The organism is Hydrogenophaga defluvii, from assembly GCF_042665235.1.
GTDB lineage: Bacteria > Pseudomonadota > Gammaproteobacteria > Burkholderiales > Burkholderiaceae_C > Hydrogenophaga > Hydrogenophaga defluvii_A.
Genome location: NZ_JBHTBZ010000005.1, coordinates 1 through 57,671 on the forward strand (window position 1 = coordinate 1; position 57,671 = coordinate 57,671).

General features: G+C 60.0%; 53 protein-coding genes and 1 riboswitch (1 of these 54 running past the window's edge). Of the genes, 14 read left to right on the top strand and 39 right to left on the bottom strand.

What is annotated here, in order from left to right; translation table 11 throughout:
- The coding region (locus ACFQU0_RS01795) for a putative bifunctional diguanylate cyclase/phosphodiesterase (RefSeq protein ID WP_382198283.1) at nt 1–1,409 on the top strand (1,409 nt) is incomplete at its 5' end.
- An 82-nt stretch (nt 1,410–1,491) separates the two neighbouring features.
- On the opposite strand, the gene ACFQU0_RS01800 is transcribed toward ACFQU0_RS01795, so the two are convergent.
- Both ACFQU0_RS01800 and ACFQU0_RS01805 read right to left on the bottom strand, forming a co-directional pair.
- On the bottom strand, nt 1,492–1,701 hold the full coding sequence (locus ACFQU0_RS01800) for a hypothetical protein (protein ID WP_382198284.1): 210 nt from the start codon (nt 1,699–1,701) through the stop codon (nt 1,492–1,494).
- Nucleotides 1,702–1,965: 264 nt separating this feature from the next.
- The gene (locus tag ACFQU0_RS01805; RefSeq protein ID WP_382198285.1) at nt 1,966–3,225 is read right to left on the bottom strand and encodes a tyrosine-type recombinase/integrase; all 1,260 of its coding nucleotides are present in this window, start codon (nt 3,223–3,225) and stop codon (nt 1,966–1,968) included.
- Nucleotides 3,226–3,748: 523 nt separating this feature from the next.
- Here ACFQU0_RS01805 and ACFQU0_RS01810 point away from each other — a divergent pair.
- Complete coding sequence (locus ACFQU0_RS01810; RefSeq protein WP_382198287.1) at nt 3,749–3,967, top strand: DNA-binding protein; 219 nt, start codon at nt 3,749–3,751, stop codon at nt 3,965–3,967.
- On the opposite strand, the gene ACFQU0_RS01815 is transcribed toward ACFQU0_RS01810, so the two are convergent.
- The 5 genes from ACFQU0_RS01815 to ACFQU0_RS01835 form a co-directional block, all read right to left on the bottom strand.
- A complete protein-coding gene (locus ACFQU0_RS01815; protein ID WP_382198289.1) occupies nt 3,964–5,193 on the bottom strand; it encodes a hypothetical protein in 1,230 nt (409 codons plus the stop codon). The genes ACFQU0_RS01810 and ACFQU0_RS01815 overlap by 4 nt on opposite strands.
- Nucleotides 5,194–5,505: 312 nt before the next feature.
- Nucleotides 5,506–6,876, bottom strand: coding sequence for a hypothetical protein (locus tag ACFQU0_RS01820; protein ID WP_382198291.1), 1,371 nt, complete (start codon nt 6,874–6,876; stop codon nt 5,506–5,508).
- A gap of 64 nt (nt 6,877–6,940) precedes the next feature.
- Complete coding sequence (locus ACFQU0_RS01825) at nt 6,941–7,795, bottom strand: ADP-ribosylglycohydrolase family protein (protein WP_382198293.1); 855 nt, start codon at nt 7,793–7,795, stop codon at nt 6,941–6,943.
- A 136-nt stretch (nt 7,796–7,931) separates the two neighbouring features.
- Nucleotides 7,932–9,122 (bottom strand): methionine adenosyltransferase, encoded by a 1,191-nt coding sequence (gene metK / locus ACFQU0_RS01830; protein ID WP_382198295.1) that lies wholly within the window; start codon nt 9,120–9,122, stop codon nt 7,932–7,934.
- Between the two features lie 100 nt (nt 9,123–9,222).
- Nucleotides 9,223–9,651, bottom strand: coding sequence for a DUF3293 domain-containing protein (locus ACFQU0_RS01835; RefSeq protein ID WP_382198297.1), 429 nt, complete (start codon nt 9,649–9,651; stop codon nt 9,223–9,225).
- A 27-nt stretch (nt 9,652–9,678) separates the two neighbouring features.
- A riboswitch (SAM-I-IV-variant riboswitch) is annotated at nt 9,679–9,784 on the bottom strand.
- An 87-nt stretch (nt 9,785–9,871) separates the two neighbouring features.
- Between ACFQU0_RS01835 and ACFQU0_RS01840 the strand changes: the two genes are divergently transcribed.
- From ACFQU0_RS01840 to ACFQU0_RS01860, 5 genes are all read left to right on the top strand, one after another.
- Nucleotides 9,872–10,279 (top strand): hypothetical protein, encoded by a 408-nt coding sequence (locus ACFQU0_RS01840; RefSeq protein WP_382198299.1) that lies wholly within the window; start codon nt 9,872–9,874, stop codon nt 10,277–10,279.
- A gap of 170 nt (nt 10,280–10,449) precedes the next feature.
- Nucleotides 10,450–12,015 carry a recombinase family protein gene (locus ACFQU0_RS01845; RefSeq protein WP_382198301.1) on the top strand — a complete coding sequence of 522 codons (1,566 nt, stop codon included), beginning with the start codon at nt 10,450–10,452 and terminating at the stop codon, nt 12,013–12,015.
- Entirely contained in the window at nt 12,012–12,914 is a 903-nt protein-coding gene (locus ACFQU0_RS01850) for a plasmid partitioning protein RepB C-terminal domain-containing protein (RefSeq protein ID WP_382198303.1), read from the top strand. The genes ACFQU0_RS01845 and ACFQU0_RS01850 overlap by 4 nt, the downstream gene beginning before the upstream one ends.
- Nucleotides 12,911–13,792, top strand: a complete 882-nt coding sequence (locus ACFQU0_RS01855; protein ID WP_382198305.1) for a plasmid partitioning protein RepB C-terminal domain-containing protein — start codon at nt 12,911–12,913, stop codon at nt 13,790–13,792. The genes ACFQU0_RS01850 and ACFQU0_RS01855 overlap by 4 nt, the downstream gene beginning before the upstream one ends.
- 213 nt (nt 13,793–14,005) lie before the next feature.
- A complete protein-coding gene (locus ACFQU0_RS01860) occupies nt 14,006–15,172 on the top strand; it encodes a YfjI family protein (RefSeq protein ID WP_382198307.1) in 1,167 nt (388 codons plus the stop codon).
- A 286-nt stretch (nt 15,173–15,458) separates the two neighbouring features.
- On the opposite strand, the gene ACFQU0_RS01865 is transcribed toward ACFQU0_RS01860, so the two are convergent.
- Genes ACFQU0_RS01865 through ACFQU0_RS01890 form a run of 6 tightly spaced genes read right to left on the bottom strand, consistent with a single transcriptional unit; the run spans nt 15,459 to nt 21,371 of the window.
- Nucleotides 15,459–16,655 (bottom strand): RtcB family protein, encoded by a 1,197-nt coding sequence (locus tag ACFQU0_RS01865; protein ID WP_382198309.1) that lies wholly within the window; start codon nt 16,653–16,655, stop codon nt 15,459–15,461.
- Nucleotides 16,656–16,657: 2 nt separating this feature from the next.
- Nucleotides 16,658–17,218, bottom strand: coding sequence for a hypothetical protein (locus tag ACFQU0_RS01870; protein ID WP_382198310.1), 561 nt, complete (start codon nt 17,216–17,218; stop codon nt 16,658–16,660).
- The gene (locus ACFQU0_RS01875) at nt 17,190–19,676 is read right to left on the bottom strand and encodes a VIT domain-containing protein (RefSeq protein ID WP_382198312.1); all 2,487 of its coding nucleotides are present in this window, start codon (nt 19,674–19,676) and stop codon (nt 17,190–17,192) included. The genes ACFQU0_RS01870 and ACFQU0_RS01875 overlap by 29 nt, the downstream gene beginning before the upstream one ends.
- Entirely contained in the window at nt 19,673–20,128 is a 456-nt protein-coding gene (locus tag ACFQU0_RS01880) for a helix-turn-helix domain-containing protein (protein WP_382198314.1), read from the bottom strand. Before ACFQU0_RS01880 ends, ACFQU0_RS01875 begins: the two co-directional genes overlap by 4 nt.
- Before the next feature lie 39 nt (nt 20,129–20,167).
- Nucleotides 20,168–20,674 carry a putative molybdenum carrier protein gene (locus ACFQU0_RS01885; protein ID WP_382198315.1) on the bottom strand — a complete coding sequence of 169 codons (507 nt, stop codon included), beginning with the start codon at nt 20,672–20,674 and terminating at the stop codon, nt 20,168–20,170.
- A complete protein-coding gene (locus tag ACFQU0_RS01890) occupies nt 20,667–21,371 on the bottom strand; it encodes an SIR2 family NAD-dependent protein deacylase (protein WP_382198542.1) in 705 nt (234 codons plus the stop codon). Before ACFQU0_RS01890 ends, ACFQU0_RS01885 begins: the two co-directional genes overlap by 8 nt.
- 339 nt (nt 21,372–21,710) lie before the next feature.
- Here ACFQU0_RS01890 and ACFQU0_RS01895 point away from each other — a divergent pair, with 339 nt between their 5' ends.
- From ACFQU0_RS01895 to ACFQU0_RS01925, 7 genes are all read left to right on the top strand, one after another.
- On the top strand, nt 21,711–21,905 hold the full coding sequence (locus ACFQU0_RS01895; protein WP_382198317.1) for a type II toxin-antitoxin system antitoxin: 195 nt from the start codon (nt 21,711–21,713) through the stop codon (nt 21,903–21,905).
- Nucleotides 21,902–25,024, top strand: coding sequence for an anti-phage-associated DUF499 domain-containing protein (locus ACFQU0_RS01900; protein WP_382198318.1), 3,123 nt, complete (start codon nt 21,902–21,904; stop codon nt 25,022–25,024). Before ACFQU0_RS01895 ends, ACFQU0_RS01900 begins: the two co-directional genes overlap by 4 nt.
- A gap of 4 nt (nt 25,025–25,028) precedes the next feature.
- On the top strand, nt 25,029–25,661 hold the full coding sequence (locus ACFQU0_RS01905) for an anti-phage-associated DUF3780 domain-containing protein (protein WP_382198320.1): 633 nt from the start codon (nt 25,029–25,031) through the stop codon (nt 25,659–25,661).
- Between the two features lie 3 nt (nt 25,662–25,664).
- Nucleotides 25,665–28,628: an anti-phage-associated DUF1156 domain-containing protein gene (locus tag ACFQU0_RS01910; protein ID WP_382198322.1), complete on the top strand. Its 2,964-nt coding sequence runs from the start codon at nt 25,665–25,667 to the stop codon at nt 28,626–28,628.
- Between the two features lie 4 nt (nt 28,629–28,632).
- Entirely contained in the window at nt 28,633–31,371 is a 2,739-nt protein-coding gene (locus ACFQU0_RS01915) for a phospholipase D-like domain-containing anti-phage protein (protein WP_382198324.1), read from the top strand.
- 65 nt (nt 31,372–31,436) lie between these two features.
- On the top strand, nt 31,437–31,820 hold the full coding sequence (locus ACFQU0_RS01920) for a hypothetical protein (RefSeq protein ID WP_382198326.1): 384 nt from the start codon (nt 31,437–31,439) through the stop codon (nt 31,818–31,820).
- A gap of 314 nt (nt 31,821–32,134) precedes the next feature.
- Nucleotides 32,135–32,959: a three-Cys-motif partner protein TcmP gene (locus ACFQU0_RS01925; protein WP_382198328.1), complete on the top strand. Its 825-nt coding sequence runs from the start codon at nt 32,135–32,137 to the stop codon at nt 32,957–32,959.
- Here the strand turns inward: ACFQU0_RS01925 and ACFQU0_RS01930 are convergent.
- The 26 genes from ACFQU0_RS01930 to ACFQU0_RS02055 all read right to left on the bottom strand — a co-directional run.
- Nucleotides 32,956–33,708, bottom strand: coding sequence for a DUF5131 family protein (locus ACFQU0_RS01930; RefSeq protein WP_382198329.1), 753 nt, complete (start codon nt 33,706–33,708; stop codon nt 32,956–32,958). The two genes, ACFQU0_RS01925 and ACFQU0_RS01930, sit on opposite strands and share 4 nt — an antisense overlap.
- A 15-nt stretch (nt 33,709–33,723) precedes the next feature.
- A complete protein-coding gene (locus ACFQU0_RS01935; RefSeq protein ID WP_382198331.1) occupies nt 33,724–34,059 on the bottom strand; it encodes a helix-turn-helix domain-containing protein in 336 nt (111 codons plus the stop codon).
- Nucleotides 34,060–34,147: 88 nt separating this feature from the next.
- Nucleotides 34,148–34,609 carry a lysozyme gene (locus tag ACFQU0_RS01940; protein ID WP_382198333.1) on the bottom strand — a complete coding sequence of 154 codons (462 nt, stop codon included), beginning with the start codon at nt 34,607–34,609 and terminating at the stop codon, nt 34,148–34,150.
- Nucleotides 34,606–35,082, bottom strand: a complete 477-nt coding sequence (locus tag ACFQU0_RS01945) for a hypothetical protein (protein WP_382198334.1) — start codon at nt 35,080–35,082, stop codon at nt 34,606–34,608. Before ACFQU0_RS01945 ends, ACFQU0_RS01940 begins: the two co-directional genes overlap by 4 nt.
- Nucleotides 35,079–35,384 (bottom strand): DUF6127 family protein, encoded by a 306-nt coding sequence (locus ACFQU0_RS01950; RefSeq protein WP_382198336.1) that lies wholly within the window; start codon nt 35,382–35,384, stop codon nt 35,079–35,081. The genes ACFQU0_RS01945 and ACFQU0_RS01950 overlap by 4 nt, the downstream gene beginning before the upstream one ends.
- A gap of 96 nt (nt 35,385–35,480) precedes the next feature.
- Nucleotides 35,481–35,702 carry a hypothetical protein gene (locus ACFQU0_RS01955; RefSeq protein WP_382198338.1) on the bottom strand — a complete coding sequence of 74 codons (222 nt, stop codon included), beginning with the start codon at nt 35,700–35,702 and terminating at the stop codon, nt 35,481–35,483.
- On the bottom strand, nt 35,695–37,677 hold the full coding sequence (locus tag ACFQU0_RS01960; RefSeq protein WP_382198340.1) for a hypothetical protein: 1,983 nt from the start codon (nt 37,675–37,677) through the stop codon (nt 35,695–35,697). Before ACFQU0_RS01960 ends, ACFQU0_RS01955 begins: the two co-directional genes overlap by 8 nt.
- Before the next feature lie 25 nt (nt 37,678–37,702).
- Nucleotides 37,703–38,098: a hypothetical protein gene (locus ACFQU0_RS01965; protein ID WP_382198342.1), complete on the bottom strand. Its 396-nt coding sequence runs from the start codon at nt 38,096–38,098 to the stop codon at nt 37,703–37,705.
- A complete protein-coding gene (locus ACFQU0_RS01970; RefSeq protein ID WP_382198344.1) occupies nt 38,095–39,477 on the bottom strand; it encodes a LamG-like jellyroll fold domain-containing protein in 1,383 nt (460 codons plus the stop codon). The genes ACFQU0_RS01965 and ACFQU0_RS01970 overlap by 4 nt, the downstream gene beginning before the upstream one ends.
- 63 nt (nt 39,478–39,540) lie before the next feature.
- Nucleotides 39,541–40,746: a hypothetical protein gene (locus tag ACFQU0_RS01975; protein WP_382198345.1), complete on the bottom strand. Its 1,206-nt coding sequence runs from the start codon at nt 40,744–40,746 to the stop codon at nt 39,541–39,543.
- Nucleotides 40,747–40,836: 90 nt separating this feature from the next.
- A complete protein-coding gene (locus tag ACFQU0_RS01980; RefSeq protein WP_382198347.1) occupies nt 40,837–44,424 on the bottom strand; it encodes a hypothetical protein in 3,588 nt (1,195 codons plus the stop codon).
- Nucleotides 44,424–44,834 carry a hypothetical protein gene (locus ACFQU0_RS01985; protein WP_382198349.1) on the bottom strand — a complete coding sequence of 137 codons (411 nt, stop codon included), beginning with the start codon at nt 44,832–44,834 and terminating at the stop codon, nt 44,424–44,426. The genes ACFQU0_RS01980 and ACFQU0_RS01985 overlap by 1 nt, the downstream gene beginning before the upstream one ends.
- A 137-nt stretch (nt 44,835–44,971) precedes the next feature.
- Nucleotides 44,972–49,015, bottom strand: coding sequence for a tape measure protein (locus tag ACFQU0_RS01990; protein ID WP_382198543.1), 4,044 nt, complete (start codon nt 49,013–49,015; stop codon nt 44,972–44,974).
- 4 nt (nt 49,016–49,019) lie between these two features.
- Complete coding sequence (locus tag ACFQU0_RS01995) at nt 49,020–49,664, bottom strand: DUF6441 family protein (protein WP_382198351.1); 645 nt, start codon at nt 49,662–49,664, stop codon at nt 49,020–49,022.
- Entirely contained in the window at nt 49,639–49,848 is a 210-nt protein-coding gene (locus ACFQU0_RS02000; protein ID WP_382198544.1) for a hypothetical protein, read from the bottom strand. The genes ACFQU0_RS01995 and ACFQU0_RS02000 overlap by 26 nt, the downstream gene beginning before the upstream one ends.
- Nucleotides 49,845–50,240: a hypothetical protein gene (locus ACFQU0_RS02005; RefSeq protein WP_382198353.1), complete on the bottom strand. Its 396-nt coding sequence runs from the start codon at nt 50,238–50,240 to the stop codon at nt 49,845–49,847. Before ACFQU0_RS02005 ends, ACFQU0_RS02000 begins: the two co-directional genes overlap by 4 nt.
- Nucleotides 50,241–50,252: 12 nt before the next feature.
- Nucleotides 50,253–51,005: a phage tail tube protein gene (locus ACFQU0_RS02010; RefSeq protein ID WP_382198355.1), complete on the bottom strand. Its 753-nt coding sequence runs from the start codon at nt 51,003–51,005 to the stop codon at nt 50,253–50,255.
- Nucleotides 51,002–51,259 (bottom strand): DUF7210 family protein, encoded by a 258-nt coding sequence (locus ACFQU0_RS02015; RefSeq protein WP_382198357.1) that lies wholly within the window; start codon nt 51,257–51,259, stop codon nt 51,002–51,004. The genes ACFQU0_RS02010 and ACFQU0_RS02015 overlap by 4 nt, the downstream gene beginning before the upstream one ends.
- Before the next feature lie 3 nt (nt 51,260–51,262).
- Complete coding sequence (locus tag ACFQU0_RS02020) at nt 51,263–51,709, bottom strand: hypothetical protein (RefSeq protein ID WP_382198545.1); 447 nt, start codon at nt 51,707–51,709, stop codon at nt 51,263–51,265.
- A gap of 33 nt (nt 51,710–51,742) precedes the next feature.
- On the bottom strand, nt 51,743–52,036 hold the full coding sequence (locus tag ACFQU0_RS02025) for a hypothetical protein (protein ID WP_382198359.1): 294 nt from the start codon (nt 52,034–52,036) through the stop codon (nt 51,743–51,745).
- A 21-nt stretch (nt 52,037–52,057) separates the two neighbouring features.
- The gene (locus tag ACFQU0_RS02030; RefSeq protein WP_382198361.1) at nt 52,058–53,062 is read right to left on the bottom strand and encodes a major capsid protein; all 1,005 of its coding nucleotides are present in this window, start codon (nt 53,060–53,062) and stop codon (nt 52,058–52,060) included.
- A gap of 2 nt (nt 53,063–53,064) precedes the next feature.
- On the bottom strand, nt 53,065–53,445 hold the full coding sequence (locus ACFQU0_RS02035) for a head decoration protein (RefSeq protein WP_382198363.1): 381 nt from the start codon (nt 53,443–53,445) through the stop codon (nt 53,065–53,067).
- 1 nt (nt 53,446) lies between these two features.
- On the bottom strand, nt 53,447–54,772 hold the full coding sequence (locus ACFQU0_RS02040; RefSeq protein ID WP_382198365.1) for a S49 family peptidase: 1,326 nt from the start codon (nt 54,770–54,772) through the stop codon (nt 53,447–53,449).
- A 9-nt stretch (nt 54,773–54,781) separates the two neighbouring features.
- Complete coding sequence (locus ACFQU0_RS02045; RefSeq protein ID WP_382198367.1) at nt 54,782–56,299, bottom strand: phage portal protein; 1,518 nt, start codon at nt 56,297–56,299, stop codon at nt 54,782–54,784.
- Nucleotides 56,299–56,505: a phage head-tail joining protein gene (locus ACFQU0_RS02050; protein ID WP_382198369.1), complete on the bottom strand. Its 207-nt coding sequence runs from the start codon at nt 56,503–56,505 to the stop codon at nt 56,299–56,301. The genes ACFQU0_RS02045 and ACFQU0_RS02050 overlap by 1 nt, the downstream gene beginning before the upstream one ends.
- Before the next feature lie 40 nt (nt 56,506–56,545).
- A protein-coding gene (locus ACFQU0_RS02055) for a phage terminase large subunit family protein (protein WP_382198546.1) crosses the window boundary here: on the bottom strand, nt 56,546–57,671 show its 3' portion. Its footprint extends 845 nt past the window's final position; 1,126 of the gene's 1,971 nt are visible here — the last part of the coding sequence; its start codon lies off the right edge, out of view; its stop codon occupies nt 56,546–56,548.

Sequence of the window (57,671 nt, forward strand, 5' to 3'; positions counted from 1 at the left end):
GCGTGGAACGGTGTCCGCCATCACGCTGGAACACTGTCCGCCATCAGCATGGAATCGTGTCCGCCATGGCGTGGAATACGCAACAGATTCACCGGTTGGCCTACTACGACTCGTTAACCGGATTACCCAATCGTCGGCTACTGCACGACCGGCTCAACCATGCGATGTTGACCGCGCGGCGTAATGGTCATGGCTGCGCCATCGTGTTCATCGACTTGGACAACTTCAAAACACTCAACGACACCAGGGGCCACGATATCGGCGACCTGCTGCTTCGACAAGTTGCACAGCGACTCAGTGGCTGCGTGCGTGCGGGCGACACGGTCTCCCGCTTTGGTGGTGATGAATTTGTTATGGTTCTGGAAGGCCAAAGCCCAAATGCCTCTGTCGCTGCGGACCGCGCTGAAACACTGGCAGCCAAGGTCCTCCGCTTACTCTCAGAGCCCTATGTTTTGGCTGGACACCAGCACTATTGCACGCCAAGCATCGGCATCACACTATTCAGCGGTGGGACTTGCAGTGCGGATGAACTGCTCAAGCAAGCCGACTTGGCAATGTACCGATCCAAGGCGTTGGGCCGGAATACCATGCGTTTCTTTGACCCCGAAATGCAGACCATCGTGGACCAACATGCCATGATGGAGCGCGATATGCGTGAAGGATTGGCCGAGGGTCAGTTCAGGCTGAACTACCAACCTCAGATGGGCTCTGACGGAAAACTGTCTGGAGCAGAAGCGCTTCTTCGCTGGCACCATCCCACCAGAGGGACGATTCCTCCGGGACAGTTCATTCCACGTGCAGAAGAGACAGGTCAGATTCTTCAACTGGGCAGATGGGTCATCGAAACCGCTTGCGCTCAGCTGGCCAACTGGTCCATGAAGCCGGGTTTCCAACGTTTGACGATAGCTGTTAATGTCAGCGCGCGACAGTTCTACCAGGTTGACTTTGCACAGCAACTACTGGAAATTTTGGAGCGGACCGGGGCGAATCCTCGGCAGCTCAAGCTTGAGCTGACCGAGAGCATGCTTGCCCTACATGTAGAGGAGATCATTGAAAAGATGGTCGTACTCAAGTCCAGTGGCATCCGCTTCTCGCTGGATGACTTTGGTACCGGTTACTCGTCTCTGGCCTACCTCAAACGGATGCCGCTGGACGAACTGAAGATCGATCAGGGTTTCGTGAGGGACGTGCTTGCCGACGCAAATGATGCCGCTATAGCGAGAATGGTCGTGGTCCTCGCTGGCAGTATGGGCATCGATGTCATGGCTGAAGGAGTTGAAACCGAACCGCAGAGAGAGTTTTTGGCATCGATTGGATGTAGGGCTTACCAAGGCTACCTCTTGAGTCGCCCCTTGCCTATCGAGCATTTTGAAACATTTATAGAGACTGCTGGCGTGGTGATGCAGTAAAGCATTCGTCTTCTCAGGTGTGTGAATTCCGTTTTCTATTGACACTACTTGTTTGGGTGGGACTCTTTGCCGTTGAACTAGCTTAGTGAAGCAGCCTGCCCTCACCCAACTCATGACGAGCAAGTAGCTGCTGATACTCCAGCTCTTCGAGAGCATCAACCACTGCTGCCAACTTCATGATGGCTTCCATGGAGACCTCGGGTAGGTCAGTCGCACCATTCGAGGTGACCGGTGTCAAGGCGTCTACAGCGGCTTGTAGTGCCTTTTCGATATCGTCTGAGGGGTTGGCCATGCCGACACTCCAACTCGTTCTAGGATGAACGTCATCATAGTGCTGCGAGAGCATCAAGCGGTACTGCCAATCAGACTACCGGGGCAGCAATAACAAAAGTGTGTCCTGTAGTGTGACTGAAGTTGGTCAGAAAGCAAAAAACCCAAGTGAAATCAATCACTTGGGCTAGTACCAGTTTACACCCATCCACGTACCACAGTAACTTCGACCTAAACGGATCAACAGTCCGCAAGAATTTGCAAGCTGCCGACACCTTCGGCCTGTTCAAGCAACTCGCTGATGCATCGGAACAACTGTTGCGCCAGTTCGCAACCTGTCGAGGTAGTCAGCCCATTGCTGGATTTGCGTGAACCGCTGAGCAAGATACTGAGTACGGTTGTAGCTTCGACCGTTTGCGTCTTTTACCGAGTGTGCGAGATTCGCCTCGATGGCCAAAGGGTCAAGGTCCAGTTGGTCAACGAGCATGGTGCGGGCACTAGCCCGAAAACCGTGCCAACTTTGCTCTTTACCAAAACCCAAGCTGTACAAAGCACTACGCACCGAGTTGTCCGACATGGGACGATCATGATCACGTTGACCGGGAAAGACGTACTGTCCATGTCCAGTAAGTGGATGGATATCACGCAGCAGGGCTAGAGCCTGTGTCGGAAGCGGAACAACGTGATCGTCGCCGTTCTCTTTTTCCTGTTTTAGTCGCTTCATCTTGGCACTGGGGATGGTCCAGCGAGCGTTGTCCATGTCAACCTCGGACCACTCCATCATGCGCAAGTTGCCAGGACGCTGATACAAGATTGGTGCCAGGAGCAATGCAGTCCGAACAATCAACCCACCTTTGTAGGCGTACATGGCTCTCAACAACTCGCCAAACCTTTCAGGCTCCACGATTGCAGGGAAGTGAGTGCCACGGTAAGGCATGAGGCGCTTCTTCAAGCCTTCCGTGATGTTCCGTTGCGTGTTGGTGGCCGTTGGCAACCAGTACTCCCAGACTTGCCGTGCAAGCATCAAGGCTCGATCCGCTGTCTCAACCGCCCCACGTGCCTCAATTTTTTGCAGCACAGCAAGCAGCTCCATCGGTTCGATGCCAGGCATGGGACGCTCGCCAAGCCAGGGGAACAAGTCCCGTTCAAACTGCTGCATGACTCGATGAGCGTGCATCGGGCTCCAACGACCGACTTGCTTGCCGTACCACTCCTGAGCAACAGCCTTAAAGGTGTCACCTTCGGGACGAATACCCTTCAACTTTTCAAGCTTTCGCGCCTGGATCGGATCAACACCTGAAGCCTTTTGTTGTTTTGCAGCATCGCGGGCAAGCCTAGCGGATGCCAACGTCACGTCAGGGTAGCTCCCAAGAGCGAGTTGCTTCTCTTTGCCACCGACGCGGTACTTCAAAAACCAGCGTTTAGAACCGCTGGGGCTGACTTGCAAGTACAGCCCACCCGCATCAGCAAACCGAGCTTGCTTTCGTTCTGGAGGGCATACGGCGTTACGACACTGAACGTCAGTCAACATAGGGGTACGGAGCATCAGATGGGGGTACGGATCGTCTATTTTACGGTTTACCTGAACTTACACCCCCACCTGTACCCCATGATTCAAGTGGATGGAGCAAGATAAACTTGGACAAACAAAGACGCAAGTCGTTGATTTTTCAAAGAAAAAGGGCGTCCATCGGATTAAGATGGACGCCCTTGGACGTTGATATGGTGGTGGGATGATAGCCGGTCCCAAACCGCGTTGAATGAGCGCGAAACCGGGGTCTCGGCAAGTTGCGGATTGCTGCGGATTCCAGTGAAAAACAAGGCTTGCCAAGGGAATTTGGGGCAGTTTTGCGATTTTCACCGGCAACCGGTCGGCAACTGCGACGCCCTCAACTTTGCTGACGTCGGGCCAGGTTCGATTGCAATTTGCGGAATTGAACCCGCGTCCGTCAAATCGCCACCTTCCACTCCCGCAACTGGCCGACGGTTTGAAGCCACGCTGAGCCTTGGCTATCACTCGCAACAGCGCCTTCATGGACTCCCGCCAACTCATTCGGAAGGAGACCAAGATGGAAATCGTGCACTTCAATCAACGCCAGCTAGCCGCCCGCTGGAACATCAGCGAGGCAACCCTTGAACGCTGGCGCAGCGTGGGAATCGGCCCCAGGTTTCTGAAGCTCTGCGGCCGGGTCCTCTACCGGCAGGTCGACATCGAGGAGTTCGAGGAGTCGTGCCTTGCAACTTCGACTTCTACCAAGGCCAGGAGCAAACGGCTCACTACTGTTTAACGCGATTTGTCGTGCGGCCCAATGCGGGGAGGCAGCACGGGCATACGAGGTACACCTTTTTTCCATACAGAAGTTCGGGCACGCTCGTCATGAAACTTACGGCTCGTCATACCTGCCTTACCGATGATGTTATAGAACTCATTATTTTTCAAATCCGTTTTATGCGGATTAGGCAACTTAATCCTTTCGCCATTGTCAATACGGTAGTAGCTGTGATCGCTCTTATGATCCAACACTCCTGATAGATATCGCTTAATGAAATCACCACCAATTTCTGCACAAGATACGGCCTGGGGTACCAGTACGCTCTGACCGCCTTTAACCCAATCAATCCAGTAAACAGGACAGTTGTTCAAATGTAGGTGTCCACTGATCGTGGGTTCACGCGGTATTGAGAGATTGGTTCCCATACGAACGACAGATTCGAGCAGTCCGTGCCAAACGGAGGGACCATTGTTACCAAACGCCGCTGTCGCCTGCTTCGCCATTTGATCTTTTCTTTGCGACTGGCGCTTGTCGACGCCTCCAGCGTAAGCGCCCGGACTGTGCCAGACCAAGTCCCAAAGGTAATCACAGATCGATGCAGGGTACGCGATGTTTTTGCTCTGCTGCAGTGATTTGAGGGCGTAGAAGTTTGCTACCGACTCCTCATGCCATTCATTGATTGGTCTACTAGCGACCAGTCGTCGATATGGTCTGTAGACCGGCTGCCCACCGGATGCCTCCATCTGGAGGCAGTGAGCGTCGAACCGATAGTGATACAGCTCATGCGAGTACAAAAACGCCGCCAATACATCAAGGCATTGAGAGAAAGACTCCCCAGTGCTGAAGCTCATGTCGGTAGCCAACGCAAAACAGCGCTTCCTAATGAAGAAGATGCCCCACCGCCCCGGCGCTGGCGCCCTTGTCACGTCTCGGAAAGATTTGTAAAAAGCCAAATATTCGATGCCACAATCAACGACGCCCCCAACTGCCCCGTCATAAGTTTCATCGTCTGATCTCTCATGGACGGGCTCCACTGGGGTATCGACTTCTTCGAGTACCTCTTCGGCTTCGCCAATATTTGGAATATCAACCCCTGGGAGAGGGAACCGATCAGAGTCTGTTAAAAGATCGTGCTCGTGGTTGTTACCTTGCAGCAAACTCTCAACATGGCGTGCAGCATCAGCAATCTCAGATGCCGCGTGAGGGTTAGGTTGCGGGATGTTTCCGAAGCGCCTATCCATATTCGATCTCCTTCCAGCATCTTAGGTTATACCCCGTTTCGGACAACTGATGCTCATTGCGTACGTAGCGGTCGCAGGAAATATTCGCATCGTCGAATAGCGAACAGCCACGATCAAGACGATGCGCCAGCCGCCAGAACCATCGTCAGTTCGATTCCGTCTTACGCAATCGAACCCGCGTCCACAACTCCTACAACGCAAGCCTTAGCGGTGGCATTCTGCACAGACCCGCCCCTGCGATGATCAAACCTGTCGGGCGCCTTCGGTGGGCGAGCACGCCCTATGACAGAGGCATAGTGAATCTCACTAAATTCAACCCTTCAATTTTTCAAATTCCTGAGAGTAGGAGTCCAAGACTGATCGCAAGTCAGGCGAGACCTGAATCTCACGGCCCATTGAAGTTGACGCCTCAGACTTAAAGACCAACTTTGCAGTTCCATCAACACTAGGTGGGTACAAATAGGCAGGACCAAAGTTGGTCATTACTTCATACACCGAGTGATAAATTCTTATCCAAATTGGCCGCCTAACAACGCCAATCACACTTTCTATTTTGATGTAGCGCGGCTTACCAAATATTGCCTTATCCCGATTCAACCACTTACTCAGCAATTCAGCACACTCATCAGAGCCAACATCCTTTGCGATCTCAGTCAAGCTCTCGAAACGCGTCCCGTGTGATTTCTCGACCTCATCAGAGTCCGCCTGATCTTTATCTTCATCATCGCGGTCAATCACCCATTCAACGAGTTCCTGGGTGGTCATTACCTCAGTTGAGGGCGGAGAACTCGACAGGCCCGAGAAATCAGTAGCCTCGATAAGAAGCATCCAGGAATTCTTGCCTTGATAAATAACATACTCATCCCACGACTCATTTCGAACTGGAGCATCAGAAAGTTCCCCATGAAAAAGATGATGCCTCTTCTCCACAAGCTTGCTCGCAAGTCGCTCACAAATCTCGCTCGAAAAAACAGCGCCACGTCCAGCAATGCGAATCGCGGTCGAATCAAGGCGAATACGAGGACATGTGGACAAAAAATATCTTAAATCAACAATGACCTCAGAAGGACTACGGATAGCCCCGGCCTGAATCATAGCCATCGCGTATAAAAATCTTTTTACTGAACTCAAGCTCGTGGTTTTGGAGACATAACTTCGACGCTTGGCCTTACGAACTACGATTTCGTCGACCTGCGACAAGCCTAGGTTTTTCGGTCCTTCGCCCACAATACCAGAAAGATAATTATTGATCTCCCCATCAGTCAAATCAACTTGGAAGCAAGCTTTAATCATTGCCCTCAAGGCTGAGTCGATAAGTTGATACTCCATTTCTTTTGATCCATTCTCACGACCCAAAACAGGATGAGAAATACGCAGCGATCGGAGATTCTTAGCAATCCCCGGCACCACAAAATCAGCCAAGGCGTGAAAATCAAAAGTAAGAAGGGGTTTGGATGTAGGACGATCGTTCGCAACCCAGCCTTCAACATCCAGAGCAGAGAGATCAGAAAAATCAACACCCGCTCTAGCGCATGCCACTTTTACACGCGCAATGTCATACAAAGGTTCTCCCGACTTATTCAACCAATGTCCAGACGGCCCCACCTCGTCCGGAGCGTCAAAGACCGCCTCTATCCATCCGGGTTTCAAGCCAAATGAAAGCAATTCGCTTTTCGACAGCATTCTATTTTTCACACGAAGACCTTTCACTTGAAGCTTGAGACAAGGGATGTCAGATCTGGCAAGGCTAATTGACTATTCTCACTGACATGGCTCCGACGTTGTCATGCGGATTACAATTTTGAGGCAGCCTTAATGACGTTGGACCGATGGCAGCATGCGCCAGATACAGGCGGGTCAACACCGCCCGCATGTCTTGGTCTAAAAAGTTCCATGCCTGCTCCGCTATTGCAGCTGGGAGTCCGAAGCGCGCTTCAGCGACCGAACCAGCGATAGCTGCGATGGTGTCACTGTCCCCACCAATAGAGATGGCATTTCGGATTGCATCCTCATATGAAGAGGCTTCCAGTGCGCAAATCAGTGCCTGTGGCACTGAGTGCTGTGCCGCCTCTGAGTGCCGGTAGGAAGGTCGAATCTCATCGACGGTAGGAGACAAGTCGTAACCATAGCGGGTTGACAGCTCGGCTCGGATCAGATGAGCAGGCTCATCTTGCAGCGCACGCCAGATCGCCACTGCCACCGCCTGCGCTCCACGCATACCCTCAGGATGATCATGTGTGACTGACGTGACCAACGCTGCAAGATTCACTGCTTCGTCGAAATCGCGTGCCAATAAAGCAGCAGGTGAAACCCGCATAGCGCCACCGTTACCCCAAGAACCGTAAGCGCGTGGTTCATCATCCATGAACCATAGTGCAAAGCGCTGTCCCCAACCTCCAACATGCTCATACTTCCGACACCATTTTTGCAATGACAAGGCTGGAGGCACCTCTTGAACAAGGCTATCTGCTACCGCGACAATGCAAACTGTGTCGTCGGTGATACGAGCTTGAGGATGGAACAATGGCGAAAAATCTTTTCGTTTTATATTTCGCTTCTCGTACACCGACCCAATGATGTCACCTGCGATTGCACCCAACATATTTATTCACACCCTTCGGAAATTCGCAGTCAAAATCTGCGCATCGTCAGTGACTATTTTTCCAATCGAACACAAATAGGCGTAGCCTGAAATTTGGCCGATTGGGTCGGAATCTTCACATGCGCTGATCCGCAGATCAGACGGGGACTGATTCATTAGCAGCGCGAACAAGCGCGACGTCACGAACACTCTCCCAGGGCACATCAAGATCATCCCGACCAAAGTGACCATAGGCGGCAGTCGGATAGTAGATCGGCCGCTGAAGATCCATGCACTGAATGATCCCGGCAGGGGTGAGATCAAACTCAAGGCGCAGTGCATCGACGATCTCGGCACTACGCGCAGTGCTCACGCCTTCAGCTTGGACGAGAAAGCTCACGGGCTCTGCAACGCCAATGGCGTACGCAAGCTGGACAAGCGCCCGATTCGACCAGCCTCGCGCCACCACCTGCTTGGCCAAGAAGCGCGCCATATAAGCCGCCGACCGATCCACCTTAGAGGGATCCTTGCCAGAAAACGCCCCGCCGCCGTGTGGCGCTGCTCCCCCATAGGTGTCGACGATGATTTTGCGCCCTGTGAGTCCAGTATCACCCTTTGGGCCTCCGATCACGAAGCGCCCTGTTGGATTGATCAGCTCGCGATAGCTCGACGCCCGCAGATTGGCAGGAATCACGGCATCAATGATGTCGCGGCTGACGGCCGCACGAAGCGCCTCGGTTTCAATGCCGACATCATGTTGCGTTGAGAGCACGACCGCCTCAACGGCAACTGGGCGACCTTCTTCGTACCGAAATGTCACCTGAGACTTGGCGTCCGGCCCTAGCCACGGGAGTACGCCGCTGCGCCGCAACTCAGCTTGGCGACGCACGAGCCTGTGGGCAAACACGATTGGAGCCGGCATCAGTTCGGGCGTATCGTCGCAGGCGTACCCAAACATCAGGCCTTGGTCCCCAGCGCCAATCACGCCGTCCTGGCGGTCAACCCCCTGGTTGATGTCCGCCGACTGCCCGTTGAACCGAATTTGAATCTCGCAGCGATCGGGATCGATTCCAGTGGCACTCTCGCGATAGCCGGCATCGCGAAGAACATCAGAAACAATCGTTACTGCACGCTCGCGTACTGCTCGGAACGTGTCTGGACTGCGGGTCTTGAACTCTCCTGCGACCACGACGCACTGATCAGCAAGCAAGGTCTCGCACGCGACGCGGGCCGATGGCTCATGGCGCAAAAACTCATCAAGTACCGCATCGGAAATGCGGTCAGCCAACTTATCGGGGTGTCCTTCAGAGACAGACTCCGACGAAAAAAGGCCATTGCGAATAGACATAAATCACTCCTCTTTAGCCGCTTTGACGATCTGTCGGGGGCGGCAATTTGGGCCAAATCCCCCCAGTCTGGATACGTTGACGGACAGACCAAACCGTGCTTTATCTCAGGACGACAAGTTGTGGGACACCGTCAGGCCCACTCCAAACAATTGCGTTTTGCTCGAAGTGATCGCCGAGCTTCTTGGCCGCCTCGAGATCCATCCCCAGGACCAGAAAACTTTCCTCACCTGGCCAATTGTTTGATGGGTGTTGGCCAATACCTTCGATGAAGGTCACGCTGCGGCGGGACAGTTCTGCGGCTAGCGCACTTTGGCGCTGCTGGTTTTCAAGTTCGCCTACTTCATGACTGAAAGGGTTACAGCCGGTGATGAAGGCTGCGCAATCGAAACGAAGGCGCTTGTATAGGGCCAGTACCTCGTGACTTACTTGCCCGATACGTAAGACAAATGGATGGTCGCCACGTACAAAGTAGTGCGTTTCCAGATAGGCCTGGATGGTGGCAGGGGGAATGACTGAATCTGGCAACAAAAAAGCCCTCCAATTTTGGAGGGCCGACGCTTCCCGTTTAGTTGCCCATATATGAGCCACATTCGCTTTCGCGATCCACCTTGCCCGGGAGGGCAGGTTGGCGTGGGCGTCGGCCCAACTCGAAATGTTGTGTGGATTTTAGCACAACACTCAAGGGAGCTTGGCACATGGACGAATTTGCTCAGCGAGTCCCATACCAATTTGCGTATGGAGACACTCGATGCCCACCAAGATCTGCGCCTGCTGCGGCCAACCGTTCACAACCCGTCCCCAGGTCCGCGATCAGGCCTTCTGTTCAGCACCAGCCTGTCAACGTGAACGACGTCTGCGCTGGAACCGCGAAAAGAGGCAGTCTGATCCCGACTACCGCGACAACCAGTCACGCAGTCAGCGAGCCTGGCTGGATCGTAATCCCGATTACTGGCGGACGTACAGGAACCAGTCGGCCAAGAACAACTCGCCGCAGTCGTCGACGACCACGGTGGCAACCGATACCCCACTCTCCGGCCTGTACTGGATCAAGTTCCGGCAGGACCCGTCTGCAAAGAGTGACGTCTGGATCGCGGAAATCACCCCGGCGTGCTCGGAATGCCGCTGCAAAGAGGACGCGTGCAAAGAGAGGACGTGATGGTTATCTCACATGCCGGGCACTAACGTTGCCTGCAAATGAGCTCCCGAGCACCTGCATGGCAACCGCCTCAACGGTACATCGACGCCAGCCAACGCTGGCGCCACAACGATCGATGAAGTGGAAGGCAGACCCGAGAGCACCAACACAGCTTTGTGCGATTGGGTCATATGCCATCAGAAGAAGTCAAACCAGAAACACTGGACCAGCCTGCCCTCTTCCGGGCCGCTGAGTACGTCCGAATGTCGACCGAACACCAACAATACTCGACGGAAAACCAGGCCGACAAGATCCGTGAGTACGCCGCGCAGCGTGGAATCGACATCGTGCGAACCTATGCCGACGAAGGTAAAAGTGGACTGAACATCGGCGGGCGGCTGGCACTGCAGCAACTGATCAAGGACGTGGAGTCCGGCGCCACCGACTTCCAGATGGTGCTGGTATACGACGTCAGCCGCTGGGGTCGGTTCCAGGACGCTGACGAAAGCGCCTACTACGAGTACATCTGTCGCCGTGCCGGCATTCACGTCACCTACGTGGCCGAGCAGTTCGAAAACGATGGCTCGCCGGTGTCCACCATCGTCAAGGGCGTCAAGCGGGCCATGGCGGGCGAGTACAGCCGCGAGTTATCAGCCAAGGTGTTCGCCGGTCAGTGCCGGCTGATCGAACTGGGGTACCGCCAAGGCGGTCCGGCCGGTTACGGCCTGCGGCGGGTCCTGATCGACCAAAGCGGTTCCGTCAAAGGCGAGCTGACGCGCGGGGAGCATAAAAGCCTGCAGACGGATCGGGTGATCCTGATGCCGGGCCCCGACACGGAGGTGCAGACCGTCAACCAAATTTACAGGTGGTTCAACGATGACGGCTTACCAGAGTCGGAAATCGCCGCCCGGCTCAATGGCCAGGGGATTCGAACCGACCTGAACCGCGACTGGACCCGATCCACGGTGCGCGAGGTACTGACCAATGAGAAGTACATCGGCAACAACGTCTACAACCGGATCTCCTTCAAGCTCAAAAAGCACCGGATCACGAACCAGCCGGACATGTGGATCAAGAAGGAAGGCGCCTTCGAAGCCATCGTTCCGCCGGAGGTGTTCTACATGGCCCAAGGAATCATTCGGGCCAGAGCACACCGGTTCAGCAGCGAGGAGTTGATCGACAAGCTGCGCAACCTGTACCAACAGCGTGGCTTTTTGTCGGGTCTGATCATCGATGAAGCCGAAGGGATGCCGTCGGCCGCCGCTTACATCCACCGCTTCGGCAGCCTGATCCGGGCCTATGAGGCGGTGGGCTTCACCCCCGACCGGGACTATCAGTTCCTGGAGGTCAACCAGTTCCTGCGCAAGCTGCACCCAGAGATCATCGGACAAACCGAACGGACCATCGCACAACTGGGCGGCACGGTGGTTCGCGACCCGGCCACCGACCTGTTGACGGTGAACCGGGAGTTCAGCATCTCGGTCGTCTTGGCCCGGTGCCAAACCCACGACAACGGTCGGCTGCGCTGGAAAGTTCGCTTTGACACGAGCTTGGCACCGGACATCACTGTGGCCGTGCGCCTGGACCAACCCAATCAAGCCCCACTGGACTATTACCTGCTCCCGCGCCTGGACTTCGGCCTGCCACGCATCAGCCTGGCCGAACACAACGGCATCGAGTTTGAGAGCTACCGCTTTGACAGCCTGGACTATCTCCACGGCATGGCAGAACGCACCCGCGTCAGGAGGGCCGCATGAGCAAGGAACACCCGTCCAGCAACCTTCAGATGATTCCGATCGAAAAGATCGAGATCCTCAACCCGCGCGAGCGAAACAGCCGGATCTTCGATGACATCGTCGGCAACATCAAAAAAATTGGCTTGAAAAAGCCGATCACGGTCACTCCGCGCAAGGACGCCGATGGCCAGGAGAAATTCCTGCTGATCTGCGGCGAAGGCCGACTCAAGGCATTCAAGTCCCTGGGCGAGACCACCATCCCGGCTATGGTCGTCAACGTCAGCGACGAAGAGGGCTTCATCATGAGCCTCGCAGAAAACATCGCCCGTCGCCAGGGGAGGACGCTGGAGTTGCTGGCGGGCATCGAACAGTTGCGCGACCAGGGTTACGACAAAAAAGCCATTGCCCTGAAAACGGGACTGGGGCAGGACTACATCCATGGCATCCTGCAGTTGCTCAAGAACGGAGAGGAGCGACTGCTGATCGCGGTGGAGAGCGGTCGTATTCCGCTCAATGCCGCCCTGTCTATCGCCGGGGCAGGCAGCAACGACAAGGACATCCAGGCTGCCCTGCAAGAGGCGTATGAAAACGGCCAGTTGCGCGGCAACCACCTGATCCAGGCGCGCAAGGTCATCGAAAAGCGCCGTTCACTGGGGCGGACAATTGCCAGAGGGGCGCCGCGCAAGGTGCCGGATGTGACCTCCTCCAGCCTGATCCGAACCTACCAACACGAGGTCGAACGGCAAAAGCTGATGGTCAAAAAGGCGGAATTCGCCCAGCAGCGCCTGCTTTTCGTCGCCGAGGCCATGCGTCAACTCATGGCGAATGAGAATTTCACGAACCTCTTGCGTGCCGAGGGCCTGGACAGCCTACCGAAGTACATCGCCGAGCGCGTCTGGCCGGCAGGAAGCGCCGTATGACCCAAAGCAAGCTGGGGTTCATCCCGGATCCGATCACGGTGGCCTTTGACAAGTTACTGCCCTCCCGCAAGGCGCCCGACGGGCTCATGAGCTCGCGCAAGTTCAAACAGATCATCTCGTCCATCGATGCCGTCGGCCTCATCGAGCCGCTCACGATCGCAAAGGCTGATAAGGCGACCGGTATGCACCTGCTGCTCGATGGGCACATCCGGATGTTCGCTTTGCAGGAACTCGGATTCACCGACGCGCCATGCCTGATCGCCAAGGACGACGAAAGCTACACCTACAACAACCGGATCAACCGGCTGTCGACCATCCAGGAGCACTTCATGATCCGGCGCGCCGTCGACCGGGGCGTGACGCCAGAACGTCTGGCGAAATCGCTGGAGCTGGACCTGGAGCACATCACGAAAAAGATCAACTTGCTGGACGGCATCTGCACCGAAGCCGTCCAACTGCTGCGGGACAAGCACTTCTCGGCCAACTTGAGCCCAGTGCTCCGAAAACTCAAGCCAACGCGCCAGGTCGAGTGCGTCGAACTGATGGTGGCCACCAACAACATCACTGTGTCCTACGCCCAAGCCCTGCTGGCGGCCACGCCCCCCAACATGCTGGCCAAAGAAGGCGGCGCGAAGAAGGTCAAGGGGGTGACCCCCGATCAAATGGCGAAGATGGAGCGTGAAATGGCCAACCTGGAAAGCCAGTTCAAGCTGGTCGAACAGTCCTATGGGCAGGACGTCCTCAACCTGGTGCTGGCCAGGGGTTACCTGACGAAACTCCTGGACAACGAAGCCGTGATCCGGTTCTTGTCGCAGAACAACCCGGACATCCTGCGGGAGTTTTCTGGGATCGTCCAAGCCACGTCCCTGGACAAGTAGTGGATGCCGGGGTCAGACATACACCCATGGGACCGGGCAGATCTCGCGCAGGGCCAGTCTGCTGACGAGCAAACACCCAGCGTGCCAGACGCTGGAGTGCATCGAAACGCCCCTCACCCCCACCGGTCTTGCCTTTACGGTCTGGTTGGCGAGGTTGCTTGTGCGGGCGGTGAAGGCACGGAAACCAATCCCTACGCCATTGCGGCTAATTTCATGGCCTACCTGTCCTGCGCGATAGGCCGAGGGGTCTACTTACCGATCGGCAACACATGGCATCACCCTCGGCTTTTTTGCCTGCACATTGGCCGGTCCGGCCGTGGCCGCAAGGGCGATGCGGTGCAGTTGGTCTTGCGGATCGACCAGGCCTTGCGTGACCTGGACGATGGGCTGGCGCCCCAGGTTCACAGAGGGGGCCTTTCCAGCCGCGAAGGTCTTGTGGCGTTGATGCACGATGGCTACCAACAAGGCAAACTGGATATCCCGGCCATTGATGACAAACGACTGTGGGTGATCGAGTCGGAGTTCGCAAATGTGCTGCACCAGGGGCGCCGTGAGGGCAACACACTGTCTGCTGCCCTGCGCGATTGCTGGGACGGGGTCAGCCTGAAGCCGGCCACCAAGACCAACCGCATGTACGCCAGCCATCCCCACGTGTGCCTTAGCGGCGCCATTTCGCCGTCTGAGCTGACGGGCATGCTGACTGCTCGCGAACTGACCAATGGGTTTGCCAATCGGTTCCTGATGGTCTGGGCTGAGCGATCACAAATACTGCCCTTCCCGAAGCCGACACCACAGACCGTCGTGGATACATTGACCCGCAGGCTACTGGAAATCCTCAGATTCGCAGAAGCCGACCAGCCAGATCGCCGTGACCACTTGCGAATGGAACTGTCCGCACAGGCGCAGTGGCGATACGCCCAGTTGTACCGGACTGCACTCAACGAGGACCAGGGAAGTGAGATCGTCAACTCGATGCTGGAGCGGCGCGCGCCCATGCTGCTGCGCTTGGCTATGCTGTTTGCGTTGACGGACTTGCAAACCCGCATCGACGTGCACCACATCGATGCGGCCATGGCGTGGATGCACTTCGCCACCGCGTCGGTCCGCTATGTGTTTGTCAGCGCAACGGATGAGGCAAGACTGGCACAGGCGCTGGAACTGTCGGCACGGGTTCTGACCTTCCTGCGCGAACGCGGTCAAGCCACGCGCAGTCAGATCAACTCCGAATGCTTTCGGGGAAAGGTGTCCAAGCAAATGATCGATGCGAGCCTTGAGACGCTGCTGGCCAGCACGCCACCCAAAATCGCCGTGCAGACTGTCGATCGGAAAGACGGATTACCTGGGGCGCCGCTTCGGATTTATGGCTTGGCAAAAGCTTAATGCGTCAGGGGATTTTTCCGCTGACCTTGCAGCCATCGGGTCATACGCAAGTGACTGTTAGGACTGCAAATTCGCTGACTTCGCTTATTTCGCCTGCAGACCCCAAAAGATCCGAGCGACGTCCACTCCTCGACGAGTGATTCGATATCGGCCGGATTCATAGCTCCATTGCGCAGCAGATGTTCATCGAACCAAACATGCCCCCCGATCGGGCGCTCGGATACTTCTGTCCGATGAGGTCGATCGGCACGACAAAGTCGATAAATTCGAGTGCAATGGCCGTGGTTCAGCCCTTCACGCAGACGACCTGCTTGAGGGTGTGAAGGATTTCGGTCAGGTCGCGCTGGTTTGCCATGACCTGATCAATGTCCTTGTAGGCCCCTGGAATCTCATCGAGTACGCCCTTGTCTTTGCGGCAGATCACGCCTGCGGTCTGCGCCTCAAGGTCAGCCTCGGTGAAGTGCTTTTCAGCCGCCGTCCGACTCATACGACGACCGGCACCGTGCGCGCTGGAGCAGAAACTCTCAGCGTTTCCCTTGCCACGAACGATGTAACTGCGTGCGCCCATGCTGCCCGGCACAATGCCCAGATCGCCCGCGCGGGCGCGGATGGCGCCCTTGCGCGTCACCCAGACATCAGCGCCGTAATGGTGCTCCTTAGCCACGTAGTTGTGATGGCAGTTCACCGCATCGGTGGTCACAGTGAATGGCGGTAGGTGCCGCGCCAGCGCATTAAGCACCAGATCCAACATGGCTTGGCGGTTGGCCATCGCGTACTCCTGGGCCCAGTGCACCGCCTCCACGTAGTCATTGAAGTGCCCGGTACCCTCCGGGAAATAGGCAAGGTCACGGTCAGGCAACTGGATCATCCAGCGCTCCATATCCTTGCGAGCCAACTGGATGAAGTAGTCGGCAATCGCATTGCCGATACCTCGGCTGCCCGAGTGCAACATCACCCACACCTGATCCGACTCATCGAGGCAAACCTCGATGAAGTGATTCCCCCCACCGAGGGTACCCATCTGGTTAGTCCACTTTGAGAACTTGCCGAAGGCCTTCAGGAGTTGGGGGTGACGGTCGGTGAGCGCTTTCAAGCCTGGCTCGAAAGGCCGCGCAGCATCCACCAGTACACGGTCATCGGCGTGTTGACCACGCCCCACCGGCACATCCCGGGTGATTTGGTCGAAAACCTTCTTCAGGGCTTTTTCGTCCAGATCGTTGCCTGTGATCGACAAGCGAGCGGCAACCATGCCGCAGCCGATGTCCACACCGACAGCCGCCGGAATAATGGCCTTGTGCGTGGCTATCACGGAGCCGATGGTGGCGCCGATTCCGAGGTGCACGTCAGGCATCGCCGCGACGTGGTGATGCACAAAGGGCAGCTCGGCTATGTTGGCCAGCTGCTCCTTCGATCGGTCGTCGACATCGTCGGTCCAAATCTTGACCGGCACGCGTTGGTCGGTAAGAACTTGTTGAACTGGCATGTCTAATCTTCTCCCCGGATTTCAGAAAACGGGTGGTTTGGATCAATATTCAAAACATATCGAATGGATGTGCCATGCACTGGCCACATAAACCTACTGGGGTCTGTGCCTACCAATACGCGAACCGTATCGAGATAGTCCTCGATGGCCTTCACCATCTGGGTCCGTTCAAAAACCAATACGACCGGGACGGCTGTCTTCTCCCAATCACTCAGCGCGGGGTCCAGAAGATTGCCTGCGCTTTGGGGCCGGCGGAAGGACCACTGAACAAGACCTGTGTGATGCGTGACCTGTATACCTTCAACGATGCCAGCACACCCTCCGACCCCACACCCGCAGGTGAAGATCTCGAACCAGCGCTGCTCATGCAGGCTCTGGACGAGCAGAGGCAGGTCAATAAAGTGCGGTTCATCGATGTGGCGCCCGTCGACCCAGATCTCCGAATACAGCGTGATCTTCCCACCGGTGAGATGCTTGCCTCGCGCAACACCATCCTCAAGACGCAGCTCGAAGTGATTGCAGGGCTTGTCCAGATCAAGCGAGAGTTGGGTTTTCTCTCGCATCACGTACCTCGTCAACCGTGACCTGCTCCCCACCATCCATAGAAAGTACTCGGTCAGGCCACGCACTGGCAGTCATTTCATCTAAAACGGCCACCATCGCTTCGACCAAGACCACATCGATGTTGGCTGCACTCGCAGCCGGGTCACGGACGAACATGCCGCGCAGACGCTGTACGGTGGACTTAAATGCACCAAGCACGCCTCCGGACTTTGCCAGTGATTCATAGGTGTCTCGCCTGGACATCAGGTACAAGAAAGCCGCGACCACTTTGGGCTCGGGATACAAAGTGCCTTGGTGACTAGCCATCACAAGCTCGAGCCAGTCAACCAACCATTCGCCCACGCCCAGCAGCCGCAACCCCATGTAGGTTGTTGGCCATTCCGACGCTGGTGTGCTGCGCAAACGCTCGCTGACCCCGATAGGGGTGAGACCTGTGTAGTACGCAGAGTTGCTCCAATAGGGTGGCTCATGAAAATCCACGCCCGTGTCTCGCCTTCGAAGGAAGGCGGGTATTTCAAAGTCGTCATCCACGTCTACTTTGGGTGAACTGTTTCGCGCTGATCTAAAGACCGCTGGCACAGCAGGCACACCAACATCTCCCCAGTCCAGTGTTGTTGGATCCGGATAGCTGATGACCCTTGTATTGAGGTATCCACCACTGCGGGAGAACATCACTGTGCCAGTACCACCCCAACCAGCCGGAACCATCTGGTCGACTTTTTGAAGCTCCGGCATATCGGTGGCTTTTTGGCCGGCCGGCCGCTCATGAACCAGTAGGAAGTTGGTCTTGTCGGTCACCAATTGGTAGTCAACGGCCAGCCGAACGGCATCAACCGGTTGACCGATCGAGAGCATGTTGCCGGCCGATTGGAAATTCACAGCCGCCGCCATTCGCGACAGTGTGTCTGCAACCTCCAACTGACTCGGGAGGGTTGCAGTGCCAATCTCCTGCGGCACTTCGTCGACGGAACGCCTGCCCAGCAGCCGCACGTCGCCTGTCGGCATCTGCCCAAAAAATGCAAAAACGTTCACCGTGTCGCCATCAAACACCGAGGGCAGAATCGGCGATACCCACTCGGGAACCACGCCCCCAGGCCATTCGAGGCTCAGGTCACTCAGTCGAGGCGACCTCAAGCGCGCAAACATCCTCAGGACGGCGGGTTCTACCGCCTCGCCAGGTGCCACAAAGTCACAGGCACCGCCGGAAGCCTCCGCCAAGCGACGCAGGTGAGTCTCGGCTGGGCTGCTGCCAATCCCTACGATGAACAAGCGATGTCCTGAACCTTTAGCTGAGTCGATGGTGCTGTCGATCGCGCTGATTTCCCCGTCGGTCACCAATAGAATGTCACTGCTGACCGTTTGGGCCAGGGCGAAAGTCGACGACAGAGCTGCTTCCATCTCGGTACCACCCAGATCGGCCTCCATTGCGCCGATCCATCGCTGGGCGGCGAGTTTTGTCGTCTCAGTCGCCTTCCACAGGCCGCGCGAGCGGTGCTCCACGGTGCTGCCGAACCGGGACAAAGAAAAACGGTCACCGGCACCCAATTGCCGGACGATGGCTTGCAAGGCCCGCTTTGCCGCATCGATGCTGTCACCCGCCATCGAACCGGAGCAGTCGACCAAGATTTTGACGGCCGTTGAGGGGATTCCTTGCGACCGAATGCGAGGGCAAAAGCTGGCCAGGATCGCCACGCGACTTGGCTTTACGCAATCTTGAGCTGCGACAGCCACCGAGTCGTGCGCTAGCTGATCGACCACCAGCACAAAGTCTCGGTCTAAAGTCTCCCGGCGTGCCAATGACACGGTCAGCACACTGCCATGATCGGATTTTCCGTGGGAAACACCAACGGGGTGGCTGGGTGAGGCGACACGTGCCTGCGCCAGCTCGCCGTGAAGCCGCAGCTCAAGTTCAAACGGATGATCTGCCGCCAGACTGTGGCTGGGTGCCTGGTGCGGCATCAGACCGCCATCTTGCTGAGCATCGCCGTAGCGGGGCGCAATCACCGTCGGGATCAGCAGCCGCAGGCCACGCTGTTCGAACTGCAGCGTCTGGGCATAGCGCAGCGTGATGGCGCAATGCTCACGGGCCGCGAGATTGCCTAGGTTCAGGCTGTAGCTGTGATCACGGTTCTTCTCAAGCATGATCGCGGCATCTCCCTCTGAGATGGCTTCCTCGTAGCGCGCTTCAGCCTTTTTCTTCTCAACGACCGCGCCCGTCAGGTGCTTGTCTCCCAATAAAACGTCAACGCCCAGCAAGACGGCACCCCAAGGCAAGGGGAAGCTGTAGACAACCTCCACGTTCTTGTCGCCCGGGTTGCAAAAGCGCTGTTCGATGCTCGCCTCAAACATCAGACCGCGCAGGTCTCCAGAAAGCCTGACCCCCATCAAGTTCACCGCTTGCCCGTCCCGCGTCTCCAAACGCGCACACTCACGCTGGTCCATGTTCTTGCCTTTCATTTCTTGCTATTTGCATCAGCCAATGGCATCGCATCTGCGCCACTGACCTGAGCGAATACCGCCATCACACCCTTGATGAACTGGCGCACCTGCTCCGGTGACAGGCCCGAACGCCCTGGTTCGATCACCACGTCCACACCGTCTGCCACCATCAGATGGCTTCGCACCTCGACCGAACCAATGGCTCGCGCCCTAGGTGGTACCGGGGCTTGCTCGCCACGCAGCAGCTCCCGAATCCGATCTAAAGACAGACCCGCCGCTGTCCACTTCTTGATCAGCAGCAATTGCTCAAGCTGCGTTGCGCCATAACGCGCGGCTCGGGTCTCCCCCTCGGGACGATCAACCAACCCAATCTGCACGTAATAGCGAACCGTCCGGGGCGGCAAGTCCGCGAGCACACACAGGTCGGCCAGTGGGTAGCTTGGTGTCGTCGACGCTGAATCAGTGTTCATGCGCCATTAGAACACCATTACTGCATTTATACAACTGTCTTAATTGTCGGCATCTGCAGCTGTATTACCCCTAAAGCAAGCGTCCAGCTGCGCAGCAACGCATGCATAGACGCCCGGACGCTTCTCTTCGCGCGGCCCGGCCACGTTGAGTACGCCAAATTGCCCCTCTGTCAGCCACACTCTGATCCGTCGCACAAAACCTTCCAGGGCAAGCTCATCGAGCTGGGCAACCAGATGAGGTCTTCCCAAGGTCTGAGCGAAACGGGCGGTCTGAAGCGTGCCGCCGTCCAGCACGCCAGTGTTGAAGATCAGGGTCGCATCGCTGTCGCGAACGTTCAACTTGGTTCGCTGGCGGTAACCAGTCGAATCCGTTTCGCGCAACAGGTAGTGTTCGGGCAAAGAACCATCAGCCGCCAAACGACCTTTGGGGCACCACCCTCCATGGGCGACCCCACGCTGGAGCGCCCAGTGAAGGGCCGCACGGTCGACACCGGTCTGGCCGCCAGACACGATTTTTTCGATGAGCCATAGGTCAGCGTCAGCCATCGCCGCCTCCAGTCGCAGGTGAGCACCATTCGTCGCCCAGGATCTTCGCAATCGACACCAGGCCATTGGCCGCGCCCATTGGCAACCCTACGTCCAGCCGTGTCGGTACTTCCCATTCACCCGGGTTGATCCGGATCAGTCGCCCGCCAAATTCATGAATCACTCGGTGACTGAAGTGCCTCACAGATGGGATCGCCGTACCGGCGCCCAACTCGATCACGACCGGGCGAGACACTTGGGACAGCCATTTCTCCTGGCGATCGGCCTGAGAAGCGCTGCGACGCTCAATCCATGCCCAGTCGCCGAACATCAACACGTTGGGACGCGCCAAAGCACCGCAGTGCGGGCACATCGGTGGCGCGTTGCGCAGCCGACAACTGTCTTGGTCCACGTCGGGCAGAAAGTCTTCCGCCGACCACACGTCTTCTCTACAAGGAGCCAGGCATTGCAGGTGGTGAATCGATCCGTGGCAGTCGTAGACAAGTGCTGGATCAAATCCAGCCTTCTGAAACTGACCGTCCACGTTGCTCGTGAACACGCTGAGTCCGTTGATCGTTTTTTTGCCCCAACGTTTCAATAACTCGAACCCTGCGTGCGGGACGGTTTCGCGGTAGAGAGACAGACGATGACCGTAGAAGCCCCACGCCAATTCCGGCGAATCCTGAAAGGCACGTGGCGAGGCGATCTGGAGCCAGATGGCAGCGCCTCAGCCTTGAGGGAGTAGATTTGATTATTTGGCCGAATCGCACATCCGGCACTTGGCTTCTTGGTTAAACAGCGCGTTCATGGAGCCCCTGCACCCTTACGGTTCACGACTCCCGCATGGCATTCCTAATGGTCCCACTGTCCTCAAGCCCCCCCTCCAAAAGGGTTGGCGTTGGCGCGCAGATTTTTCGCCAAGCCATGGGTGCCACGTCGCAGTTCTTCGCTCCTGCCCAAGCAACCCCCGCACGATTGACGGCAGACACCGACTTGTTGTCGGAGGATGAGCAATACTGTAGACTGCAGTACATTTGCAGTGGAGTCAGGAGAGGCTATGGCCAACAGCAAAACCGCCACGCTTACCTTTCGGATCAATCCAAGCTTGAAGGAAGCATTGCGCGTCGCAGCTCATGCGGAGCATCGCTCCATCGCGAACATGATCGAGGTCTTGATTCGTGGCTACTGCGAGCAGCGAGGCATTGCCATCCCCGACTCCGAAACCGAGAACAAGAGTGGAGAGCGTTCATGATCAAGACGGTTAAGCAGGCCTGCCGGTTCAATCCGGTCATTCAAGACTACCGGATGAGTCAGGGCATCGAGAACCTGGCCGATCTGATTCATGACGCGGGTGACGGTCGAGAGTTCTTCTCGCGTAACTTCGTCACGCACGGCATGGAGCAACTCTTCCGCGAAGGCCTACTGCGCCTGTCGGGTAAGTCTGATCAGGCCGTCTTCGAACTGACCCAGGCGATGGGTGGCGGTAAGACGCACATGATGATCGCACTTGGTCTGCTGGCGCGTCACCCTCATCTGCGCCCGGAAGTCCTTGCGACTGACTTGAGTGATCGCGTGGATTTCGATCAGGCTCGCATCGCCGCTTTCAACGGTCGCAACAACCCCGACAACTACATCTGGGGCGAAATCGCGACGCAGCTAGGCGAAGCCGAGGCAATCAAGCCCTACTGGGTTAATGGCCCCAAGGCGGTCGACCAACGTCAATGGAAAGAAATCATTGGGGACAAGCCCACACTGATCTTGCTCGACGAGTTGCCCCCCTACCTCGACAACGCCAGCACCCAGGTGTTTGGTCAGGGCACGCTCGCCAACATGGTGGTTTACAGCCTCAGCAGCTTGATGAGTGCAGCGCTTGAGTTGCCCAACTGCGCCATCGTCGTCGCCAACCTGTCCGGCAGCTACAAAGCGCAGACCAAGGCCCTCGGGGATGCCATTTCCAATCTGCAGCAGGAAACCCGCCGTCAGGCAATGACGATCACGCCGGTGCAATTAGCCGGCAACGAGATCTACGAGATCCTCAAGAAGCGATTAATTGACGAACTTCCCGATGGGCGCGTCATCGCCGACATCGCCGACGAATACGCCCAGCAGATCAAGAAGGCCGAGGACGGCGGCTACATTGTCGCCGCAAGCCTGGAACAGATTGCCGAGCAAGTTCGCGAGACCTATCCGTTTCATCCCTCATTCAAGCATCTGGTCGCCCTGTTCAAAGAGAACGAAGGCTTCCGCCAGACTCGTGGCTTGATGCAGTTCACCGCCCGGTTATTGAAGAGTGTTGCAGAACGGGAGACAGACGACGTTTTCCTCATCGGCACCCAGCATTTGGCTCTCAATGACGATCAAGTCAAAGACGAGATCGAACGCATCGCGCCAAAGTTGATGCCAGCTCTAACCCGCGACATCGCCGACAACGGTAATGCCATAGCGGAAACCATCGATGACGAACTGGACGGCGATGCCGCCCAACAAGTGATGACACTGCTGTTGGCATCGTCCTTGTCTCGCGCAGTCGGTGGGCGCATTGGCTTGTCCGATAGCGAGATCATCGAGTTCCTGGCCGCGCCCAACCGCAAGGCGGATGAATTTCTCCAGGCGCTGCAACGACTCCGTGAGCTCGCGTGGTATCTCCACCGCGAGGATCAGCGTTTCTTCATCAAGGAAACGGAAAATCTCTCGCGCCAAATCGAACGCAACGCCAAGGAAGTACCGCAGCCCAAGGTTGACCAGGCGCTAATTAACCGACTGACTGGCATCCTGCAGCCCGAGCGGCGCAACGCCTATCAGGATGTGCAGGTACTGCCGAAGCTAGACGAGCTGAAGCTCACCGGGCCGCGAACGCTAATTGTCATCAAGCCAGACGGCAAGGTGCCCCCGAGCGAACTGCAGAACTTCTTCGACTACCAGCAGGAGAAGAACAACCTGCTTGTGCTCACAGGCCAGGACAGTCATATGGCTGATGCGGTCGAGGATCGCCTGCGGGAGCTCTACGCCATTGAGCAGATTCACAAACGCCTGAAGGCTGGCGACACGCTTTTTGAGGAAGCGCGCGACCGAATGGAAGAAGCCGAAGATCGCTTCGAGAAAGCCCTGTCGGCAGCATACAACCGCGTCTACTTCCCCAGTGTTGATGATCTGGATGGACGCGAGTTTCTCGCGCCAGTCACCATCGACAACGGGTTGAAGCTGGGTAAAGGAGATCAATCCGCTGAGGCTCAGATCGAATCCCTGCTCGCCAGCCCTCGCGCCAACTACAAACTCGCAGCCGATCTTGCCGCGAACTTCAATGAATACTTTGCGATGGCCGAGGAATACCTCTGGCCATTTGGCAAGGACAACCGGCGTACCCCTTGGAAGGACGTCGTCAGCCGTGCCAAGAGCAATCCCGTTTGGCCCTGGATGCCTGGCAGCGGCGGCATGGACACACTCAAAACCGAAGCGCTGAAGCAGGGCCGCTGGCGATTGGGTGAGGATGGATATGTCGAAAAGGGTCCGTTCCCCAAAGACAAGACCACTGTCAACGTCTCCGTGGTCGGCAACCATCCCGAGACCGGCGAGACCATTTTGAGCCTCACTCCCCGGCACGCAGGCGAAAGCCCGTTGGTCGTTTATGCAGCCCGGCCAGAGGAACTGGTTAACGGGAAAGCGGTGGACGATCTCGATAGCTTCACGACCGGAGAGGGCACGCTCTACTTCCAGGCCAAAGATCAGACCGGCCAGTACGAAACCGGTGCGCCTGTTCGCTGGACTGCCGACCTCAAGATTCGCCACCAGGTTGATCCAGCCGCTGACAAGCGTCGCATCACCTTGGCAAGCACGCCCAAGGCAGATCTGTTCTACACCCTGGATGGTTCCAATCCCAAGGATGGCACGCCATACGAGGGGCCGTTCGAGATCGGGCCTCAAGCGGCACGCCTCTTGGTTTATGCGCGTGCCGGTGAAGCCAACAAGACAGCGGACTTTCAGGTTCCTGCGAGTGGCGACAAGACGGTTCAGATCGTTGATACCAAGCCAGCCAAGCTGCAATCCAAGCGAGTCGCGCTGGACACCACTGATCGCGTCTATGGCGTCATCAACCGCTTCCGCGATCAGCCGGGCACTCGGTTCAAGGGTGTCCGCATTGAGATTGGTGAGGGCGAAAACACTGTGACCATTCGCTTTCAAGAGCGAGAAGTAACCGCCGCAATGATTGAGGGTGTGGTGAACAGCCTTCGTCAGGTGTTGAACGAAGACCAAGCCCCGGTCGCCATCACCATTGCGGATGGTATCCAGTTCGACACTGGATTTGCTGCCAAAGAGTTCGCCAAGCTGGTGGGTATTGAGCTCAAGCCCGGCGACGTTATTCAGGAGAACTAAAGAGATGGCCCAATCCAAGGCGGCAAGCAGCGCGGCAAAAAGCAAAGCGGTCGGACAGAAAAGTCTGCACCCGACGCTGGGCTTTGGCGTGCCTGCCACCTCGGACCCGCATCACTTCAAGGTCATCATTCCCCGCAGCAATACTGGGCGCGTGCAGATTAGTGAGTACCTCGGTATGCAAGCCACCGCCGATGAGCACGCGGTTATCGACCGTGTATTGCTGGATCGGCCACGCTGGACGGCCATCCGCTCAGAAGTCCAGCGCGCATTCAATGCCCGGCTCAACGGCCACGGGCTCAAGCCTAGCGCCTGGAAAGTCGGCGACAACCCTGTGGACAGACTGTTGGGCAAGGAGCTCTGTGTCCTCGCGTGGGCCGTGGAGCACATGGAGATTGAGAAAGTGCCGGTCGCTGTGAGGAATTGGCTGGCGCTGCGCCCTGAAGAGCGCTGGTGGCTCTTTGGTATGACGGCTATGAGCACAGGCGGCATCAACGACAGTGACAAAGGTTGGCGGTTGGCGTTGCGCCACGCGCTAGGCGACATCGCACAAAGCGAACTGTTGCAACCCAAGGCGCGGCGTCAACGCACGGGCGACGACAGCGACCGCCCGACCTTGGACCTATTTGGGAACGAATGAAAAATGAATGAAGCGGTAAGAACAACTACTCCCCTAGTTCCGCTGGCGCTCAAGGACGCACCGGCCCTGATTGAATCGGTGTTCCCGGCGCAAAAAGTATCGTTCGAGGCGCAAGCCGAACGTAAAGCGGTTGCTGCCCAGACGCTGACTGGGTTGGGTTCCTATTGGAAAGGGCGTAAGCCTCTGATCCTGGTGCGCGCCATCGTGCTTGGCAGCTTGCTGCCCGCGACTGACGACCCTGAACAAGACCTCGCGGTGTTCGAGAAGTTGATGGCCTTCGATGAGGAAAGCCTCGCAAGGCGTGCGCTAGCTGAGAACGCGCTGTCCGCGACGCGCTTGCAGGAACTGATCCCCGTCAGCGACCCCGAGCGCTATTTTTCCGGGCGGGGCTGGCGACGCGACATCACTGACGATGACAAGCTGGTGCTCTATCGCAGAGCATTGGCGACCTTTGGTAGCTACGAGGAAAAGGCCGGTCTGGGCAAACGCCCCGAAGAAGTGGATCAGGAATGGCTTTACGCTCCGGCGTGGGAGGCCGCTAACCAACATTACGCGCATTTAGGCATCAACGCCAACAACATTGCCGAACTGGTTGAACAACTGGGCATGCTGCGCTACGGCCATCGGCCGAGGGCCGGTGATACCTTCAGTGGCGGTGGTTCGATTCCCTTTGAAGCAGCACGCATTGGCTGCGACGCCTATGCCTCCGATTTGAACCCTATTGCGTGCATGCTGACCTGGGGCGCACTCAATGTCATCGGAGCTCCCCCCGAGCGCCGGGCAGAGATTGATCGGGATCAACAGGCTGTGTTTGATGTGATCGACAAGGAGATCACCAAACTAGGCGTCGAACATGACGAGAAAGGCAACCGTGCTAAGGCGTACCTTTACTGTCTGGAGACGCGTTGCCCTGAAACCGGGTGGATGATTCCGCTCTCACCGAGTTGGGTGATCTCGCCGAAACAAGGCGCGGTTGCCAAGCTCATCCCTGACGAAAAGAACAAGCGTTTCGACATTGAAGTCGTCACGGGAGCATCTGCAGCACAGATCGCGGCTGCCGATAAGGGTACCGTACAAGACGGGGACATGGTCTACACCCTAAACGGTCGCACCTATCGCTCACCGATCAAGACGCTGCGCGGTGATTTCCGTGATTCGGATGGCAATACCGGCAATCGCCTGCGTCGTTGGGAGAAAGATGAGTTTCATCCACGGCCCGATGACATCTTTCAAGAGCGCCTCTACGCTATCCAGTGGATTACCAAGAAGTCCATCAACGCTTCGCGGCAGATCACCTATTTCTCCACGGTGACCGAGGCCGATCTCGCTCGTGAGCGCCAGGTGGAAAAACTTGTCTCTGAGAATCTTACTCAATGGCAGGCACAGGGGCTTGCGCCAGACATGGCTGTAGAGCCTGGCGCTGAAACAACTCGTCTTGGTCGTGAACGTGGGTGGACGCATTGGCACCATCTATTTAATGCGCGACAACTCCTGCTTCAAGCGATCTCCATCAAAGCATGGAGAAGTTCAGGCTCCGCCCCCTTGGGTTGGATTAACCTGGCCAAGGCGGCCGATTTCAACTCAAGGCTTTGCCGCTGGGCCACGTCGCAAGGCGGCGGATTGGGTGGACCGAAGGGCGTATTCTCGAATCAGGCCCTCAACACCTTCTTCAATTACGCAACGCGCTCGTGGGCGGGCTTTGGGGCGTCGTCGTTCAAGATGGCCGAGGCGTCATTGCCTGCTGTGGAGCGCTCCATCGTGTCTGCGCCTGCGGAGCAACCTACGCAGCGTTGTGAACTCTGGATCACTGATCCGCCCTATGCCGATGCGGTGAACTACCACGAGATCACCGAGTTTTTCATAGCCTGGCTGCGCAAGAACCCACCCAAGCCTTTTGATGAGTGGGTGTGGGATTCCCGCCGTGCACTCGCCATCAAGGGATCGGGTGAGGATTTTCGGCGCGGGATGGTCGCCGCCTACAAGGCGATGGCGGATCACATGCCAGACAACGGCATGCAGTGCGTGATGTTCACCCATCAGGACACGGGTGTTTGGTCAGACATGGTCGGCATCTTCTGGGCTGCTGGCTTGCAGGTCGTTGCAGCCTGGTACATCGCCACCGAAACGACGTCCGAGTTGAAGAAAGGCGGCTACGTACAGGGCACTGTGATTCTGATGCTGAAGAAGCGTGCTGAAGGTGATCGTGCAGGCTTCAAGCAACGCATCCTGCCAGCCGTGCGCAGCGAAGTGCAGCGCCAGATTGAAACGATGATGCACCTTAATGATGAGGTGAAGAACAAACACGGCGAGCCCGTTTTCAACGACTCCGATCTGCAGATGGCGGGTTACGCCGCCGCGCTGAAGGTGCTGACGGCCTATACGCAAATTGGTGGTGAGGACGTGACGGCTTTCGCACTGCGTCCACGCGTGCGCGGCGAGGTCACGGTGGTCGATGAAATCGTGCAGCAGGCGGCAGAAGCGGCCAACAGTCTGCTGGTGCCCGAGGGTCTGGCAGCCGACACCTGGGCCAAGCTGACGGGCATCGAGCGCTTCATGCTGCGGATGATGGACATGGAAACCACCGGTGCAGCCAAGCTCGACAACTATCAGAACTTTGCCAAGGCCTTCCGGGTCGAGGACTACAGCCGGGTAATGGGCAGCATGGCGGCCAACCAGGCCCGATTAAAGCGCGTTCCCGAGTTTGCCTCCCGCGACTTGACGGACAGCACCGAGCTCGGTGCCACTCGACTCGGGCGCTTGATCATTGGCGTGCAACAGGTGTTGGCGGAAACCGAACCGCAGGCAATCGTCAGCCAATTGCAGGTCGAAATGGCCGACTTCCTTGAGGTGCGCTCACTACTGGTGGACTTGTTGGCCTTTATTGAACGCAAAGCCTCGGAAGAGCAAGTCCGCGCCGGTGCTGAAGTGCTGGGGGCACGCCTCAAGAACCTGCGGTTTGGGGCCTAGGTGAATGTCGATCCGGCGCTTCTCCTCCCGGACCCATCGGCTCGACGCGAGCTTCCTGTTGCAGCATCTGCAGGGGGCTCGCAGCTATAAGCGCATCGCTGGCTACTTCACAAGCTCACTGTTTGAGGTCGCCAACGAACTGCTGGAGACGATTCCCGAGGTCAAGATTGTCTGCAACGTTGACATCCACCCCGATGATCTGAAAGTGGCGCAGCTACGAGAAGCCAAAATGATGGGGCGTTGGAACGAGAAGGCCATCGAAGCGGAAGCCTTGCTCAATCGAGATCGTTACCGTCGTCTCGACGCTTTCCTCCAAAAGCACGGTCAGGCGGTTCGCGTTGCGCCCGACAGCATCTGTGGCTTCGTGCATGGCAAGGCAGGTGTCATTGAGTTGGTCGATGGCCGGAAGTTGGGTTTCATCGGCTCGATGAATGAGACCCGCAGCGGCTGGCAACGCCACTACGAGATTCTGTGGGAAGACGAATCCCCCGAAGGGGTCGCCTGGATTGAGGAAGAGTTCGAGTTTTTGTGGAATGCGGCTCGACCGCTCCCGCAGGTTGTCATCCGGGAGGTCCATCGGCGTGGCTACCGTCGCGAGGTGCTCTTCGACGAAATCGACGAAGAAGAAAATATCGCACCAGCGGCCTTGATCGAATCGCCTCTTTACCGCGAGGGATTGTCGCTACAGCCTTGGCAGCAGGGATTTATCACCGAGTGCCTGCGCCACCACCAACAGCACAAAGTAGTGAGGCTGCTGCTGGCCGATGAGGTGGGGCTCGGAAAGACGCTTTCCCTCGGTACCGCAGCGCTGACACTTTGTTTGCTGGCGGATCGAGAAAACCAGGCACGCAAGCCAGTGGTGATCTTTGCTCCGGCCACCCTGTGTGAACAATGGCAGACGGAGATGATCGATAAGCTGGCGATCCCCTGTGCGCGCTGGGACACCTTGCGCAAGGTTTGGCTGGACACTGATGAACGCGTAATCTCACCTGCAGGCCGCGAGCAGATAGCCAAGTGCCCCTTGCGGATTGGGATTGTCTCCACTGGCCTGATGATGCGGGACTCCCTGGAGAAACAGCACCTCCTGGGCCTGCGATTCGGTTTGGTCATCCTTGATGAAGCCCACAAGGCGCGCAGTCGCCAAGGCTTCAGCAAGGATGCAGGCTCCCCAAATGAGCTGCTAGCGTTCATGCGTGAGATTGCGGCGCGCTCTGATCACGTTCTTCTGGGCACTGCAACGCCGGTTCAGACCCAGCCCGAGGACTTATGGGACCTGATCGGCATTCTCCACCAAGGCAAAGGCAATTTTGTCCTCGGCAATGACTTTGCGCCGTGGCACCGGCCTCGTGAGGTGCTGCCTATCCTTTCCGGGGAGCAAGAGGTCACTGATGTTGGATTTGCTTGGCAACTGCTGAGATCGCCTTTACCACTGGTTGACTCCACCCAAGAACCGCGAGCGAGAAAGCTGTTCAGCGCTATTCGTCAGGACTTGGGGCTCGTCAACGGGGAATGGCAAACCACCAAGACAGCTACAGATCTGACGGAGGATACCCGGGAGATCCTGGAGGATGAGTTGGAGCGCCGAATTTCGGGTGCCACCCTATTCCAGCGAGAGAATCCGGTGGTGCGTCACGTCGTATTGCGCAAACGCGTCAGCCTCGAAGAGGCTGGACTGTTGACTAAAGTCGGTGTCGACGTTCATCCAGATCGCCAGCTTGTAGGCGACCCACGTTGGTTCGATGCGCTATTTGAGGCCAAGGCGCTGCGAACCAATGAGAACTTCCGTGAAGCCTATCGAGAGGCGCGCTTGTTTGGTAAGGCACTCGGTAAGCGCGGCAAGGGCGGCGGGTTCATGAAAAACCTCATGGAGCAACGCATTTGCTCCAGCATTCAGGCAGGACTCAGTACCGCCAAGATGCTTTTGGAGGGCCGGACTATCCACCAAGAGGAAGATGAGCAAGAAGCTGATCTGAAGGTTGAAAGCGGCGAAGAACGCGAGGTTTTGCTCCGTCTGATCAACCGCCTAGAGCACATTGAGGAAGACCAAAAACTCAACGCCGTTATCCATTACCTGGAAAGAGAAAAGTGGCGCGAGCTCGGAGTCATTATCTTTAGCCAGTACTACGACACGGCAAAGTGGGTCGCCGACGAGTTAGCCGCGCGGTACCCGGATGAAGCAATTGGCCTGTACGCTGGCGCAGGCCGCAGTCGTTTGTATCAACGTGGCGACAGCGTGACGTGCGAGCGGGAAACGCTCAAAAAAATGGTGGCTGAACACAAGATCCGCATCATGGTTGCTACAGATGCGGCCTGCGAAGGTCTGAACCTTCAAACGCTCGGCACGTTGATCAATATTGATTTGCCGTGGAATCCGACTCGCCTCGAACAGAGGATCGGACGCATCAAGCGCTTCGGCCAGAAGCGCGAAACCGTGGATATGCTCAACCTAGTGAATGAGCAAACCGTAGACGAGAAGATCTACGAACGTCTGTCGGAGCGGATGCGCAATCGCTACGACTTGTTTGGATCAGTTCCAGACACCATCAAGGACGAATGGATCGAGGACATCGAGACCCTCGGGGAAAAGATGGACGAGTTTATCAATGCTCAGAAAGAGGCGACGGGATTTGACCTGCGCTATACGGGCACGATGGAGCCGCCGGAGAAAGACTGGCGGGATTGTTCGGAGGTTCTGTCACGGCGAGACTTCGCAGTACTGATGACCAGCGCCTGGACTGGATAATCCTGCCAAAGTAGTCGCATTGGAAGAGTAAATCTAGAAAAATCATGGTTCCAGACTCAATCACGTTGTCCGCCACGCCTGGTGACCCCGAGGAGAACTACAAGTTCGACACGATCATCGTTCCCGCACGCGAGGAGGGATTCAGGCAGCGCTTCCTGAACGAGAACTGCTGGTTTGCCGTTCGTATCAATGCGAAACACATCTCGAAGCTGAAATTCATCGCTGCCTATCAGGTCGCGCCCGTCACAACGATCACCCACATTGCCGAGATCGAAGCCATCCTGCCTTACAACGACACCAGGAAGTACATGATCAAGTTCAAAGGACCGGCAACTGCGATTGCCCCGATTTCGCGCCCGGAGAATAGCCATGTCAGTATGCAGTCACCCCGCTATGCGCTGCGGGAGAAACTGTTGGCTGCAAAGAATCTAGACGAGATTTGGTCGTAGTCCGCTCGAATCATCCGAGCAAAAATGGAGGTGCGAAGTGGGAATCATCGACAAAACCACTCATCGTCTGGTGTGCCCGCAGTGTGGAGTGTCCGAGACCGTCAACGTGCTGGACAAGGGGTCGAGCTGGAGCGGTTCGCACTGGCAGAGTGGCGCGAAGTTCGAGCGCTTCGAAACGACGTGGGCAGGTGGTGGCAGCGTAGAGCCCGATCTTGTCTCGGCGACCTGCAAGCTGTGCTCCGTTCCCGCTCAGCGGGAAGTCCGGTAGGGCCAACCACTTCGACCGGGTCACAGCAACCGAGGACGCCGCCACAATGGGACGACTGATTGATGGGGATGACGGCTTGCCCGCTGAGGACGTTGGTGTCTGGGCGAAAGAGAAGCACCAGTACCTCTGTCGCTACATCGATATTTCGCGGGCGGTCCGTTCTGGATGGACGGCGCCTGGCAAAGCTGGTGCCACATTCATCGATCCGTTTTGTGGCCCTGGGCGCTCGAAAGTTCGTGAGACAGGCGAATGGATTGACGGGGGCGCGGTAGCTGCCTGGAAGAAGAGCTGCGAGGGTGGCGCCCCGTTCACGCACGTCTACATAGGCGATCTCGACGCGCAAAGGCGTGAGACCAGCGCGACACGATTGCGCCAGCTAGGCGCACCTGTCGTCGAGATGGACGGCTCGGCTGTTGATGCTATTCAGCAGATCGTTCCAACCCTGAATCCCTACGGATTGCACTTCGCATTTCTCGATCCGTTCGATCTGGCAGCGCTCCACTTCGGCATCATCGAGGCCCTCTCGACACTGAAGCGAATCGACATGCTGGTACACGTGAGTCAGATGGACCTACAGAGAAACCTGATCAGTAACGCGACCTCGGACGATTCGGCGTTCGACGTCTTCGCTCCGGGCTGGCGCCAAAGCGTTTCCATCGCTCAAGGCCAGCAAGGCCTACGGCAGGAAGTTTTTCAGTACTGGCGTGACAAGGTAGCGAGCCGACAGGTCTGGCCGTCAACCGAGATGCGCCTGATCACCGGCAGCAAGAATCAACCGCTCTACTGGTTGCTTCTGGCGGCGAAACATGAACTCGCCCACAGGTTCTGGGCCACGGCATCGAATATCGAGGGGCAAGGCAAGTTGTTCTAGGCCTGCGTGGTGGCCAAGGTGCTCGGGTAGTCATCCCACGTGCGGCCCCGGAAGACACGGCCGTTCGCCTTCTTGTGGCGCTTGATACCGTCGGCGCCCCAGCCTCCCCACTGCTTGAAGAAGAAGGCTGCCCCTGCCGCTTCAGCTTGCGCCTGAACGTTCGCAACCCATTCCTCGCGCATGGGGCGCGCCTTGTGGCCCGACTCGCCGCCGACAATCACCCAGTGAATGTCATGCAAGTTGATCGTGCCCAGATCTTCTAGCAGCGGTTCAACGGAGAGGAATCGAATGTGCGCATCCACTTTGCGTAGGTGATCGATACGGGGTACGCCGTACTTCCTGTCCTCCACCGACACACCGAGCCAAACGTTCTGCGGACAGGGGCGCCGCGCGAAGTACTCCGGTAGTCGCTCTGCTCGCTTGGTCAGGATCTGATACGTGTGGTGCGGCGTCTCTTCGATGATCGAGAACACGCGGTCAAGGAAGTCATCCGGCACGTCCTCGTGAAAGAGGTCGCTCATGCTATTGACGAAGTAAGTGGTCGCCTTCTTGCGGATCAGCGGCTGATCAAGCCGGTTCTCGTGCACGGTGAGCTTGAACTCGTTCTCGTAGCCTGGCGCGCCCATAGCGTGCAAGCGCCGCGCCATGACTTCAGCGTAGCAATGCTTGCAGCCCGGCGAGACCTTAGTACATCCCGTAGTTGGGTTCCATGTCTGTTCCGTCCATTCGATAGTCGATTGGGTTGCCATGTCGGCTTCCTTTTCTCATTGATGCGCAGGACTCGTTGTACGAGTCTGAGCGTGTTCGGACACGAAGGCATCCACCAGGCGAGAAAGCGCCAAGCGCACTTGCCGCATGTCTGGGTCGGCTAGCGCAACGCGAACACGGTCTGCAAGCTGCTCCGCTGTCGGGGCATCGTTGGGGCCGACCGAATGCACCAGACGCATGCACTGCTCGATGACGTTGATCGGCGGGCTCGCCTTGCCACTCTCGTATCGACTCACAGAAGACTGCTTCACACCAAGGAGTGATGCGAACTCCTTCTGGCTGCGCCCGTTACGCGCCGCCCGAACCAATTCGCTAACGCTACTGATGATCATCACCTACGCCCGAAATGCACCAAAAGCATATTCTAACTGATAGATGCACCAAACGCATATCGACGCAGGCGCGGTGCATGCTGTCGTATCACGCTGAGTCGATCAGATGCACCTCCGCGTTTCGTCGTGCCAGCAGCCCTGGCAGCACCTTCCCGCCGCCGTGGATCCATCGGCGCAGTTCCGTGGTGGTTCCGCTCCAGTCCCGCTGATTGACCCTCCGCCGCAATGTCGATGTCTGCAGCCGCCCAGCCCCGAGGTTGAACGTGAAGTCAACAATGGCAGCAAGCCGCCCATCTGGCTCGGTGACCAAAACCGGACAGTAGCGTAGCGTAGCGGCGAGCGCCGTTTGAAGGTCGCGTGCCAGATAGACCTCGGCCTCGGTCTCGGTAATGGGCGGATGCTTCGGATCGCAGAGGTGGCCGTAACCGATGGTCCAGTAGCCTGCCGGACATACGTACGGATAAGCACGGCCAGGATCGGCCCTCGGCACCCGATGAAAGCCCTCGAAGCGCTTGGCCAGATCAATGGCCGCTTGTGGAACCGCGATCAAGGCCGCACCCGGTCGAACACACGTCCGAGGAACCAGAAGTTCAGCACCCCGGCCCACAGCGCCTGATCGGCCTCGGTCCAAGCGTGCAGAATCGCCGCGCCCCAATCGGCCCCGCCCGACATCGCCCCGACGAACGCCGCCGTCTTCGCCGCGCAGTACAGCGCCATGAACCAGTAGGTGATCACCGGGCGGACGCTGACCGAGAGCGCGTCAGCCCAGCGCACGCGGGACCGTTGGCCCTGTGCGGCGACCGACTCCCGCAGGGCCTCGATGGCGCCGATGTTCCAGGCGGAATCTGCGCCAGCGCCAATCTCCGACATGCGCTGGGCGCCACGCAGCTTCTCGAACTCCAGCGCCTTGTCCTGCATGGCGAGCTCGTGACCGCGCTCGCCTTTGCGGTCCAGCCACTTCAGAACTTCAGGCGCCAGACGGAAGGCCCCGCCCAGTAGACCGCCAAGCAAAGTCTCAATCATTGGGGGCCTCCCATCAGCTTGAGCTTGATGGCTGCGCCGACCAGCAAAGCGGCCAGGATACCTGTAGTGGCCACCTTGATTACCGTCTGCCACGCAGTGCGGCGGGCATCGCGCCAAGCCTCCAGCAGATCGCGCAGCTCCCGGATGTCGCGGGCAGCGTGGCCGTTTTCCAATCCAAGATGGGCGAGGCAGCGCTCGGCACCACGTTCGGCAGCGCGGTCGAGCAGATCGTCGAAGTCCTCCTTGCGCAGCAGGAGCATGTTTTCGACAAGCGCGGGCGGTTGTTGTTCGGGTTCGTTCATGGGCTTTCTCCAGAAATACGAAACCCGCCTGATGCTTGGGCATCGAGGCGGGTAAGGATGGGAAGGTTGAGGGTTGAATCGTTGAATCCGCGAGCTTCAGATTTCGATGATCTCCAGCGTCAGGCTGGGCGCAACGCCCTCGATGGCGTCGTCGCGAACGAACACCTTCTGGCCGACGGCCGCGTCACCACGCGCCCGGATCAGGCCGCCACCTGGCAATGCGACGGTGACTACTCCGGATCCGACATCGACAACGGTGCCAGCCTGCAGCGGCGGATCGGAAACGAGCCGGCGAAACTGTTCGTACAGGTTATGCATGGCTCTGCACCCCCAAGGTCTGCCAGACCTCCGGCATGCCGGCCTCGACTTGCGTCGAGCGCACGATGCCCAGCCGCCGAATCGTCGAACCTTGGCTGCCATCCTGGTACTCGACGAACGCCCCCGGCTCGATGATTCCCGTCTCGGCCAGCACCGGCAGGCGCAGGCTCACCTCGATCTGTTTCCCGATATCAGCCAGTACCGAGATGCCTCGCTGGCGCGCCGCAGCGGCTTCGGTGATCAGCGCATCGACCACCATCGGGGCCAGCACATCCCCAGCAGTCCCTGCCCTGGTGACCTGACCCAGCACGCCTGCATCCTGCCCGGACACGAACACGCGGTTGTATCCAGGCTTCTCTACCCAGCGCAGCGACTCGCGGGCCACCGCATCGACGGGCAGCACGAAGTCGGGCGTCACGGTATTCCACCCCCAGGGCGCAGTCGGATACCGGTGGCGCACGCGGATGCTCTTGTCGGACGCGTGCGGGATCAGGTAACCCCCGGCCGCGCTGGCAATGGCAACCAAGGCTTCCATCCACGTACCCTGCTGGGTGAACACCCCGGCAGGGACGTTCCAGTCGGTCAGATCCCAATCGATGTTCCAACCCAGTGGGATGCCGTCGAGCGTGAGGACATCGTCCATCAACTGCCGCGCCGTGCGCGCCTGCGATTGCTGGAAGTTCATCACCGGGGCATAGGGAGCGGCCAGCACGGCGTTGCGCCCTCTTCCCGAGATGCGGATGCTCGCATCAGCGAACACGCGCTCGCGGCTGATGCTCTCAGCCAGCACTCGAAACGGCGTCCCGTTGACGCTGGCCACCAGGTCGACCGGGCCGCCGTTGCCGCCGGGAGCGACGAGAGCTTCTGCGGCGGCAGGGAGCAGCGCATCGAACCCCCACGTCCAGGAGGCAGCATCGAGCGACAGCGAAAGACTGAACACCGGCACCGGCAAGCCATCGGGCAGCCGGTGCAGGGTGACGTTGTTGATCACGAAATACACCCTCCGAACAGGAACGACCACCGGATCCCCATCGGGGGGCGGCGGATTGTTGGGGTTGTCACAGGCGAACAGCAGATAACCGTCGGCCGGCGACAACCCAGCAAACAGCAGGTGCGCACTGGGCACATAGCAAGGTTGCAGACCCGGCGGAGGCACCACCCAATCCGGCAAGGAGACACCAGGCGCAGGTCGAACCGCCGCTGCAAAACGCCCCCTGAAGACACCGAAGAAGGCTGCAGCCTTGTCGAAGTCCCCAAGCAGTCCTCGCACCACGGGTCCCGCCTCCTGCCACTTGAGGTGAAGGAGGCACCTGCGGCCTCGCTGCCCATCATGGTGAGCAAAACGCGTGCTGTGCCGATCCAGTGATGCCCTGGCAAACGCTGGCCTGATTTCCCGCCGTATCACCCGGCTGGCTTCTTGCTGACCCAGGCCCACACTCCACTGACGTGCAAAGCCCTGTTGGAAACCACTGATCCACCCTTGGTATCCGCTGCGAAACACCTCAGGCAGCAGGTGTTCAACAGACGCCGAACAGGCTTGTCCGGGCACCCACGACCCCTGCCAACCGTCTGGCCGAGCGATACCGTCCCGCTGCCCAGCGGTGCTGCCGAAGAGCACTGTCGCCGCCACATCCCAAACGGCTTGTGTTTTTGCGACCTGTGGACGGGCAGTGTTGCTTCGGTACTGCATTGAAACAGCGGCGGCCAATGGATCAAAGCGGCCAGTGAGCCGCACATCCAACCGCAGCATGAGTCGCGCACTGACCGTGATCGGCGCGAACCCTCCGTCGATCCGCAGAACCGCTGTCGAGGAGCCGGCATCAAGCTCACCACCAAACAGCAGATGCCCGGTGGCAGGCGCAACGTCCCTGAAAGTGAGGTTACCCGCCAGGGTCGGATCGTTGTGGATTTCATCTAGGGCAAACAGCAAATCACCGGTGGCCAGTCCTGGCTGCGCGAACAGGAAATCACTCACGGACACCACCCGCCATCTCCCGACATCACCCCAGCACACACGACACCAAACGCAGCGCCCCGCCTGCGTACAGCTGCGTGGTGGCAAATTGAGCCTCGGCAGAGCTTCCCTCGGGGCCCGCATCCATATCGAAACAGAACGCGCCCTCCCCGTTGATGACTCTGCACCAGGCCGCCACCCCGGTGACCAGGATGAATCCGTCCTGCTCCTGGGTCAGCGTGAGCTCACCAGTGACCGGGTTGATGGTGCCGGCTGGCCGGGTGAGCGAAATGGTCGCCAGAGCTGCGACGCCAGGACCCGAGCCAGCGCCAGGCCTGGTGCCACCGAAGACGAGTATGGAGGCTGGATCTGCTCCTTCGTCCAACCGGTTGAGCCGACCCTGCATGGCCGCAACCCGAAACGAAATAGCCTCCGCAATCACGGCATCCGCTCCGGCGACAGGTTGTCTGCGATCACAGCCCGGTAAGCAAGTGTGTGGTCGTAGGCGAACACGGTGTACTTGCGCGTCGGATCGAGATCGTTGAGCACGTATTCGCCCGTGCTTTCGTCGCTCCACGTGTCAGCCACGACCGTGCAGGTGAGCATGTCCATGCAGAACACATGCCGGCGCACTGGCGTGTTCAATGGAGATCCCTTTTCTTTTACGGTGCGTGCAATCCGCCCCCAGCCTTCGAAGTCGCGCCGATGGTTGCGGATGCGAGGCTCAAAGTTGCTGAACTTCACAGGAGGCGGGTCGTAGGGTGTGGTCAGCCGCAGCAGCCCTGTGTTCACCGTACGCAGGGGCAAGGCATTGCTTCGACCCGAAGGTAGCGTGGGACGCACCACCGGCGGCGTGAACCCAGCGTGGTCGTAGAGCGCCGCCCCCACACTGATCTCGAACTCATCTACGGTGCCGTTGAAGAACCAACTGTCCCCCCGGTTGCAACCGATGCGCAGCAACTGCGATGTGCTGTAGTTGGCCGTGCTGCTGTAGTCGCTGCCAATCTTCACCCCGTCCACAAACACCCGAATGACACCGGCCACACGCTGCACCAGGACGTGTTTGAGCTCGGTTGCATTCAGACCAGAAGCACCGGAGATGCGCAGGCTGCCAGAGGACGACTCCTCCAGGCGCAACGTCCCGTTGTTCACAACCAGCCTAAAGGGGCTGGCTTCACCAAATCCCCAAATACAGCGCGGACTCGCGTCAAGCACATAACGGACGTGACAACCGATGGCAAAGTCGCCCGGCCCCACCGCGAACAGCTCGCCATCCCTCGTCGGCGTGACAGCGACAAATGCGTTGCTGCCATTCAGCGCAAGAGCAGCCGAGCCGAATCGCGCAAACGCTGTGGTCAGTGTGGCCCCTCCCGCAAAACTCACTGTGCCGGCCGCATACCCCGCATTCAGCGCACTGGCGTCGCCATGGGCTCCGTCAAACGTGATCACCACGCTGCGGGTGGTGAACGGCTGCGCAATGGACACGGTGGAAGCAGCCCCTGGCCACTCAACGCCCCGAATGGCTGTGGCCACGCCCCAAGTGAAACCGTCGTTCGAATGCTGGACAGCGAATGCCAAAGGAAATGTGGCGGGTGACGCGCCCGCACCGATGCGCAACTCGTCCACATCCTTCGGACTGCCCAGGTCATAAATTAAGGCAAAGCCCGGCAGCGTGTGCCGCGAAGTCGACCAGCCACACACAGCCGCGTTGCTGCCATCGCTCAGGGCACTGACCATACCCGTGGTCGGTGCGATGGTGGCGCTCAGCACCGCACCGGAGTCCACCCGCACACCGGCCTCCCACAGCGCCCACTCGCTCAACTCCAGATCACCTGTGCCTTGGGGTACAAAACCTGTGAACCGCCAATACCGTGCTGCGGGCATTCACGCCTCCCACGGACCGGTGATGTCAAAAAACAGCACAGCTTGAGACCCTGCGCTGTTGGGCGATCCGCATTTGACGGCGAGCAGTTTTCTGCCGGTCAGATCCCCTGTTCCGTCGATTTTGGTGCGCTGAGCGAACGACGCATGACAGTTTTGGGGCACACGGTAGACGCCCCGGGTACGACCTCTCAAGTGGGCATTTCCGGACAGGTACTCAATGAGTTGAGTGCCCACCAACAACAGCCCGTTGTCAGGGCCATTCGGATAAACGTAGTAAGCGCCAGAGCCACTGACGGCGCCGTTGCCACTCATCAGGGACTCGGCATGGCGAATCACCTGGGACGCACCCGACACCCCGGTGTAGTTTCGCGGCACGACTTGACCAGGGTTGCCGTTGTTGTCCGTTCGCACGAACTCCACGCTCTGATCTTGGCCACTGCCAGAGCCGTACTGCCCGGTGCTGGTCGCTCCTTGCAGCAAGCAGGCATAGGGGTCTGCCGCTTTGAAAGACTTGAAATCACCGAACGTCCAGACAGATCCCGACAGACGAAAGCCGGTCGAACTGGAGACACTGTCCACACAGTTCAGATGCAGGTACAGGGTGCGGTGGTCACCGATGATGGTCCAGTCACGCTGGTTCGCGTTCGCCACACTGGCCTTGGGCCACAGCGCACCAGTGACCAGTTGGTCGGTGGTTGGGAAGGCACCCACCCCGGTGTCCACGTCGGTCATGTGCTCAAAGCCTCGTACCCGCGCCTCGCGCCCGTCCACCGTCTCATCGACCCGCAAGAACATCCGCGTGCCTTCCACGCTGGAGGGCCGGTAGACAGCCTTGTGGGTGGCGCTGAACACCTTCTCCCAACCCAAGGGCGCGACTTTGGTGGTGATGGTACCGCTGGCGGTTTGGTCGCTGATGCCAGCAGCCGCAAAGGTGAAAGTCGTGGCCGTGCTGGAGAGCACACGCTTCTCCCCATTGAGGCCACTCGGCGTGGCGCCTTCGATCAGCGCCAAGATATCGGGCTCCATCGCGTGGCCGGTGCTCACCGTCACTGTGGCGATGTTGCCCGCCACCACGATCGACTCCACCGATTTCAGGCCGAAGCCATTGACCAAGCAGGCGTCGAGCACGCTGATCAAGCTGCCTTGGATGCCAGTGAGCGTGGGAGATCCCGCCTGCTGGGCGTGGAAATATTTGACTGCACTCATGGGTTGGAAACTCCAAAATGAAGGGGTGACACCGCAGGGGGTGTCGACTCAAAGCGTGTTGATCGATGTCGTTCGACCAATACATCTCGATCAAGGCGTATCGATGTCACCGCGCACCAGCAGCGAGAAGCTGTCGTTGGTGACCGTCTCCGGGCCCTGCTGTATGGTTCGCACGACCCAGATGGGGAAGCCCGCACCGATGGTGTTGAAGCGCAGCACGTTGCCCGTGCTCCAGCCGATGCCCCAACCCAGTGCAGGGATGGTGAAGTACGGCACACCGGTGGCGGGGTTGTTCGGCGCGCAATCGGACGATGTGTTGCCCACCGCAATCACACCCACGTTCTCGCCAATGAGCTCAAAGCTCGTGGACCCGGTGAAGCGCACGATCCAGCGCTCGGTCAAAGCGCCCCGGTTAGTCACGGTGATCGGGTACGCGGTGTTGTTGAAGGTGGCCGTGGCCGATGACCCCACCAAAGAATCCGTCCAGGCGCCACTCCAGGTGGACTGATCGAACACCAGGCTGACCCGGGCAAACAGATCGCCCGCCACAAGTGCGCTGGAGACGAAACTGCCCGATCTGGGGTCCCCCAGGGTGGCCAGCGGGTAGTCGTGGGTCAGCGCGCGTGTGAAACTGATCTCGCCGCTGATCTGCACATCGCGCACGACAGCCATGTCCTCGATGCGGTGCTCGATGGTGACCGGCTGGCTGTAAGCTGTGACGCTGTTGAACGTCACGGTGCCGGCTTCCAGATCGGTGGTGTAGCCCGTGTGGATGACCTCCCCGTTGTGCCCGACCACGCGCACCCGAGAGAGTCTCACCCGAGCGCAGTCGATGGTCTGCCCGTTGCTCACCGTGGCCGTGATGCGACCGGTGTGTCCGACCACCGCGAACCCACCGGGCCTGAAGATCGGCACCCGCCCGTCACTGGGCAGGCGCACCGGATCGATGCCCAACAGATCTGCATCCAAGGGCAAATAGCTGTAGGCCACTGCGCTGTAGCGCAGGCTCGACATCGCAATGGGCTCAGGCCGGAAGATCTTGCCATCAGACCCCACCCGATCTGCGGCGTACCACGGCTGGCTCTCGTTGCCCGCTGCGGTGACCAGCGTGCCAAAGCGCACACGCACCAGACCGGAGTCGTAATCGACGCTGCCACTCACACCACTGGCTTCGATCGTGCCGTTGACGCCCGCCGTCACGGTTTGTGTCCCGCCCACCGCGCGGGCGTACTGGATAGAGAGTGAGCCCGGACGCAGCGGCGCCGCACCGGTGCGGAACACAAACTCGCTGGAAATACCCTCGCCCACCGTGGTCACGCAGCTGACTCGCTGGATCGCGTTGACCGTGCCAGTCGTCCAGGACGTCAGCGCCACCTCGCCAGAGAGGTAGTTGATGGACCCGCGCGTGATCCAACCGCTGGTGGTGAACTCGCGCAGCGTGCCTTGTCCGTTGTCTCCCCAGGGCTGTGCGCCCGGCGCCGTAAGCAACACCGTGCCAGTGACCACCTGAGCATTCACGCCAGGCACCAGCTTGAAACTGGGCGCGAAAGTGAACGTTTCGGACTGGGTGCTGGTCGCGCCAGGGCTGTTGTAACGCAGCTTCACCACCCCAGACTCATCGTTCGGGTAGAGCGAGGGCGCATCCACGTAGGCAATGCCCCCGTAGTTCAGCCGCCAACGCCCGGTCCCTGCGATGGGTGCTCCCGTGTAAATGGGCTGCGGAATGCGGATCGAGACGTCCGGATTGAACACCACCGCACCGGTGGCGTAATTGACCGTTCCGATGTTCGCCCCATTGAGGACGACATTGCCCAGCCCATCGTCCCGAGCGATCTGAATGGGGTCGCGCCAGATGGACAGGTTGATACCCATCTCCATCAACTGCGTGCGGGTGTAGGTGGCCAACACCGCCTCGTCGGTGAAGGTGTTCCATTCGACCTCCAGCGATCCGGGTACGATTGCCTCCAGCGTGGCAGTCACCGGCAAGGTCCCCGCACCATTGCGGGAAGGATGCGAGAACACGTCCTCCTGTTTGGGGCCGGCCACGTAGTTCACCGTGATTTCGGTGCCCACCGCCGGCAACACGTTGGGGGCGAAGTCGACTCGACCTTGTGCAACGCTTAAAGACCCGGTGGCCGGACCACTGAGCAGGCCCGATGCAAGCGCCGTTGCTGTGTTCGTCCCGTCGTGTTCCCAGGCGACTGTCAGCGAGCCAGGCTGTACCGCCGTCCCGGCCGGGGGCGTGAGGGTCAGGACCTGAGATGCCTTCAGGGCAAGGGATGGCTGCTGCGTCTCCTGGGTGGGCACGTTCCAAGTCAGCACCAAGGCGCTTCCCACGTCGGGCAGCGCACCCAGTGTTACCACGAAAGCGCCTGTATTCCTGTTGAAAGTGCCAGCGCCATAACTCGCATCCAGTCCTCTGAGCGAGCCGTTGCCGACCTCGGACAGCACGTACCAACGGCCCTGAGCCATGTAACTGATCGACAGCGTGCCGGGCTGCGGCACCGGGGTGACGGTACCCACATAGGACTGGCTGCGCGACTCGGGCGTCACCGGGATCTCCGAGCTTTGCGGTGCACGCAGAATTAGCGCGGCGGGCGTGTAAGTGACCGCCTTGGCGCTGGACATCGAGCCGGCGTTGAGGGTCAGGATGCCGTTGGCGTAGTCGATCGTCCCCAATACGCCACTGGCCGTCTTGAGCAGGCCTGCGTCATCAAAGACCGTCACCCCATCCGTCACCATCGACAGCGACCCCGGCAGACATCCTCCGGGCAGGTTGAAGTTGGTGGTGGCGGTCCAGGGATGGCTGGCCGTGTAGCTGACCGGCACAGCACCGGGCACTGGGAGCCCTGCGGCCGCATAGGGCGGAACAAACGAAATCGGTGTTTCGGCCTGGGCGCTTGGAACCAGCTGCGTGTAGATCGACGCACCCTTGATCGTGAAGTCCCCCACCGACGCGGCCTGGGTCAGCGGAACGACACCAACGTACGTGCCCGCATCGGCCACCACCGTGTCACGCACCCGCGTGGCGTTGCCCACCCGCGTGAAGGCGCGCGTGGCGGGTGAGCCGGTGAAGTCGTGGCGCAGGGCGTCACTGAGCTCCACCGTCACGACGTGGGCTTTGTAGTCCTGGTCGTTGTTGTAGGTGAACGTGCGCTCGACCACCGACACCGAGGTCGCACGGATGTACTGCTCTTTCTGGGTGCTCAGGCCCTCGTTTTCGATCAAGACCAGGGTCTGACCGACGTTGGGGATGGCGTCGGTGGTGCGCTGAAACAGTTGGATGACGCGCTGGCCCGCGATGTGGTTCTCAAACAGGTACCCCGCCCACTCGGGGCCTTTGTTGAGGTAGGCCTCGATGCGCACTTGCGCCTGCTCACGGGTGTCGAAGGTTTTTTCGGTCGAGAAGAGCGTGACGCTGACGCGGGGGTCCTGCGGCGGATCAGCCACGATGACGTTGGCGCCAAAGTAGGTGTCGGTGTCGTCGGTGGCCACCTGCACAAAGGACTTGCGCAAGTTGACCCGGCCGCCCGCACGGTCCAGCTCCGAGATGTCCGGAAAGATGGCATTCGAGACCCCATCGGCAATCGCGATGCCGGTGGGCGCACCACCGCCTTCGGGCACGTCCGCCATCACGGCGGACTTCAGCAGTTTGACGTCGCCGGATTGAATCGGCATCAAAAGATCTCCAAGAAGCGAAGGGTCAGGCGGTAGAACGCGCCGTCGTCTTGCGCCGGAATGCCCAACACCGGCTCGGCCTCGATGGGCGAGTCGGCGTGGCGAAACACCACGGTGAAGGCGCGACCGTCTGCGAAGGTCAGCTCAAAGCGTCCGGTCGCACTGCCCACGGGTGCGGCCGCCCATACACGCAGTTGCTCGACGGTGGCACGGGTGACCCAGGCCATGTCCGGGGCCCCCACCAGGGTGATCGGACGCCCGGCCTGGCGGGTCGCGGATTGGATGAGCAAGGCGCCGGTGACCAGGTAGGAGGTGGAGGCCACGGTCGGTGACCAGTTGTGCTCGTCGCTCCAGAGCAGGTCGTCGGGCAGCACCAGATCGACCTCGGTGCTGAGGTTCTTGAGTTGCATGGATGTGATTCCTTGGACGCCCCGGACGAGGGACGTCTGTTTCAAACGGCTTGGGTCAAAGAGCCCGGTTAAAGAGCCCGGTTAAAGAGCCCTGGCTACGCGGTCCGGGTTAAGCGATGCGAATCAATCGATACGAATCACGCAGCGCGGGCCCTGGCGATTTCCAGCAGGCTCAGCAGTCGTGATTCGTCTCGGGCGTCGATGGAGGCGCTGACCTTGCGATCGCCCGCTGCCAACTCCACCCGTACGGTTCGCGCGGGGGCGCCATCGCTCGGCAACACCGGCGACGCCAAAGGAACGCCCGCCGGCCGGACCAGTCCCCCGGTGGCAAAACCCTGCACCCGTTGCGCCAGCGCTCGGGCCGGCATGGACAGGTTGTTGATCGACTCGAAGAATCCACTGCCCCACCGCGCGACCGCCTCCCGGTTGACGACGTATTCGCCGGGCGTGAGCATGGCCGGGACGGTGTCAGACTTGGACAAGCCACCCTGGCGATAGAACTCGCCCTGGTTCTGCTCCATGTGGTCGATCAGTTCGCGCTCGAGGTCTTTGCCGTACACCAGAGGCTGAGACATGGCAAAGCGCCATCGCTGCTTGATCTGGTCCAGGGTCTGGCGCTCGTTCGCGGTCAGGGTCTTGCGCTCGGCCATGGCCTGCAGGACTGAGCGGTCTTGCATCGCCATGGGATTCCAGGTCTGGAAGGTTTTCCAGGTGGCGTCCAGGCTGCCGCCGTACTTGCTCTGCGACCAGTTCATGTACTCGCGCAAGCCCTGCAAGCCCAGATCGATCATCTTTTCGGCTTCGGCGACCTCCCGGTTTCGCTTGGCGCTGCCAACAAACCCATCGGATGGCGATGAACGGGTCGTCCCCTGCAAGCGCACGGGTCCACCAACCGCAAACCGCGCCACACCCAACGCACTCGCTGATGCGCGGGCCGTGTTCGCCAGCCGCGCCAGGGCGGTGCCGCCGTACTTCTGCACCGCCGACTTGCGAATCACAAAAGCGCCGGCGTCCAGGGTCCGAGGCACGGTGTCGTGGTGGCCCGAGCCGGGGACGGAACCGCCGCTCATCCGGGCAAACGCAGCAGTCACTGGGCCCCCCCGTGCGAAATGACGCACGCCACCAACCAAACCGCCGGTGGCATTGGTTTCCACCTTGCGCACATAAATCGTGTGGGTGCTGGAGGTGTTCGCGCCGTTGAGGCTTTGGATCTCGGATCGGGCTGCATCGGCGTTGGTGCGAACGACATGGGCCGATTCGGTCTGGATCCGGTCCAGCGCCCGGATCATCCCCTCGACGTTGGTGATCGCCGCCTGCGCCTTCTCGGTCGCGACCTTGAGCTCGAACTGCGAGTTCTGGTCCGCGTACGTCTTGAGCTTGTCCAAAGCCTCCTTGGCCTTGGTGACGTCGGCATCCACCGGCAGGGTCTTGCCCTCTTTGAGCAGTTGCTCGTATTCCTTGAGCTTCTTCTGCGCCTCTTGCAGATCGGCCTGGATCTTGAGCAGGAATTCTTTTTCAGCGAGGGCCTTGTCCAGATCCGCAATGGCCTGGTTGAAGCGCGTCGCGTCGGCCTCCAGCGTGACCTTGAGCCCTTGGGCCAGTTTGGCCGTGATCTGGTCGATTTGCGTCTGGGTCTGGGTGAGCGTCTGGCGGATTTCGTCACGGGCGCTGATGGCCGACTGCGCCGCCGTGCGGTGGGCACGGCCTTCAGCATCCAGCGCCTGGTTGAGCAATTCCTCCGAGGTGCGGATCGCGCCGATGGCGCCGGCCACGTCGTTTTTGCTGCGCACCGCTGCCTGATCAGCCGCTTGGGACTTCTGCGCGATCTCAGCGCGCAGAGCGTCCGCCTGCCGCATCAACTGGTCCGCCGTGGCGTATTCCTGCTTGCGGTAGGCCTCGCGGGACTGGGCCTCCAACTGCACGACCTGGGTCAGGTTCTGTTCGGATTGTTTCCTGGCATCCTCGGCACGCTTGGCCTCGTTGGTCTGCGAGGTGGCGACCTGAGCCGCCATGTCCATGGCTTTCTGGGCAAGTTGCCGTGCCAGTTCCAGTTCCCCATTGGCCAGTGCCTCGCGCGCCTTCTGCTGGAGTTCAGCCACCTGGCGTTTGCGGTCCTCGTTGGCCTGGAACTCGGTCATCCCCTGGCGCTGGATCTCCCGAATGCGCTCTTCGGTTGTCATCGACAACTGGCGCTTCTCGTTCTCGATGCGCTGGACCTCGGCCAGATGTCGGTTGGCCTCTGCGTTCAGAGCGTCGATGTGCTGGCGGTACTCGGTCAGCGCCTGGGTGAGCGTCTGCCGCTTGGTCGCCAGGATCTCATTCTCGACGCGCTGGACATTGGTGCGACGCTCCTCCTCGGTCTGGCCCTGACGTTGGGCCGCCTGTACCCTGGCCTGGGATTCCTGATCGACCAACTTGAGCGCGTCTGTCGTGGCCAGCCGGCGCAGATCGGTTTGTTTCGTCAGCGCGTCGGTCAGGAGTTGCGTTGACTTCGTGATCAGGGCAGTTTCAGACTGCTTGGACAGTTCCAAGGCAGTCTTTTCCTGGTCGTAGCGCGCCTTGACCGCCTCCACCTGGCGCAGCAAGTTCGCCTCGACGATGCTGGTGAGCCCCTTGTAAGCCTCGGCCATCTTGGCGGTCGCGTCATTGACGGTCTGCGTGGCTTTGGCCACCGACTGCTCGACCTCCCCGATGCGGGACTTCAAGCGTTCCAAGGCGGTGTGCATTGCTTCAACCCCTCGGGCGACCGCCTCCTGGGTACCCTGGCGCACTGCCTCCAGACGTTTGGCGATTTCTTCAGCGGTCGTGGCGGCCGTGTTCATGGCACCCCGCGCAGCTTCTGAGCCCCGGCTGGCGTCGGCATACATCTGCGCGAAGATCTGATTCATCTCGGCCAGACGCTGCTCATGGCGCTTTGTCGCCTCGGCGATCGTGTCCGAAGTGAATATCGCGGCGAACACCTCCCAACGGTAGCGCAGCTGCTCGATCGCTTTGACCAGCACCTCGACCATAAAGATGCCGGCTTTGCGAACGACCTCGAATTTCTCGGAGAGCCAGGTGCCGATCTCCCATCCCACCAAAAAGGCTCCGAGCACCGCAAACGCGGTCTTGAGCAGACCAACGCTGGCGACGGCCGCCGTCACCGTCAGGTTGGCCGTGGCCCACGCCGCCGACGTGGCGGTGGCCGCCGTGACCGCTGCGGCACCGGCCGTCTGCCAGGCGGTGATCATGGCCGGAATCAGGCGGTAGATCAGCACCGCCAGTCCCACCTCGGCGATGCGCTTGAGCCACTGCATCACCACATCCAGGTTATCTGCGAGGAAGGTGAGCGCCTCCGCCAACTTCTTCGTGAACCCGGTGGATTCGTCCAAACGGTTGATCCACTGCCCGAAGGCGTTGGACAGCCGGGTAAAGGCCTGGCTCACCGTGGCGGGCAACTGGGCGTACTCGGCTGCGAGCTTGTCCTTCTGGCTCATCAGCGCATTGACCACCACGTCGGCGGTCAGACGCCCCTCTTCGGCGAGCTTGCGCAACCGCCCAATCGGCACGTTCAAGCCATCGGCGAGGGCCTGCGCCAGGCGGGGGCTGTTCTCGACGACGGAGTTGAACTCCTCGCCGCGCAGGACGCCCGAGGCCAAGGCCTGGCCGAACTGCAGCAGCGAGGACTGCGCTTCGGTGGCCGAAGCACCAGACAAGCGCAGGGCCTGCGAGATGCTCTCGGTGATCGACAGCGCATCCTGTTGCTCGCCACCCAGCATGCGCACCGCTTGCTGCAGCTTGCCGTAGAGCGTGGCGGTTTCCTGAATCGGCACGCCAATGCGCTGGGCGATAGCGAACAGCTCTTTCTGCGCCACCGTGTACTCGCGCTGACCGGTGGTGGCCAGCTTGAGCCGTGCGGACATCATGTTCCAGGCGTCTGCCACCTGGATGATCTCCTGAACCTTGCCGCCCGCCCAATTCAGGGTGACGAAGGCCAGCAGTTGGGTTTTGGCGCGGTCGACCTGCTCGCCGAAGGCAGACATCCCGGCCTTGACTTCGGCGATGCCGGCGGCCGCCTTTGCGCCGCTGGTCTTGGCCGCCGTGGACAGTTCGCCCAGACTGCGCTCGGCCGATGTGATGGCGCGTTTGAGCCCCTCGTCGGCACCATCGAGCGCGACGAGGACAGAAATTCGCTTGGCCATGACGTCAGTCGAGGGTGCCGATCTGGCGTTCGATCGCAGCCGACAGGCGCGGGATCCGCCCCGCCACCATGCGCTCGACATCCAGACGCTTCTTGAGCACGACCTTCGGGACCAGGACCGCGATCGGAATGTCGGCGCCACGCTTGAGCCGTTTGATGCCCTCGGCTTTGCGGTAGCGGCGCTTGAAGCCGGCGAGCGGTCGGTCGTAGTCCTTGAGGTTTTCTGCCATCAGCACGATGTTTCCCTTGGCGTTCTTGATGAAGTAGGCGTTGCCGCCGCGCATGAGCTCGGCCACCTGGGCCTTGAACCGTTTGCGGCCCACCCGCCCATTGAGCGGAATCAGCATGCGCCCAGCGATCCGACCCCCGCGCTCGTGCATGCCCGACCAGGGGATGCGCGAGCCCACGTAAAGAGCCGGCAGACGCTTGGGGTCCTTGTCCAGCGCGCGAGCGGTGAATCCCTTCAAGAAGGACTTCTTGACCACCGCCATCTGGCCTGCCACATGGCTGCGCACGTCCTGCTTGAGGTCGGCGGCCTCACTGGCCATGGCCTGGGCGACGGCCCGTCTGACCTTCTCGCGGAATTCACCGCCCCACTGGCGCAGCTGCGCCTGTCCAGCCGCGCTATCGATGCGGATCGAGATTCGCATGGTCTTTGAGGCGATCCAGGGTGACGTCCAATTGCCGGGCGTCACCGCGCGTGCCGATGGCCAGCAGAGACAGCCAGCGCGCATCCCGGGCAGCGTCCATTCGGCCCGTGGCGGCCATGAAGCCGCGCACCTGCGCCAAGGTGTAGCCCAGGATGTCCGGCAAACGGTGACCGTGCTCGATCAGGTGCTGGATGGCGTCGAACCAGCCATCGCTGTAGGCACCTTGAGGCCCGCTGCGAGGGCCCCGTCGAGCCGGGGCATCACCGTCCGCGTAAAAAAATCCGCATTCACCTCGATGACCTTGGCTGCCAAGAGGATGGCTTCGTCGGCGGCCAGGTCGTCCACCCAAGCTCGCGGCTTGCCAACGGCGATCGCAATCGCAGCGAGTAAATCTTCGCCCCGCTCTGCGAAGAGCGTCAGCCAATCGATATCGGCCGACGAGATTTGCTGCATGACCGGTGTGATCGCTCGCAGAAAGCCGGGAAGTTGCCCCACCTTCAGCGGTTGAATGCGCAGTGTTTCGCCGTGGATCAGCAGATCAACCGGCTGAGGCACCAAGGTGTCCAGATCGCTCATGGCTGGCCCCTATCAGAGCTGGACGATGCGGCCGAACTGACCGAGCACCGCGTCGAACGGCTTCATGCTGTCGGCCAGCAGCGAACCTTCGAGCTCGAACTTGTTGTACTCGTCCGAGATGAAGGAGATTTCTTTCAGGGGGTCAAAGGCCACCCGGTAGAGCTCGACCAGCACCTTGGCATTGCCCTGCGCGGTGTTGATGCCCTCCATGCGCAGGTAACGCTCGGGCAGCGCCTGGGTGAAGATGCCGATTTCGGTGGCCACACCGTAACCGTAGCTGGCCTTGAACGGCGCGGTGAAGCCGGTGGTGTCCAGAAACTGGACGGCACCGAAGTCGACATCGGCGGTGTAGTGCGTGCCGGCCGTGAGCGTCGCAGGGGTGCCGGCCGAATCGGTCACCACCAGGCTGCTCACCTTGGGGTGGGCCAGGAAGTAGCGGTCGCCCACGGTGGGGGTGGCACCGCCCACCGGTTCATCGGTCACCGTGCCGGACGTGCCGACCACGTGGGTGCCGTACAAGGCCAGTGCCAGGTTTTCTTTGGTGAATTCCTCGATGGTCAGGTTCACCGTGGCAGACTTTTGCTTGACCATGCGGTGGTCCAGCGTGCGCTGACCGGTCTGGCTCTCGTAGTGCTCCAGCACGTCGGTCTTGAGCGAGAGTTTGAGCTCGGCCACGTTGCCAGGCGAGCGCACTTCGATGGGCAGGCCGGCGCTGTCGCGTTTGCCGAGATAGACGCGGCCCTGAAAGGAGGCGTAGGTGCTCATGGTTTGATTTCCTTGGGAAGATCTTTGGAGGGAGACTTGGACAGGGGTTTCGACGGCTCGGGGCGGAGTTCGTCGAGGACTGGATCGAGGGGGGTATCGGACGCAGGCGGCTCTGCTACGGCAAAGACAACGTCCTGCGACAGCAGCCACGTCGCGGTATGGGGATCGACGTCGATGCGATCACCGATCTGGAAGGATTTGCCGGCGTGGGTGTGCGGCCGCTTCAGGACCAAGCGTGTAGTTTGTGGATTCATGGGTCATCCTGGTTGGGTCAGATCACGGGCCAGCGTGCGGTAGCTGATCGCGTAGCGGGCGGGCAAGGCAGCGGCAACGGCATCGGCGTCCTCTACCTCCCATTCGCACTCCTGCTCCCGGATGCCCAGCGCCAGTCCGCCCAGGTTGGCGTTGGCCATCAAGGCGGCGTGGGCAGCGGTGAGCAGTCGGTCGGCTTCGGTTTCAGGGGCCACCGGCGGGATGGCGCGGGCCAGCGCAACGATGCGAACCGTCAGTTCCCGCGCGACTCGGTCGTTGTTCCGTTCGGTGATCGCCTCGCCCTCAGGGAACACGACCAAGGTCGGGCACAGCTCGCGGCCAATCGCCACCGTCGGCGATCGGTGCACCGTGGCACCCAGTTGCTCGGCCACCGGGCGCACAGCCGCCAACACCGCCAGCAGGATCTGCTCGCGAATCGAGTTGCCGGTCATGGCATCAAATCCTGTCATCGCATCAGATCCTGATCAGACCTTGCTCAGCCGCGCACGACGCTCAGACCCATCCCCCACCGCGACCACCTCTCGGACGAGGTAGGTCACGCCAGCGATCTGGACCGACTCGCGTGGAGCCAGCCCCATAAAGGCCGAAGCGGGGAAGGTCATGGCGTACTCGGTGCTGGAAGCCAGTCCGTCGAGCAGGGTGGCGTCTGGACAAGAGAAACCGACCGGATGGGTCTGGCCTGGCAAGCCGTCGGCCGGCTGCCAGGTGCAGACCTGAAGCAGCCCCGCACGGTGGGCTGCCGTGTAGATGGTCTCCATCATCTGCAGCGGCCCCATCGATCAGGTCGCCGTGAGCTTGACCAACACACCCGGGCGATGGCACATCGGCAGCGGGTTGGACTGGGTGTGCAGATCGGTACCCCGCTCGAACTTGCGCGGCTCTTGCTTGGCGTACAGCGCCTGGCCCATGGTGTTGACGGTCTCGTTGAAGTCCGCCGGGGCAAAGTAGGTGCCGAAGGTGTCAACCGTGCCCAAGGGGAAGGCATGCGCTTCGCCAGCAGCGATGAAACGACGCGCTGTGCCGTTGGCGTCGGTCGCCTGGCCCCGGTACTCCTCGAAGGTGATGCCGCCAAAGGTGAACCCTCGGCGCACGTCGTTGATGAGGATGGCTCCGTTTTGCCAGTTCTCGAAGGCCTTTTCGACCTTGGCATGGCCGGTCAGCGCCGAGAAGAACTCGGGCGAGCACAGGCAGTGCACCCCGTTCATGAATTCGCCCTTGAGGTTGTCCTCGATCGCGGCCAACACCGAGATGCACTTGGCCTTGACGTTGGTGCCCGCCGTGCCCAGCTCGAAATTCACCGATTGCTGGGCGATCTGGAATGCATCAAACAGGTCGTACAGCACCGAGCCATCGGCGTCCAGGATCACGCCCTTCAGGGCACCCATGCGCAAATGCTCCAGGGTGATCGCGTGCTTGTTGCGCATCGTCTCCAAGTGCCGGGCCAGAACACCCGCGATCGTTTCGGTTTCGGTCTCCGAGCCAAAGGCGCGGATGCCTTGAACCTCTTCGGGCAGCACGACATCGTCGTGCGGGATGTGCGGCACCACGAAGGATCGTAGCTTGCGCTTGCCGCGCACACCCACGGTACCGGGCGAGCCCGGGGGCAAGGTAGGCAGCAGGTTGAGCACGCCGTTCATCTCCTCCACGATGATCTGTCGCTGACGCACCGGCTTCGGGGGCATCAGGTTCAGGTCCTCAAGGCGACCGTAGCGGTTGGGCAGGATGTTGATGGCAGCGGTGAGCGAAGCCATCGAGAACGCGGGATTGCTGAAAGGGTTGTTCATGGTCAGGCTCCTTGGCGAACGAGAACGCCCAGCGCTTTGAGCTGAGCGATGGCGACAGACTTTTCTGCGTCGGTGATGGATGCCGGCCACACCAGTGCGTGGTGGGCCACGATGGCGTGTCGGGCGACCACCAGTCCGTCATCCCGGTCGATCAAGCCCGCGTCACAGGCTTGCAGCAACACACCGGCTGCAACCTGGGTGCCGTCGTCGGCCGATGGGTCGAACTGCTTGTATTTGCCGCTGACGGTCACGGTGCCCACGACAGCGCCCAGGGGCAGACTTTGTCCGGATGCGACGGTCACGCGGTCGCGCGAGTAGAGGTTGGGCGCTTCGTACTTGAGCAGGTCGCCCAAGTTCATCGGTTCGGTGAACACAGCAGACATGTCAGAACTCCTTCTTGAATGCAGCGAATGGAGACGCGCCAGATTGAGTGGCCAGTTGCTTGGCCGCCTGGATCACCGGATTGGCGGCGCTGGGCGAGGCAGACGGCTGCGGCGCAGCGTCCGGACTGATCACGCTGTGGATCTCCGGACTGGCTTCGGCTTGGGCCGCCAACAGTTGGCTGCGCACCTGGGCCGGTGTGGCTTGGGCTTCGAGAAAGCCCGCGATGAGGTCGGTGCGACCGGCCAGCGCGCAGGTCTGGGCGATTTCCACGGCATTTGCCACGGTCATTGCCGTCGCGGACGCCTGTTGAGAAGGTCTGGCCGCAGGGTCGGCGGCGGGGGTGTCCGGCACTGCGGGACTGGTGAGGTCGTTGGGATCGGTGGGATCGTTCATGAAAGACTCCATCTGGAGGTTGCGGAATGGGCCCGATTGGCTTGCCCGGGTCAAACCTGAGGTCAGGCCCGGCGGTGAGGTGTCCAGATTCGGGAGTGGGGAAACGGATGCGCGGAGTTGGGCCAGGGCGTCATCGAAGGTGCCGATGGCGTCTGCCAAACCCATCGCCACAGCGGCTTGCCCGAAGAAGAGCCCCGCCTCGGTGTCACGAACGGCCGAGGGCTCGAGCCCGCGATGGCGGGCCACGGTTTCGACAAACAGGCCGTAGAGGCGGTTGACCTCGGCTTTCAGGAAGGCATGGCCTTCGCTGGAGATCGGCTCGTGTGGGTTGAGGTCGTTCTTGCGGTCGCCCGCGAACACGGCGGTGTAGTGCACGCCGTCTTGGGCGTCTTTTTCGGACTGGTCGACGTGCATGGCGATCACACCAATCGAGCCGACACCGCCGGTGCGCGAGACGAACACCTTGCTTGCAGCAGACGCCAGCGCGTAGGCGGCCGAGAAGGCCATGTCGTTGGCCACCGCCCAGACCGGCTTGATCTGGCTGGCCGCACGGATGCGGTCGGCCAGATCGAACACACCGCCCGACTCGCCACCCGGCGAATCGATGTCGAGCAGGATGGCCGACACCTGCGGATGGTCGATGGCGGCGTCCAGTTGTGCGGCGAGGCCGGCGTAGCTGGTCAGCCCGGATTCGGCCTCCAGCCCCACCGTGCGACGCACCAGCGTGCCGTGTATGGGGATGATGGCCACACCGGGCGGCGATCCGGCGGTGGCGCTGCCATCACGTTGGGGCGGCGTGTAGCCAGGGACGGCGGCCAGATCGGCAAGGCCGACCCGGGGGCCGAGCACGGACAGGATCACGTCAAGTTTTGGGCGATGGATGGCCAGCGGCACGCCAAAGAGGCGCGCCGCCAGATGGGGTAGCAAGGTCATGGAGGTCCTTCAGGCAGTCGAGGCGCTGCCGGATGCGTCGGCGGTTTTGCGGTTGGGTTCCGCATCAGCACGTGTATTCCCGCCGTCCTTCGATGTGTAGCGAGGGTCGGAATCGAAGATCAGGCCGAGGTCGTCAGCGCGCTGGTTGTCGGCGGCGATTTCGCGGTCGACGTCCTCCGCGTCGTAGCCCGCCGAGGAGATGGCCTCCGATCGGCTCATGAGACCGGCTCGGATAGCCAGCAACATCGCCTTGAATTCTTTTTCGGGGTCGACCCACTGCCAGCCCTGCGGAATCCACTTGACCTGCAGGTACTGGCGACGGCGGGCAGGACCGCCCCGGGCGAAACCGGGTGCCTTCAGCACCCCCGCCAGGACGGCCTGCTTCATCCAGGCCGCCCAGACCGGGCGACACATCTGGTGCACCAGCACCGAGTGCTGGACCATCTCGCAGCGGCGCCGGAATTCCAGCAAGCCCGCGCGGATGGACGAGTAGTTCACCCCGGTCAGATCACCGGTCAGCTGCTCGTAGGTGATGCCGATGGCGGCCGCGACCGCCCGAAACTGGGTGCGCAAGAATTCCGAGTAAGAGCCGCCGACGTCGGCCGGGTCGGAGAACTTGATGTCCTCGCCAGGCTCCAGGATCTGCAGCGTGCCCGGCTCCAGCCCGGCCAGCGCAATCCCGCTGGCATCCGCTGCGCCTTCTCCCATCAGGTTGTCTTCGGGGTTTTGGCGGGTCACAAAGCCCGCGAACATCGCAGCGGTTTTCTTGCGCACGAGCTCCGCGTCGTCGTACTGGTCGAGCTCATGGAGCTTGACCAGGGCACGCGACAACCAAGGCTCTCCCCGGATCTGGCCGGGGCGCAGCACGCGGTAGAGATGGATGATCTCCGCCGCAGGAATGCGCACAGTGTCCATGCCACCCTGTCCCGACATAGGGGCCAGGCGCCCGTCCTCCGGATGCGATTTGTAGAGGTGGTAGGCCACACGCCGGCCCAGGCTGTCGAACTCGATCCCGCACCGCACCACGTTGCCCGAGGGCAAATCGGTATTCAGATTGATGGGCAGATGCTCGGACTCAAGCAACTGGAGTTGCAGCGGCACCACCAGCCCGTCCTCCGGGCGACGCGGCCGCAGTCGGATCAGGCATTCACCCCCTTCCAGCATGGCCCGGCAAGCCAGTGCCTGCAGACCGTAGAAATCGGTCTGGCCAGCGGCATCTGCCTCCTCGGTCCAATCGCGCCACAAGGACTGCACCTCGGCCTTGAAGGCATCGTCGGGTGACAGGCTCTGCGGCTTGATACCGGTGCCCACAGCATTGGCCACAAAGGCCTCAATGCCGGCTTGAGCCCAGGCATTGCGGCGAACCAGGTCCCGGCTTTTGATGCGCAACTCGGCGCTGGTCGCCAGCATCGCAGCCACCGCGCCGGGGTTGCCAGGCATCCACGCGACCGCGCGACGGCCTCGGCCAGCCGCCTCGTGAACGGGTGGCTGGCCGAACAGGCTGCGAATTTTCGAGTACCAGGCCATCAGAAGCCCTTCGCAGTCGTGACGCGGATCTGGCGCTTCGGGCTGGCACCGGCGTTGCGCGCGATGCCTGTCTCGACCGTGCGGATTGCGGTCTGAATCTCTTCGACGCTGCGGTACTCGACCGTCTTGTCGCCGAAGCTCACGCGCCGCTCGCCGGTGGCAAGAGCCCGTTTGAGCACTTCGAGTTGGGTGGTGGTGTAAGTCACGGTGTCCTCATCGGCCTACCAGGCCTACCAGTCCTACAAGTCAGCCGAGCCAGCGGCTCTTGATGACCCGCCTGCCGGAATTGCGGTTGCCAGAAACAGCGAGGCCACCGCTATGGGTGGCCTCGTTCAATTCGATGTCTTGGATGGGCGGCGGCTCATCCGGTGGAGGCGCTACCCCAAGTTGGCGCTCCAACTCCCGCCAGTGGCGTTCCTCGAAGCGGTCCAGTCCCGCCGCCGATGCAGCCGCGCGGGCGTATACGTAGCAGTCGAGCGCTTCATTTCGCTCGCGCATCTTTTGCCACTCGCGCACCGGAAAGCCGTTGCGGTCGCGGCGGGTGATCAGTTGCTCGGCGCACAGCTGCTGGATGAACTCCGCGTCGATCTTGGGTAGGTGGACGAACCCAGCCGGAAACACCGGGGTCAGTCCGTCTTCGCCGACATCTGCGCTCTTGCGCAGGTTGTTGTAGAACTCTAGCTTGGCGATGCCAACCGCCACGGTGAACACCTTGATGCCTCGGCGCAGCTTCTTCCCGCCCTGCGAGACATCGACAGCCGTCGGTGTGCTGATCAGGGCGGCGCCACCCATCGCCCCACTCCGCACACCCTTGACCGCCATCACCCGGCTGTCACGGCAGCTGCGCACGAATGCGTAGGCCTCCTGCGTGGCAAAGCCGGTGTCCAGCGCGAAGCGCGCCAGCGGCATTGCCGCGCCCGATGCGTGCGTCCACTGCTCGGCCAACATCGCGGCCAGGGCTTTCCACACCGCTTCGCGGGCGGTGTCACCCATCAGCACGCGGTGCTCGACCAGCCACGATTCCTTGCCGCGCCCGAAGGCCCAGATTGAGGCCTCGATCCGATCCTTCTGCACGTCCGCGCCGCCAACCAGCAGCAGACCGCCTTGCGGCACGCTGCCGATGCGGTACTCCTCGCGGCGCTCGACCAGCCGTTGCCAGTCGGGCGCTTCACCTTCCTCGACCCAGGTCTCACCCAGTTCGGTGTTCTTGAAAGTCTTGATCGCGGCGGCCGACCCCGACTCCTTGTTGACAGCAGCTTCCCACGCGGCAGCGATCTCACGCCAGGAGCGCCAGCCCACCGGGCTGTACAGCGACGACAGGTGAAATCCCGCCGTCTTGCCGTCTGCCATCGCGCGCCACTCGCCGTGCTCC

Bases quoted from the DNA above. Each gene is read 5' to 3' on its own strand.
- ACFQU0_RS01800 (WP_382198284.1), bottom strand. From the start codon at position 1,701: ATGGCCAACCCCTCAGACGATATCGAAAAGGCACTACAAGCCGCTGTA.
- ACFQU0_RS01805 (WP_382198285.1), bottom strand. From the start codon at position 3,225: ATGCTCCGTACCCCTATGTTGACTGACGTTCAGTGTCGTAACGCCGTA.
- ACFQU0_RS01810 (WP_382198287.1), top strand. From the start codon at position 3,749: ATGGAAATCGTGCACTTCAATCAACGCCAGCTAGCCGCCCGCTGGAAC.
- ACFQU0_RS01815 (WP_382198289.1), bottom strand. From the start codon at position 5,193: ATGGATAGGCGCTTCGGAAACATCCCGCAACCTAACCCTCACGCGGCA.
- ACFQU0_RS01820 (WP_382198291.1), bottom strand. From the start codon at position 6,876: ATGCTGTCGAAAAGCGAATTGCTTTCATTTGGCTTGAAACCCGGATGG.
- ACFQU0_RS01825 (WP_382198293.1), bottom strand. From the start codon at position 7,795: ATGTTGGGTGCAATCGCAGGTGACATCATTGGGTCGGTGTACGAGAAG.
- metK (WP_382198295.1), bottom strand. From the start codon at position 9,122: ATGTCTATTCGCAATGGCCTTTTTTCGTCGGAGTCTGTCTCTGAAGGA.
- ACFQU0_RS01840 (WP_382198299.1), top strand. From the start codon at position 9,872: ATGCCCACCAAGATCTGCGCCTGCTGCGGCCAACCGTTCACAACCCGT.
- ACFQU0_RS01845 (WP_382198301.1), top strand. From the start codon at position 10,450: ATGCCATCAGAAGAAGTCAAACCAGAAACACTGGACCAGCCTGCCCTC.
- ACFQU0_RS01850 (WP_382198303.1), top strand. From the start codon at position 12,012: ATGAGCAAGGAACACCCGTCCAGCAACCTTCAGATGATTCCGATCGAA.
- ACFQU0_RS01855 (WP_382198305.1), top strand. From the start codon at position 12,911: ATGACCCAAAGCAAGCTGGGGTTCATCCCGGATCCGATCACGGTGGCC.
- ACFQU0_RS01860 (WP_382198307.1), top strand. From the start codon at position 14,006: ATGGCCTACCTGTCCTGCGCGATAGGCCGAGGGGTCTACTTACCGATC.
- ACFQU0_RS01865 (WP_382198309.1), bottom strand. From the start codon at position 16,655: ATGCCAGTTCAACAAGTTCTTACCGACCAACGCGTGCCGGTCAAGATT.
- ACFQU0_RS01870 (WP_382198310.1), bottom strand. From the start codon at position 17,218: ATGCGAGAGAAAACCCAACTCTCGCTTGATCTGGACAAGCCCTGCAAT.
- ACFQU0_RS01875 (WP_382198312.1), bottom strand. From the start codon at position 19,676: ATGAAAGGCAAGAACATGGACCAGCGTGAGTGTGCGCGTTTGGAGACG.
- ACFQU0_RS01880 (WP_382198314.1), bottom strand. From the start codon at position 20,128: ATGAACACTGATTCAGCGTCGACGACACCAAGCTACCCACTGGCCGAC.
- ACFQU0_RS01885 (WP_382198315.1), bottom strand. From the start codon at position 20,674: ATGGCTGACGCTGACCTATGGCTCATCGAAAAAATCGTGTCTGGCGGC.
- ACFQU0_RS01895 (WP_382198317.1), top strand. From the start codon at position 21,711: ATGGCCAACAGCAAAACCGCCACGCTTACCTTTCGGATCAATCCAAGC.
- ACFQU0_RS01900 (WP_382198318.1), top strand. From the start codon at position 21,902: ATGATCAAGACGGTTAAGCAGGCCTGCCGGTTCAATCCGGTCATTCAA.
- ACFQU0_RS01905 (WP_382198320.1), top strand. From the start codon at position 25,029: ATGGCCCAATCCAAGGCGGCAAGCAGCGCGGCAAAAAGCAAAGCGGTC.
- ACFQU0_RS01910 (WP_382198322.1), top strand. From the start codon at position 25,665: ATGAATGAAGCGGTAAGAACAACTACTCCCCTAGTTCCGCTGGCGCTC.
- ACFQU0_RS01915 (WP_382198324.1), top strand. From the start codon at position 28,633: ATGTCGATCCGGCGCTTCTCCTCCCGGACCCATCGGCTCGACGCGAGC.
- ACFQU0_RS01925 (WP_382198328.1), top strand. From the start codon at position 32,135: ATGGGACGACTGATTGATGGGGATGACGGCTTGCCCGCTGAGGACGTT.
- ACFQU0_RS01930 (WP_382198329.1), bottom strand. From the start codon at position 33,708: ATGGCAACCCAATCGACTATCGAATGGACGGAACAGACATGGAACCCA.
- ACFQU0_RS01935 (WP_382198331.1), bottom strand. From the start codon at position 34,059: ATGATCATCAGTAGCGTTAGCGAATTGGTTCGGGCGGCGCGTAACGGG.
- ACFQU0_RS01945 (WP_382198334.1), bottom strand. From the start codon at position 35,082: ATGATTGAGACTTTGCTTGGCGGTCTACTGGGCGGGGCCTTCCGTCTG.
- ACFQU0_RS01950 (WP_382198336.1), bottom strand. From the start codon at position 35,384: ATGAACGAACCCGAACAACAACCGCCCGCGCTTGTCGAAAACATGCTC.
- ACFQU0_RS01955 (WP_382198338.1), bottom strand. From the start codon at position 35,702: ATGCATAACCTGTACGAACAGTTTCGCCGGCTCGTTTCCGATCCGCCG.
- ACFQU0_RS01975 (WP_382198345.1), bottom strand. From the start codon at position 40,746: ATGAGTGCAGTCAAATATTTCCACGCCCAGCAGGCGGGATCTCCCACG.
- ACFQU0_RS01980 (WP_382198347.1), bottom strand. From the start codon at position 44,424: ATGCCGATTCAATCCGGCGACGTCAAACTGCTGAAGTCCGCCGTGATG.
- ACFQU0_RS01985 (WP_382198349.1), bottom strand. From the start codon at position 44,834: ATGCAACTCAAGAACCTCAGCACCGAGGTCGATCTGGTGCTGCCCGAC.
- ACFQU0_RS01990 (WP_382198543.1), bottom strand. From the start codon at position 49,015: ATGGCCAAGCGAATTTCTGTCCTCGTCGCGCTCGATGGTGCCGACGAG.
- ACFQU0_RS01995 (WP_382198351.1), bottom strand. From the start codon at position 49,664: ATGCGAATCTCGATCCGCATCGATAGCGCGGCTGGACAGGCGCAGCTG.
- ACFQU0_RS02005 (WP_382198353.1), bottom strand. From the start codon at position 50,240: ATGAGCGATCTGGACACCTTGGTGCCTCAGCCGGTTGATCTGCTGATC.
- ACFQU0_RS02010 (WP_382198355.1), bottom strand. From the start codon at position 51,005: ATGAGCACCTACGCCTCCTTTCAGGGCCGCGTCTATCTCGGCAAACGC.
- ACFQU0_RS02015 (WP_382198357.1), bottom strand. From the start codon at position 51,259: ATGAATCCACAAACTACACGCTTGGTCCTGAAGCGGCCGCACACCCAC.
- ACFQU0_RS02020 (WP_382198545.1), bottom strand. From the start codon at position 51,709: ATGACCGGCAACTCGATTCGCGAGCAGATCCTGCTGGCGGTGTTGGCG.
- ACFQU0_RS02025 (WP_382198359.1), bottom strand. From the start codon at position 52,036: ATGGAGACCATCTACACGGCAGCCCACCGTGCGGGGCTGCTTCAGGTC.
- ACFQU0_RS02030 (WP_382198361.1), bottom strand. From the start codon at position 53,062: ATGAACAACCCTTTCAGCAATCCCGCGTTCTCGATGGCTTCGCTCACC.
- ACFQU0_RS02035 (WP_382198363.1), bottom strand. From the start codon at position 53,445: ATGTCTGCTGTGTTCACCGAACCGATGAACTTGGGCGACCTGCTCAAG.
- ACFQU0_RS02040 (WP_382198365.1), bottom strand. From the start codon at position 54,772: ATGACCTTGCTACCCCATCTGGCGGCGCGCCTCTTTGGCGTGCCGCTG.
- ACFQU0_RS02045 (WP_382198367.1), bottom strand. From the start codon at position 56,299: ATGGCCTGGTACTCGAAAATTCGCAGCCTGTTCGGCCAGCCACCCGTT.